This is a genomic window from Thermostichus sp. MS-CIW-37, assembly GCF_054060065.1.
Map to the genome: position 1 here is coordinate 1 of NZ_JBSSCV010000020.1, position 57,135 is coordinate 57,135.

The 57,135-nt window shown below is 58.4% G+C and carries 48 protein-coding genes, 1 tRNA gene, 1 other RNA gene and 1 riboswitch (1 of these 51 only partly in view); of the genes, 34 read left to right on the top strand and 16 right to left on the bottom strand.

Going from position 1 to position 57,135, the window contains the following annotated elements:
* Positions 1-100: 100 nt before the first annotated feature.
* Positions 101-4,708, bottom strand: a complete 4,608-nt coding sequence (locus ACVWYZ_RS09795) for a glutamate synthase-related protein (RefSeq protein ID WP_457466929.1) — start codon at positions 4,706-4,708, stop codon at positions 101-103.
* Positions 4,709-5,005: 297 nt separating this feature from the next.
* Entirely contained in the window at positions 5,006-6,082 is a 1,077-nt protein-coding gene (locus ACVWYZ_RS09800; protein WP_457466930.1) for a hypothetical protein, read from the bottom strand.
* 234 nt (positions 6,083-6,316) lie between these two features.
* Here ACVWYZ_RS09800 and ACVWYZ_RS09805 point away from each other — a divergent pair, with 234 nt between their 5' ends.
* Together ACVWYZ_RS09805 and ACVWYZ_RS09810 are read left to right on the top strand one after the other, a co-directional pair.
* Entirely contained in the window at positions 6,317-7,336 is a 1,020-nt protein-coding gene (locus ACVWYZ_RS09805; RefSeq protein ID WP_457466931.1) for an ATP-binding cassette domain-containing protein, read from the top strand.
* 140 nt (positions 7,337-7,476) lie between these two features.
* Positions 7,477-8,331, top strand: coding sequence for an ABC transporter permease (locus tag ACVWYZ_RS09810; RefSeq protein WP_457466932.1), 855 nt, complete (start codon positions 7,477-7,479; stop codon positions 8,329-8,331).
* A gap of 24 nt (positions 8,332-8,355) precedes the next feature.
* Here the strand turns inward: ACVWYZ_RS09810 and ACVWYZ_RS09815 are convergent, their stop codons facing one another.
* Entirely contained in the window at positions 8,356-8,571 is a 216-nt protein-coding gene (locus tag ACVWYZ_RS09815) for a hypothetical protein (RefSeq protein ID WP_457466954.1), read from the bottom strand.
* A gap of 116 nt (positions 8,572-8,687) precedes the next feature.
* On the opposite strand from ACVWYZ_RS09815, the gene ACVWYZ_RS09820 reads away from it, so the two are divergent.
* From ACVWYZ_RS09820 to ACVWYZ_RS09850, 7 genes are all read left to right on the top strand, one after another.
* The gene (locus ACVWYZ_RS09820) at positions 8,688-9,338 is read left to right on the top strand and encodes a class I SAM-dependent methyltransferase (RefSeq protein ID WP_414408005.1); all 651 of its coding nucleotides are present in this window, start codon (positions 8,688-8,690) and stop codon (positions 9,336-9,338) included.
* A 114-nt stretch (positions 9,339-9,452) separates the two neighbouring features.
* The gene (gene thiL / locus ACVWYZ_RS09825) at positions 9,453-10,475 is read left to right on the top strand and encodes a thiamine-phosphate kinase (RefSeq protein WP_457466933.1); all 1,023 of its coding nucleotides are present in this window, start codon (positions 9,453-9,455) and stop codon (positions 10,473-10,475) included.
* A gap of 201 nt (positions 10,476-10,676) precedes the next feature.
* A complete protein-coding gene (locus ACVWYZ_RS09830; protein ID WP_414408003.1) occupies positions 10,677-11,270 on the top strand; it encodes a hypothetical protein in 594 nt (197 codons plus the stop codon).
* 77 nt (positions 11,271-11,347) lie between these two features.
* The gene (locus ACVWYZ_RS09835) at positions 11,348-12,883 is read left to right on the top strand and encodes a S10 family peptidase (protein ID WP_457466934.1); all 1,536 of its coding nucleotides are present in this window, start codon (positions 11,348-11,350) and stop codon (positions 12,881-12,883) included.
* 146 nt (positions 12,884-13,029) lie between these two features.
* Positions 13,030-13,171, top strand: a riboswitch (cyclic di-AMP (ydaO/yuaA leader).
* Positions 13,172-13,316: 145 nt separating this feature from the next.
* Entirely contained in the window at positions 13,317-14,156 is an 840-nt protein-coding gene (gene ntrB / locus ACVWYZ_RS09840; RefSeq protein WP_414356816.1) for a nitrate ABC transporter permease, read from the top strand.
* A gap of 171 nt (positions 14,157-14,327) precedes the next feature.
* Positions 14,328-15,737, top strand: a complete 1,410-nt coding sequence (locus ACVWYZ_RS09845) for a CmpA/NrtA family ABC transporter substrate-binding protein (protein WP_457466955.1) — start codon at positions 14,328-14,330, stop codon at positions 15,735-15,737.
* Positions 15,738-16,101: 364 nt separating this feature from the next.
* On the top strand, positions 16,102-16,935 hold the full coding sequence (locus ACVWYZ_RS09850) for an ABC transporter ATP-binding protein (RefSeq protein ID WP_414356827.1): 834 nt from the start codon (positions 16,102-16,104) through the stop codon (positions 16,933-16,935).
* Between the two features lie 192 nt (positions 16,936-17,127).
* Here the strand turns inward: ACVWYZ_RS09850 and ACVWYZ_RS09855 are convergent, their stop codons facing one another.
* Positions 17,128-18,741 (bottom strand): cysteine--tRNA ligase, encoded by a 1,614-nt coding sequence (locus ACVWYZ_RS09855; RefSeq protein ID WP_457466935.1) that lies wholly within the window; start codon positions 18,739-18,741, stop codon positions 17,128-17,130.
* A gap of 547 nt (positions 18,742-19,288) precedes the next feature.
* On the opposite strand from ACVWYZ_RS09855, the gene ACVWYZ_RS09860 reads away from it, so the two are divergent.
* From ACVWYZ_RS09860 to ACVWYZ_RS09875, 4 genes are all read left to right on the top strand, one after another.
* Positions 19,289-20,794, top strand: a complete 1,506-nt coding sequence (locus tag ACVWYZ_RS09860; protein ID WP_457466936.1) for a LysM peptidoglycan-binding domain-containing protein — start codon at positions 19,289-19,291, stop codon at positions 20,792-20,794.
* 107 nt (positions 20,795-20,901) lie between these two features.
* Positions 20,902-22,227: an FIST signal transduction protein gene (locus ACVWYZ_RS09865; protein ID WP_457466937.1), complete on the top strand. Its 1,326-nt coding sequence runs from the start codon at positions 20,902-20,904 to the stop codon at positions 22,225-22,227.
* Positions 22,228-22,307: 80 nt separating this feature from the next.
* Positions 22,308-23,840: a leucyl aminopeptidase gene (locus ACVWYZ_RS09870; protein WP_457466938.1), complete on the top strand. Its 1,533-nt coding sequence runs from the start codon at positions 22,308-22,310 to the stop codon at positions 23,838-23,840.
* A gap of 202 nt (positions 23,841-24,042) precedes the next feature.
* Positions 24,043-24,903, top strand: coding sequence for a J domain-containing protein (locus ACVWYZ_RS09875; RefSeq protein ID WP_457466939.1), 861 nt, complete (start codon positions 24,043-24,045; stop codon positions 24,901-24,903).
* 103 nt (positions 24,904-25,006) lie between these two features.
* Here ACVWYZ_RS09875 and ACVWYZ_RS09880 read toward each other — a convergent pair whose 3' ends face one another.
* The 3 genes from ACVWYZ_RS09880 to ACVWYZ_RS09890 form a co-directional block, all read right to left on the bottom strand.
* Complete coding sequence (locus ACVWYZ_RS09880; RefSeq protein WP_414408083.1) at positions 25,007-26,530, bottom strand: AAA family ATPase; 1,524 nt, start codon at positions 26,528-26,530, stop codon at positions 25,007-25,009.
* 219 nt (positions 26,531-26,749) lie between these two features.
* The gene (locus tag ACVWYZ_RS09885) at positions 26,750-27,796 is read right to left on the bottom strand and encodes a thiamine phosphate synthase (protein WP_414350712.1); all 1,047 of its coding nucleotides are present in this window, start codon (positions 27,794-27,796) and stop codon (positions 26,750-26,752) included.
* 101 nt (positions 27,797-27,897) lie between these two features.
* Positions 27,898-28,233 carry a hypothetical protein gene (locus ACVWYZ_RS09890; RefSeq protein ID WP_457466940.1) on the bottom strand — a complete coding sequence of 112 codons (336 nt, stop codon included), beginning with the start codon at positions 28,231-28,233 and terminating at the stop codon, positions 27,898-27,900.
* Between the two features lie 101 nt (positions 28,234-28,334).
* Between ACVWYZ_RS09890 and ACVWYZ_RS09895 the strand changes: the two genes are divergently transcribed.
* From ACVWYZ_RS09895 to ACVWYZ_RS09910, 4 genes are all read left to right on the top strand, one after another.
* Positions 28,335-29,552 (top strand): lipid-A-disaccharide synthase-related protein, encoded by a 1,218-nt coding sequence (locus ACVWYZ_RS09895; RefSeq protein ID WP_457466956.1) that lies wholly within the window; start codon positions 28,335-28,337, stop codon positions 29,550-29,552.
* A gap of 75 nt (positions 29,553-29,627) precedes the next feature.
* Positions 29,628-31,475, top strand: a complete 1,848-nt coding sequence (locus tag ACVWYZ_RS09900; RefSeq protein ID WP_457466957.1) for an NAD(P)H-quinone oxidoreductase subunit F — start codon at positions 29,628-29,630, stop codon at positions 31,473-31,475.
* Positions 31,476-31,487: 12 nt separating this feature from the next.
* Entirely contained in the window at positions 31,488-32,996 is a 1,509-nt protein-coding gene (locus tag ACVWYZ_RS09905) for an NADH-quinone oxidoreductase subunit M (protein WP_457466941.1), read from the top strand.
* A 36-nt stretch (positions 32,997-33,032) separates the two neighbouring features.
* The gene (locus ACVWYZ_RS09910) at positions 33,033-34,211 is read left to right on the top strand and encodes a CO2 hydration protein (protein ID WP_457466942.1); all 1,179 of its coding nucleotides are present in this window, start codon (positions 33,033-33,035) and stop codon (positions 34,209-34,211) included.
* A gap of 286 nt (positions 34,212-34,497) precedes the next feature.
* On the opposite strand, the gene ACVWYZ_RS09915 is transcribed toward ACVWYZ_RS09910, so the two are convergent.
* Positions 34,498-35,463, bottom strand: a complete 966-nt coding sequence (locus tag ACVWYZ_RS09915) for an ABC transporter permease (protein ID WP_414357663.1) — start codon at positions 35,461-35,463, stop codon at positions 34,498-34,500.
* A gap of 157 nt (positions 35,464-35,620) precedes the next feature.
* Between ACVWYZ_RS09915 and ACVWYZ_RS09920 the strand changes: the two genes are divergently transcribed.
* The 3 genes from ACVWYZ_RS09920 to ACVWYZ_RS09930 all read left to right on the top strand — a co-directional run bounded on the left by ACVWYZ_RS09920 (position 35,621) and on the right by ACVWYZ_RS09930 (position 37,667).
* Positions 35,621-35,692: transfer RNA gene (locus tag ACVWYZ_RS09920), tRNA-Cys, on the top strand.
* Between the two features lie 34 nt (positions 35,693-35,726).
* A complete protein-coding gene (locus ACVWYZ_RS09925) occupies positions 35,727-36,887 on the top strand; it encodes a pyridoxal-phosphate-dependent aminotransferase family protein (RefSeq protein ID WP_414328831.1) in 1,161 nt (386 codons plus the stop codon).
* Positions 36,888-36,998: 111 nt separating this feature from the next.
* Positions 36,999-37,667: a PHP domain-containing protein gene (locus ACVWYZ_RS09930; protein ID WP_414399728.1), complete on the top strand. Its 669-nt coding sequence runs from the start codon at positions 36,999-37,001 to the stop codon at positions 37,665-37,667.
* 29 nt (positions 37,668-37,696) lie between these two features.
* On the opposite strand, the gene ACVWYZ_RS09935 is transcribed toward ACVWYZ_RS09930, so the two are convergent.
* Entirely contained in the window at positions 37,697-38,746 is a 1,050-nt protein-coding gene (locus ACVWYZ_RS09935) for a potassium channel family protein (RefSeq protein ID WP_414344088.1), read from the bottom strand.
* Between the two features lie 88 nt (positions 38,747-38,834).
* Between ACVWYZ_RS09935 and ACVWYZ_RS09940 the strand changes: the two genes are divergently transcribed.
* On the top strand, positions 38,835-39,047 hold the full coding sequence (locus ACVWYZ_RS09940; protein ID WP_457466943.1) for a DUF2997 domain-containing protein: 213 nt from the start codon (positions 38,835-38,837) through the stop codon (positions 39,045-39,047).
* A gap of 36 nt (positions 39,048-39,083) precedes the next feature.
* Here the strand turns inward: ACVWYZ_RS09940 and ACVWYZ_RS09945 are convergent, their stop codons facing one another.
* Both ACVWYZ_RS09945 and petE read right to left on the bottom strand, forming a co-directional pair.
* Positions 39,084-39,314: a hypothetical protein gene (locus tag ACVWYZ_RS09945; protein WP_011433402.1), complete on the bottom strand. Its 231-nt coding sequence runs from the start codon at positions 39,312-39,314 to the stop codon at positions 39,084-39,086.
* A gap of 183 nt (positions 39,315-39,497) precedes the next feature.
* Positions 39,498-39,908 carry a plastocyanin gene (gene petE / locus ACVWYZ_RS09950; protein WP_011433401.1) on the bottom strand — a complete coding sequence of 137 codons (411 nt, stop codon included), beginning with the start codon at positions 39,906-39,908 and terminating at the stop codon, positions 39,498-39,500.
* Positions 39,909-41,510: 1,602 nt separating this feature from the next.
* Here petE and ACVWYZ_RS09955 point away from each other — a divergent pair.
* From ACVWYZ_RS09955 to ACVWYZ_RS10010, 12 genes are all read left to right on the top strand, one after another.
* Positions 41,511-41,915: a hypothetical protein gene (locus tag ACVWYZ_RS09955; protein ID WP_457466944.1), complete on the top strand. Its 405-nt coding sequence runs from the start codon at positions 41,511-41,513 to the stop codon at positions 41,913-41,915.
* A gap of 129 nt (positions 41,916-42,044) precedes the next feature.
* Positions 42,045-42,263, top strand: coding sequence for an NAD(P)H-quinone oxidoreductase subunit O (ndhO, locus tag ACVWYZ_RS09960; protein WP_011433398.1), 219 nt, complete (start codon positions 42,045-42,047; stop codon positions 42,261-42,263).
* Positions 42,264-42,320: 57 nt separating this feature from the next.
* Positions 42,321-43,148 (top strand): cell division protein FtsQ/DivIB, encoded by an 828-nt coding sequence (locus ACVWYZ_RS09965; protein WP_414380855.1) that lies wholly within the window; start codon positions 42,321-42,323, stop codon positions 43,146-43,148.
* Between the two features lie 7 nt (positions 43,149-43,155).
* Positions 43,156-43,881: an energy-coupling factor ABC transporter ATP-binding protein gene (locus ACVWYZ_RS09970; protein ID WP_457385251.1), complete on the top strand. Its 726-nt coding sequence runs from the start codon at positions 43,156-43,158 to the stop codon at positions 43,879-43,881.
* A 524-nt stretch (positions 43,882-44,405) separates the two neighbouring features.
* The gene (locus tag ACVWYZ_RS09975; protein ID WP_011430450.1) at positions 44,406-44,714 is read left to right on the top strand and encodes a carbon dioxide-concentrating mechanism protein CcmK; all 309 of its coding nucleotides are present in this window, start codon (positions 44,406-44,408) and stop codon (positions 44,712-44,714) included.
* A gap of 71 nt (positions 44,715-44,785) precedes the next feature.
* Positions 44,786-45,127 (top strand): carbon dioxide-concentrating mechanism protein CcmK, encoded by a 342-nt coding sequence (locus tag ACVWYZ_RS09980; protein ID WP_011433395.1) that lies wholly within the window; start codon positions 44,786-44,788, stop codon positions 45,125-45,127.
* On the top strand, positions 45,127-45,426 hold the full coding sequence (locus ACVWYZ_RS09985) for a EutN/CcmL family microcompartment protein (protein ID WP_011433394.1): 300 nt from the start codon (positions 45,127-45,129) through the stop codon (positions 45,424-45,426). The genes ACVWYZ_RS09980 and ACVWYZ_RS09985 overlap by 1 nt, the downstream gene beginning before the upstream one ends.
* A gap of 71 nt (positions 45,427-45,497) precedes the next feature.
* Positions 45,498-47,459 (top strand): ribulose bisphosphate carboxylase small subunit, encoded by a 1,962-nt coding sequence (locus ACVWYZ_RS09990; protein ID WP_457466945.1) that lies wholly within the window; start codon positions 45,498-45,500, stop codon positions 47,457-47,459.
* Positions 47,460-47,525: 66 nt separating this feature from the next.
* Entirely contained in the window at positions 47,526-48,191 is a 666-nt protein-coding gene (locus tag ACVWYZ_RS09995; protein WP_457466946.1) for a hypothetical protein, read from the top strand.
* A gap of 32 nt (positions 48,192-48,223) precedes the next feature.
* Entirely contained in the window at positions 48,224-48,940 is a 717-nt protein-coding gene (locus ACVWYZ_RS10000; protein WP_457404012.1) for a carbon dioxide-concentrating mechanism protein CcmK, read from the top strand.
* A gap of 72 nt (positions 48,941-49,012) precedes the next feature.
* Positions 49,013-49,110: signal recognition particle sRNA small type (gene ffs / locus ACVWYZ_RS10005), an RNA gene on the top strand.
* A gap of 62 nt (positions 49,111-49,172) precedes the next feature.
* Positions 49,173-49,595 (top strand): hypothetical protein, encoded by a 423-nt coding sequence (locus ACVWYZ_RS10010; RefSeq protein ID WP_457466947.1) that lies wholly within the window; start codon positions 49,173-49,175, stop codon positions 49,593-49,595.
* Positions 49,596-49,797: 202 nt separating this feature from the next.
* Here ACVWYZ_RS10010 and serS read toward each other — a convergent pair whose 3' ends face one another.
* The 4 genes from serS to ACVWYZ_RS10030 form a co-directional block, all read right to left on the bottom strand.
* Positions 49,798-51,105 carry a serine--tRNA ligase gene (gene serS, locus ACVWYZ_RS10015; protein ID WP_457466948.1) on the bottom strand — a complete coding sequence of 436 codons (1,308 nt, stop codon included), beginning with the start codon at positions 51,103-51,105 and terminating at the stop codon, positions 49,798-49,800.
* 34 nt (positions 51,106-51,139) lie between these two features.
* On the bottom strand, positions 51,140-52,132 hold the full coding sequence (ilvC, locus tag ACVWYZ_RS10020) for a ketol-acid reductoisomerase (protein WP_457466949.1): 993 nt from the start codon (positions 52,130-52,132) through the stop codon (positions 51,140-51,142).
* Positions 52,133-52,195: 63 nt separating this feature from the next.
* The gene (locus ACVWYZ_RS10025) at positions 52,196-53,689 is read right to left on the bottom strand and encodes a glycosyltransferase (RefSeq protein ID WP_457466950.1); all 1,494 of its coding nucleotides are present in this window, start codon (positions 53,687-53,689) and stop codon (positions 52,196-52,198) included.
* Positions 53,690-53,876: 187 nt separating this feature from the next.
* Positions 53,877-54,338 (bottom strand): YlqD family protein, encoded by a 462-nt coding sequence (locus tag ACVWYZ_RS10030; protein ID WP_011433386.1) that lies wholly within the window; start codon positions 54,336-54,338, stop codon positions 53,877-53,879.
* Between the two features lie 278 nt (positions 54,339-54,616).
* Here ACVWYZ_RS10030 and hemC point away from each other — a divergent pair, with 278 nt between their 5' ends.
* Complete coding sequence (hemC, locus tag ACVWYZ_RS10035) at positions 54,617-55,603, top strand: hydroxymethylbilane synthase (RefSeq protein ID WP_457466951.1); 987 nt, start codon at positions 54,617-54,619, stop codon at positions 55,601-55,603.
* Between the two features lie 1,045 nt (positions 55,604-56,648).
* Here hemC and ACVWYZ_RS10040 read toward each other — a convergent pair.
* A protein-coding gene (locus tag ACVWYZ_RS10040) for a DUF2157 domain-containing protein (RefSeq protein ID WP_457466952.1) crosses the window boundary here: on the bottom strand, positions 56,649-57,135 show its end. It continues 1,013 nt past the right edge of the window; only the last 487 of its 1,500 coding nucleotides appear in the window; the start codon falls outside the window, past its right edge; it ends in the stop codon at positions 56,649-56,651.

Consider the following 57,135-nt stretch of genomic DNA (forward strand, 5'->3'; position numbering starts at 1 on the left):
CAGGACTTGGGTCATGGTTCTATCATAACTTCCGCATTCCTCCCGACACTGACCCTACGGGTACAGTGCGGGGCTCCTGCGATTTCTAGCTGAGAGATCCTTAAGACTCCACTGCCAGCGGCTGGGATCGCAAGGGATCCGTCAGCTCGCTGCCCTCCTCCGAAGGCGGGATCACCTGCCAAAACAGAGGCAAATAGGATTCCCAATTTTGCAGAATGCGCTCCGCTTTGGGGGAATGGGTGCGGCGATAGTGCTCCTGGATCAGGCTCTTCAGTTGTGCCTCTGCTGCCGCCGTCTGCACCCGCTGAATGCGCACGATCTCCCCGTTGACCTTGGCGGGAAAGTCGCCCTGCTCATCCAGCACATAGGCCAGGCCGCCGGTCATCCCAGCCCCCAAGTTGCGGCCCACCCGCCCCAGCACCACCACCACACCACCGGTCATGTACTCGCAGCAGTGGTCGCCGGATCCCTCGATCACTGCCTGCGCTCCCGAGTTGCGCACCGCAAAGCGTTCCCCTGCCTGGCCGTTGGCGAATAGGTAACCCCCGGTGGCTCCGTACAGGCAAGTATTGCCCAAGATCACATTTTCCGAGGGATCCCGTGGCGCATCGCCGGGAGCCAAGATGACGATCTCACCCCCGCACATGCTTTTGCCCACGTAGTCATTGGCTTCTCCTGTCAGGGTCAGGCGCATCCCCGCCAGCGTAAAAGCGCCAAAGCTCTGGCCGGCGCTGCCGACAAAGCGCAGATCCAACTGCCCCCCCTGTTGGGCAAAGCCGGTATCTCCGTACAAGCGGGCCAAGGTTCCGGCAATGCGCCCGCCTACGCAGCGGTCGGTGTTGGCGATAGGGATCTCCACCGTGGCCGTGCCGCAGGTCTCCACCGCCTTCTGCACCTCCGGCTGAGCCAGGATCTGCTCATCCAGCACCGGGCCGTTGGCGTGAACCGGCTCATGCTCCAACCAGTCGGGCAGGGTGTTGGGATCAAAACCGGGGGGAGTTCGCAGCAGACACTCCAAGTTCAAGGATTGGGTCTTCTGCAGAACCGCATCGGCGCGCGGACAGAGCAGATCCACCCGCCCGATCACCTCCTTCAGAGAGCGGTAGCCCAGTTGGGCTAAGACTTGGCGCACCTCCTCCGCCACAAACGTGAAGAAGGTCACCACGTGATCCGGTGTGCCGGGGAAGCGCTTGCGCAGCTCTTCCTTCTGGCTGGTCACCCCCACCGGGCAATTGTTGGTATGGCATACCCGCGCCATGATGCACCCCTCCGCGATCATGGCCACCGTGCCAAAGCCAAACTCTTCTGCCCCCAGCATGGCCGCCATCACCACTTCCCAACCCGTGCGAATGCCGCCATCCACCCGCAGGATGGAGCGCTGCCGTAGGCCGTTTTCCAGCAGGGTATGATGCACCTCCACCAGGCCCAACTCCCAAGGTGCCCCAGCATGTTTGATGGAGCTCAAGGGGGAAGCCCCTGTGCCCCCTTCATGGCCGGAGATTTGGATGATGTCGGCGTTGGCCTTGGCTACTCCTGCCGCCACCGTGCCGATGCCCACCTCCGCCACCAGCTTCACCGACACCTGGGCCTGGGGGTTCACCTGGTGCAAGTCGAAGATCAACTGCGCCAGATCCTCGATGGAGTAGATGTCGTGGTGGGGCGGCGGCGAGATCAAGGTCACCCCCGGCTTGGAGCGGCGCAGCTTGGCAATGTAGGGACTCACCTTTTTGCCCGGCAGTTGCCCCCCCTCGCCCGGCTTGGCCCCCTGGGCAATTTTGATCTCAATTTGCCGCGCGTTGAGCAAATACTCCGGTGTCACGCCAAAGCGGCCCGAGGCCACCTGCTTCACCGCCGAGCTGGCGTTGTCCCCCATGCGCAGCCCCTTCAGGTGGGGAAAGCGGGCCGAGGTGCCATCTGGGCCTACATCGGTGATGGGGGCATATCGCTCCGGATCTTCCCCGCCTTCACCGGAGTTGGACTTGCCGCCGATGCGGTTCATGGCAATGGCCAGGGTCTCGTGGGCCTCGCGGCTGAGGGCCCCCAAGGACATCCCGCCTGTGGCAAAGCGTTTGAAAATCTCCGATGCCGGTTCCACTTCCTCCAGGGGGATGGGATCCCGGTCGCTGCGGAAATCCAGCAGGTCTCGCAACGCGGTGGGGGTGCGGCTGCGCAGGTGGGCCCTGTAGATCTCATAGTGGGCAGGCTGGCCCGATTCGATGGCCTTGTGCAGCAGCTTGGCCATTTCCGGGCTGTTGATGTGGTATTCGCCTTTGGGCCGCGCCTGGATAAAGCCAAAGTTCTCCAGCTTTTTCGAGGTGAGTTCGGGGAAGGCCCGCTGGTGATTCACCATGCCCTCGCGGGCCAGATCTGCCAGCGTCATGCCCCCCACCCGCGACACCGTGCCGCGGAAGGCCAGGTCGATCACCTCTTGGCTCAGGCCAATGGCCTCGAAAATCTGCGCCCCGTGGTAGCTGGAGAGCAGAGAAATGCCCATTTTGGAGAGAATCTTGAGCAGCCCTGCCTCAATGGCGGCGCGGTACTTCAGTTGCACCTCGGCCAGGGAAAGCTGGGGCAACTTGCCGGTGGCCATCTGGGTTTGTGTCTTGGGCTTGTGCCACCACTGCCGCACAGCTTCATAGGCCAGATAAGGACAAACGGCGCTGGCCCCATAGCCGATCAAGCAGGCAAAGTGATGGGTGCTCCAGCATTGGGCAGTCTCCACCACCAGAGAGGTCTGCAGGCGCAGCCCTTCCTGGATGAGGTGATGATGGATAGCGCCCACTGCCAACAGAGGTGGGATCAGAGCCTGCTCGGCATTGAGGCCGCGATCCGAGAGAATCAAGATCTCAGCTCCCCCCCGCACCGCCTGGGCCGCCTGCTGGCAAAGGGCCCGTACTTGGGCTGCCAGTCCTTCTGGGCCAGCAGCCACCGGGTAGAGAATCGGGAGCGTGTGGCAGGGGAAAGGAGTGTGCTGTAGGGCAGCCAGCTCCGCTTCGTTGAGCACCGGGCTGCGCAACTGCAACAGGCGGGCATGCTCAGGCCGGATCTCCAGCAGGTTGCCCTTGGATCCCAGATACACATCCAAAGACATCACCAAGCTCTCCCGCAGGGGATCGATGGCGGGGTTGGTGACCTGGGCAAAGCGCTGCTTGAAATAGTCGTAGAGGGGATGAGGCTGGGTGGACAGCACAGCCAGCGGCGCATCATCCCCCATGCTGAAGGTGGGCTCCTTGCCCGTAGCCGCCATCTCCTCAATGATCATCTCCACATCTTCCGAGGAGTAGCCGAAGGCAGTTTGGGCTTGGAGCAGTTGTTCTTCCGAGAGGTGAGGGGTATTTTCAAAGCCCTGGGTGCTGAGCTGAACGCGATGGGCTTTGAGCCACTCGCCGTAGGGGTGTTGGGCCGCCACCTGGGTTTTGATCTCCCAGTTTTTGCAGATGTGCCCGCTCTGCAGATCCACCGTCAGCATTTGCCCCGGGCCTAGCCGCCCTTTTTCCAAAATGTCGGTCTCCGGCAGGGCAACCACCCCGGCTTCTGAGCCCACCGCCAGCAGCCCATCGCGGGTGATCGCATAGCGGGCGGGACGCAATCCATTCCGATCCAAGGTGGCGCCGATGGTTTTGCCATCGCAGAAAACCACCATCGCTGGGCCATCCCAGGGCTCCTGCAGGCCGCCGAAGAACTCGTAGAAATCCACCACTTCCGGGTGATCCTGAAGCTCCGGCTGGTTGCGATAGGCTTCCGGGATCAGCACCATCATCGCCTGCTGAGTGGAGTAGCCCGACTGAATCAACAGCTCAAACACGGCGTCCAGGCCCGCCGAGTCGCTGGTGCCGGGGTCAATAATCGGCTTCAGATCCTCGACCGCTGTACCCCAGCGGGGATGGGAAAGGGTCTGTTCGCGGGCGGCCATCCAGTTGACATTGCCCAGGTAGGTGTTGATCTCGCCGTTGTGGCAAAGGTAGCGAAAAGGCTGGGCCAGGGACCAACGCGGCAGGGTGTTGGTGCTGAAGCGGCGATGGTAAGTGGCGTAGGCAGTGGTGTAGAGGGGGTTTTGCAGATCTCGATAAAACCGGCCCAGAACCGCCGATTGCACCATGCCTTTGTAAACGATGACCCGGCAGGACAAAGAGGCAAAGTACAGGGCATAAAAGCCAAACTGAGCCTCCACCCGCCGCCGAATGCGCCGCCGCAACAGATAAAGCTGCTGCTCCAGGGTATCTCTGCTCAGGCTGGGATGGGCAAGGATCAACTGCCAGATAGAGGGCATGGTCTGCCGCGCCATCGGCCCCAGGCAATCGGGATTGACCGGCACCTGCCGCCAAGCCACCCGCTGCCAGTCGGTGGTGGCCAAGTATTCATCGATCACCTGCTGCACCGCCTGGCACTCAGCGGGATCCTGAGGCAAAAAGACCATCCCCACCGCGCTGTAAGCGGGATCCAAAGCTCGAACTTCTTCCATTTCTGCTTGCAACAGCGACCAGGGGATCGCCGTCGCAATGCCCGCCCCATCGCCGCTCTGGCCGTCGCCGCCACAGCCACCCCGATGCTCCATACAGGTGAGAGCCTGAAGGGTTTTCTGCAAGAGGTCGTGGCTGGCTCTTCCCCGCTGATCCACCAAAAAGCCGACCCCGCAAGCATCCCGCTCTTGAAAGTGCCAGTTTTCCTGCAGGATAGGAACCGAGACCTGAGAGCGATGGGGATTCATAGGAGTCAAAACAGTTTGGAATAAATCACGCTTTTAGAGGTGGAAAACCAGCATATCGCACTCCAATCCGACAGGAAAAGGGGGCAGCCCCAAGTTAGGGCCGGATTTTGCCAGTAAGGCAACAGAATGTTCCAGCGGAAGGAAGCAGCGAAGTAGAGTTCAAAAAGGCTCACTATGAACAGATTTTTCGAGCTTCTTCTGCGGGCTTCTCCGGCAGACTTTGAGACGATCTGAGAAAACCGAGGCATAGGCGCCAGCTCACGGCCAACTGGCTCTGTGGAGAACTGCGATCAATCGCTATCTGAAAAAGTCAGAAAACGTATCCCGCAGATCCGAAAGCCGATCGTTGAAGCAAGTCAGCCGATCCCCTGCGGAGTTCACCAGCGTCAGATCTGCCCGACCGGTTGCCCCTTCGGATCCCAGTAGAGGAACGCTCATGCGGCTGGGATCGGCGGGATTCTGGGAAACGCGGATGACGGCTCGATCGCGGTTCAATTGATAAGCCTCGGCCACATAGCGGATGGGCTCGCTCAAGGTGGGATCCACCGGCAGCCCTGGGGCCGGCAGGAGATCCACCAGCTCGGTGAACGTGCCACTCCGCAGGCCCACCACGGCAGCAGCTCCCAACTGGTTACAAATGGCAATGAGAACCGGCTCTTGGGCAGTGGCGGTGAGGTTGGCCAAGGTAACCGTGACCGTGGCGCGGCTGGCTGCCGGCGGGTAGGTGACCTCAAAGGTGCGGGCAAAGGCATTGCCCAGCTCGTCGCGGGCGCGAAAGCGAAGCTGCCCGGTGTAGGGCAGGATGGAAGAAAAGTAGATGCCAAAGCGGTCGCTGGGACTCCGTCCGGGGATATTGGCCTGTCCGGGGACATAGGCAAGGGCAGCCCGACTTTGCCACTGATTGGGCGGGGTGTAGGGCAGCAGCGGGCCACTGGTGAAGTTGGGGGGTTCTTTGGGGGGCAGATCCGGCTGGCCATCTCTGTTCAGATCCAGCCCATTGCCCAAGAAGGCCACCGAGCGCTGTAAGAGAATAGGACGGTTTTGGTTATCCAAAAGGGGATTCCGCCTTTCTGCCAGCCCGGCGTTGTCCACATAGACATTGAGGGGGCGATTTAGGATTTGGTTATCCCGTTGCCGCCGCATGTTGAACTGTAGGTAAGGCCCCACTGCGCCCGCTGCCGGGGATCCCCCTGTAATTTCAAAATCATCTGCCCGCAGAAAGACATTTTCCAGTGGGCCCAGGGGAGTGGTTCCCTCGCCGCAACCGACCAAGCTGAGCGCCAAGAGCGCCAAAGTTATATAAGCTACAGCAGGGCAACCTTTTGCGGTGGGGGAATCCGAGCCCCCACAAGAGGCACGCTTTGGCTTCAGCATTCATCTCCTCTCCACAGATCCACAACAAACACCTTGGCGAGGGTTCGACCCAACCGGACTAGGTTGAAGGATGGGCAGGGATCCCCCACCGGATTCGCCTGAACCACTATACCGTGAGCCTCGGTTCAGCTCCCACCATCCCTAGGGGGTTGGCGGCAAGGGGCAAGAAATGGGGGCGATCGCCACCCCTCATCTTCTGTAGAGGCTTGATAGCCTAGAGGGAGCGAAATGTGAATGCCCATGTCAAGTACTCCCGCAGTCTTGGTACAGCAACTTCAGAAGCGCTACGGATCCACAGTGGCCGTGGCGGATGTCTCCTTTCAGGTGGAACCCGGCCAGATCTACGGCATTCTCGGCCCCAATGGAGCGGGCAAGACCACCACTTTGCATTGCCTCTGCACCTTGCTCCGTCCCGACTCAGGCCGGATAGAGGTGTACGGGATCCCAGCCAGCGAAAACCCCAAAGCGGTACGAGAAAAACTGGGGTTTGTCGCCCAAGAGGTGGCCTTGGATAAGGTGCTGACCGGGCGAGAATTGTTGCAGTTGCAGGCCGACCTCTACCACCTGCCGCGCCCCCTGGCCCAAGAGCGAATCGCTGCCGTCCTGGAGCTGCTGGGGCTGACCGACCGTGCCGACCAGCGCATCGGTACCTACTCCGGCGGGCTGCGCAAACGCTTGGATCTGGCGGCAGGACTGCTCCATCAACCCCAGGTGCTGGTCTTGGACGAGCCCACGGTGGGCCTGGACATTCCCAGTCGGTTGGCCATCTGGGATTTTCTGCGCCAACTCAAGAACACAGGGATCACGGTGGTGCTCAGCAGCCATTACCTGGAGGAGATCGACCTGCTGGCGGATCGGGTGGCCATCATCGACCGGGGCAAGGTGATTGCCGAGGGAACCCCAGAGGAGCTGAAAACCCGCGTCGGCGGCGAGCGCATCACCGTCAAGCTGCAGGAATTTGCCCCGGCAGAACTGGCCCAGCGGGGTGCCCAACTGCTGGGATCCCTGCCCTTTGTCCAGAAGGTGGTGATCAACAGCGCCCAGGGCAACGCCCTGAACCTGGTGGTGCAGCGGAATGGGGAGGATCCCCTCAGCCAGATCCGCGCTCACTTGCAAGCTCATGGGCTGGAGGTGTTCAGCAGCACCCAATCTCGTCCCAGCTTGGATGATGTGTATTTGGCGGCAACCGGGCAAACCCTCATGGATGCGGAGCTGGCCGCTGCCGAGGCCAATCTGGGCAAAAAGAAAAAGTAACTTCATCCCCTCATGATCGAGCCCCATTGATCCCTGTACAAAGGCATATCGAGATATTTATTGGTTGTATTGGTTGATGGATTAGATACTGCATTCATTCATCACACATTCATTGATCACAACTCTACAGGAGCTTGGGTATGACCTCTGCCTCTTCCCCGGTTCAATCTAACCCGATCCCCCTTTTGACGGCTGACTTTTGGCAGGAGACCTTCGCCCTCACGCGCCGCTTGTTTATCCAACTGAAGCGTCGCCCCACAACCTTGCTGGTTGGCATTATCCAGCCGTTGCTCTGGCTAATTTTGTTTGGGGCTTTGTTTCAGAATGCTCCTGCCGGCATTTTCGGGGCCGGACAAAACTACACCCAGTTTTTGGGGGCGGGAGTCATTGTGTTTACGGCTTTTGGTGGAGCCTTGAATGCTGGGGTGCCGGTGATTTTCGACCGAGAATTTGGCTTTTTGAACCGGCTGTTGGTGGCTCCCCTCACCTCTCGTTTTTCCATTGTTCTCGCCTCTAGCCTGTTCATCGTCAGCTTGGCGCTGTTGCAGACGGCGGTGATTGTGGGGGCAGATTACGCCCTTGGGGCCGGGATCCCCGACGGGCCAGGCTTGGCGGTGGTGGCCCTGATCGTGGGCCTGTTGGTCTTGGGCTTTACGGCCCTGAGCTTGGGCTTGGCCTTTGCCATGCCGGGGCACCAGCAATTGCTGGCTTTCATCTTTTTGGTGAACTTGCCCCTGATCTTTTCCAGCACGGCCTTGGCTCCCCTGAGCTTTATGCCCACCTGGCTGCGTTGGGTGGCCAGCCTCAACCCCCTCACCTTTGCCATCGAGCCCATTCGCCATGTCTACCGCAGCGATAGCTGGAGCTGGGCCGATGTGGTGCTGCAGGCTCCCTGGGGCGATCTCACCCTGGCGGGATCCCTGGGCCTCTTGACGGGGTTTGTCGTAGTGTCGGTTCTGCTGGTGCAGGGGGTGTTGCGCAAAAGTTTGGCCTGAGCCTCTCTGCCCAGGCTGTGCCCCTCAAAGCCATCGGCGGGAAGCGGACTTCTCCATAGCCGCCTGTGCCTGCTGCACCAGAGCCAGGGGGCTGTCCTGAGCCGGGGAGACGCTTAGAGAGGGGGTAAGGCTGCGAGCCTGCAGGGCCATGTGGAGCTGCAGTTCGGTTACGTACTCCCGCAGGCCAAGGCCGGACTCAGCAGAAGAACGGCTCGCTGCCGAGGGGTGAGATGCAGACATCATGGCAAGGAGTCCCTCGCGAAATGGCCACCGTTGCTCTGCTAAGCTATCACGCCTGCCCCTTTTCTGAAGGTTCCAAAATGTTAGCTTTGATTAAGCTTTGAAATCATTCGGCCATGGTGGTGCTCAAGGATTGGCAGCGCTCCAAGTTGGATCCCAGCGACGATGCCCTCTTCTACAGCTATCCCCGCTTTGTGACCCATGTGGATTCTGGCTTCATCGGCCAGCTCACCGATCTGTACCGCGAGCATCTGCGGCCCCAGACCCGGATTCTCGATCTGATGAGCAGTTGGGTCTCCCATTTGCCGCCTGAGATGGAGTTTGCCCATGTGGAGGGGCATGGGATGAACCCGGAGGAACTGGCGGCCAACCCCCGGCTCAATCACTTCTTCATCCAGAACTTGAACCAAAACCCAGTTCTGCCCTTCCCCGATCACTCCTTCGATGCGGTGCTGAATACGGTTTCGGTGCAGTATCTGCAGCAGCCGGAGCAGGTGTTTGCAGAGGTGTATCGCATTCTAAAGCCCCAGGGCCTGTTCATCGTCAGCTTCTCCAATCGCATGTTTTTCCAGAAGGCGATCCAGGCTTGGCGGGACAACTCCGAGGCGGGGCGGGTGGAGTTGGTCAGGCGCTATTTTGAGTCAGTGCCGGGGTTTGAGGTGGTGAAAGTGATCCAGCGGCCTGCCCCTATGGGTTGGCTGGGCTTTTGGGCAGGCGGAGGCGGGGATCCCTTCTATGCCCTAATTGGACAGCGGACGGCGGGGTAGAATTCTCCAGCTTGCCTGTGGCGTGCAGGCGGGATCCTTGGAAATATCCAACAAGAACCCATCATCCATCAGCTTTTTCAGCTTTGCTATCCTCGCTACCCTCAGAGGGCTGTTTTGTTCTCCGGTCTTTCTGACAGTGCTTCTCCACAAAACGGCGATCCTTCCCCCCTACCCATCTCAGCAATTGGGGAGGCGGGGCTGCTGCAGATCGTGCAGCGCTACTGTCCGGCCCAGGTGGTGGGGGATGATGCGGCGGTGTTGGCTGCTCCGGAGGGGCAGTTGGTGGTGACAACCGATGTGTTGGTGGAGGGAGTTCACTTCAGCGATTTGACGACCCCGGCCCATGCGGTGGGCTGGCGCGCGGTGGCCGCCAATCTGTCGGATCTGGCCGCGATGGGATCCCGTCCGCAGGCGTTGGTGGTGGGCTTGGGCTTGCCGGGATCCACGCCGGTCGCTTGGGTGGAGGAGCTTTATCAAGGGATGCAAGCCTGTTGCGCCCGCTGGGGATGTCACTTGGTGGGAGGGGATCTGTGTCGGTCGCCGCATCGGTTCGTGGCGATCACGGCTTTGGGAAGGGTGCAGCCGGGGCGGGCTATTCAGCGCAGACGGGCTCAACCCGGCGATTGGCTGGTGGTGACAGGGCCGCACGGAGATGCGCGGGCAGGCTTGGAACTGCTTCTCCATCCTGAACAGGGATCCTCAGCCACGGCAGCCGAGCGCGAGCAGTTGATCAGGGCTCACCAATACCCACGCCCGCGACTGGATCTGTTGCCCCTCTTAGAAGGGATCCCGGATCCCTTGCGCATTGCCGGCATGGATACCAGCGATGGTTTGGCAGATGCCCTGGTGCAGGTGTGTCAGGCCAGCGGGGTGGCGGCGAGGATCGAGGTGGAGCGGATCCCGATTTCAGAAGCTTTGCGGCAGGCTTTTCCGGCCCAAGCCTTGGAATGGGCGCTCTATGGAGGCGAAGATTTTGAGCTGCTCCTCAGTGCCGAGGTGTCGGTGGCCAAGCATCTGTTGGAAGAATTGCCAGGGGCCGTTTGGATTGGAGAAGTGACAGGCTGGGATCCGCAGGGAACCGTCTGGCTGAAGGACGGGCAAGCCCTCAGTCGTCAGCAAGCCTTCCAGCATTTCTAAGAGGCGTTGTGCTGCAGGATGGTCACCCAAACTGCCAACAGTTGAAGACAAATCTACTTGTGGGGGAAAACAAGCTTCAGGAAGGATTCGGTAACCTAGAAGCGGAGAGAAGTTGAGATAAGGAAGCAAATTGACTTGGAATAGCTTCAGGCAACTGCTCAGAACTCGGCAGAACTTGGAGAAGCATTGGAGACTCTACTCATGAAAGCTATCTTAACAGCAGCCATTCTTGGCCTGGCCGGGATCCCTGCGTTGGCCCCCTTGCCCAGTTCGGCTCAGCCGCTTTTTGAATTGGGTGCCTACCGCCTTGAGCAGGGGACGATTATCCCGGTCGGCAGCCTGAGCAGCGAAGAGCCGCAATACTTTTACCCGGACACCGTTTATCCCCTGGAAGTGGCCGTTACTCAGAACATTTTTGACAGCCAGGGGCGCTTGGTGATCCCGGCGGGTAGCCGCGTTTTTGGACAGATGGAACCTGCACCGGGCGGATCCCGCTTTGTCGGTACTTCTATTGTTCTCGGCGGTCGTACCTACAGCCTACGGGCTTCCTCCAACATCCTCCACGACGAAAAGGATCCCCGTCAGTATTCGGCTGAGGCCATTGCTCAAGATGCAGCCATTGGGGCAGCCGCAGGGGCCATTTTGGGGGCCATCACGGGCGGAGTCTCGGTGGGCAATGTCTTAGGAGGCGCCGTGACCGGAGTGGTGGTGGGCAATGTTACCGCTCCCCAGGTGGTGGTGCTGCGCCCCGGCCAATCTTTCAATCTGACCTTGGAAGCTCCGCTGACGCTGTGAGGTTCCATTTGGAGGTGTTGATGGTCGGCGACTTGTGATTCACTGGGGATCAAGTTGCCGATCCCTGTTTTCATTTCATGGCTACTGAATCCAAGCCCACTCCCCCCCTCTCCTCCACTGAGCACAGGTTTACGGCTGGAGAGGAAAGCTTCACCTACCAAGCGCTGGCCGGTTGGCAGACCCTTTTTCAGCGGGAAAAACCGGTGGCCGAGATCTTTCACGTCGCCTATCTGAAGCAAGACTCTGCTGCCCAGCACCGCCCTCTCACTTTTGTGTTCAACGGTGGGCCTGGGGCAGCCTCTGCCTACCTGCACATGGGAGCGCTGGGGCCCAAACGGATTGGCTTCGGGCCCAATGGCAGTTTGCCTCCCTCTCCGGTGCGGCTGGTGGACAATGCCGAAAGCTGGCTGCCCTTTTCCGATCTGGTCTTTGTCGATCCGGTAGGGACAGGGTTCAGCCGCGCCCTGCCCAAGGATTCTCAAGACGCCAAAGATTCCCGGGAGAAATCCGATCCGGCGGCCAAACCCCCTCAGCCGGATGCCAAGGCGGAGGAGCCTCCTAAGGAATCACCTTTCTGGGATGTGGAACGGGATTTGCAATCCTTGGGCGAGTTCATTCAGGGCTTCCTTTCCCGATACAAACGCTGGCTTTCCCCCATTTTCATTGCCGGCGAAAGCTACGGTGGGTTTCGGGTGGCGCGGCTGGCCAAGGAGCTGCAATCCAAGTTTGGCGTAGGCTTGTCGGGGGCCATTCTCATCTCGCCTGCACTTGAGTTTGGGTTGCTGGAGACCAACGATTACAACCTCAGCACTTGGGCAACGCTTTTCCCTTCCTACGTAGCTACAGCAGCTCATCATGGACGGTGTGGCTGGGGGGAGGATTTGCAGATCCTGCTGCCCAAAGCAGAACGCTTTGCCCGGCAACGTCTGCTGCCCCTCTTGGCTATGGGAGAGGCGATGCCAGAGGCAGAACGGCAAGCGGTGTATCAGGAGATGGCGGCAGGGATCGGCTTATCTCCAGAGTATGTGGCCCACAAAGGCGGGCGGATCGATATCGCCAGTTTTGCCCGCGAGCTGTTGCGGTCGCAGCGACTGGTGCTGGGGCTTTACGATGCTTCTGTAACCACGGTGGATCCCTTTCCGGATCGGCCTACCTTTGAGGGATCCGATCCCACCTTGGATGGGCTAGATCGCTTGTTCACGGCGGCCATCAACAGCCACTTGCGGGAGACCTTGCAAGTAGAAACGGAGTTGACCTATCACCTGCTGAACCTAGAGGTGTTCAAGTCCTGGCGGTTCACCCTAAAAGGAGAGTTGAAGCAAGGATTCATCGGCGCAATGGACGAGCTGCGCAGCAGCATGGCCCTCAACCCCCACATGCGGGTGAGCATTCATCATGGTTTTTACGACCTGGTCACTCCCTACTTTGCCTCGAATCACCTGGTGGATTTGATGAAGTTGGATCCGCGGTTGAAGGCCAACCTCACCCTACGTCATTATCGCGGCGGACACATGTTCTACACCTGGGATCTCTCGCGGTTGGAGTGGTTTACAGAAATGCGTGCGTTCTACTCAAAAACGGCTTCGGGCTCAGAGTTGCAAACTCTGCGCTAAGCAACTGGAGGATTGAGGCTCTTGGAAGCCATAGCCGAGAGACTTGCCACAGCAGGTTTGCATATACATTGCATATACATATATTGATAAAATTGGATAAAATTGCATTGCCTTGACATCGAGAATCAGCCCTGATAGCATCTAGCCATGTTGGCCAGCCTAATCCTGTTCAGTTTTTGAACAAGAGCGGGGGAACCATTTCGGGGGCTTACTCTGAGCAAACGCCAGGGAGAGCATCTCTTAGCTCTAGCCCGTCAGCTAACCCCGTCGGCACTAAGAGGTGGCTACAGAGCTGTACGTCTGCCCTAGAGGGATTTTGCGTACATCGACTGGATGCCTTCCAAGGGGTTGAGGGTTGCCATCGGCACTTTCTACCCCCCTCTGGCGGCTGCTTAGCTTACTCTTCCCACTTCTCCTCACCTTACCAAACAACATGCAGAACCGCTCTCAACTTGTGGCTATCGGTCGCAGGGGAAGTTTTTGGATCCAAAGGTACGTTTGGCGAGAACAGGTCATTTTGCCAATGGCCGGATTTGCCCTGCTACTGGCAATTTGGTGGGTTGTCGCTCTTTTTCGCAGTGAGTTGGTGCCCACTCCGCCACAAGCCTTTGTTGACAATCTCGACTACATTCTTCATCCATTTTATCGGCGTGGGCCGGGCGATTTGGGCGTTGGCTGGCTCTTATTGGCGAGTTTGCGGCGAGTTTTGATTGGCTTTTTGCTGGGCGCAGTGGTGGCCATTCCTATGGGGTTTTGGATTGGAATGTCGCCATCGGCAATGGCGATGTTTAACCCAATTGTCCAGATTTTGAGGCCGGTTTCTCCGCTAGCCTGGCTGCCCATTGCCCTGTCTATTTTTAATTCGGCGGATCCCGCAGCCATTTTCGTGATATTCATCACCTCTCTGTGGCCAACTCTCATCAATACGGCCTTGGGGGTGGCCAGTGTGCCTCAGGACTATCTGGATGTGGCGCTGGTGCTGGAGATGCCCCGTTGGCGACGGATCCTCAAGATCATCTGGCCTGCCGCCCTACCCTACATCTTTACGGGCTTGCGCATCAGCTTGGGTATTGCTTGGTTGGTCATTGTGGCTGTCGAAATGCTAACCGGCGGCATTGGCATTGGATTTTTTGTCTGGGATGAATGGAACCGTCTCAATTTGAGCGCGGTGTTCCTGTCGGTGTTGCTGATTGGAGCAACGGGGCTGGTGCTGGATCTGGCTTTGCGACGAATTCAAACCTGGGTGACCCACCGACCGGCAACCCAGACCTAAAGCCGGGTGATTTTCTCTTTTTCGGTTCTTCTTGATGTCAATAATGAGCTTCGCTCTTAGAAATTTTCAGACCTAGATCAGTTTGTTTGTCAGATCTGCACATTGCTCCATCTCTGCTACGCGACGCTTGCCTGACCAGACTTATCCATCGGAGGGTTTTTCATGAAAGTTCTGGCCGAAGGTGGTGCAAAACTGTATTTCCGCCGAAAAGTCTTGCAGGGCTTGGGGGCTGTGGGGGCCGGGATCCTAGCGGCCAAAGGATACAGAGCCGTGGAGGCTGCCGATATCGAGCCGGTGGTGGATCCTGGATCCCTGGAAAAACCCAATTTAACGGTGGGCTATGTGCCGGTCAACGATTGTGCGCCCTTTGCCGTGGCCTATGAGAAAGGTTTCTTTCGCAAATATGGGTTGAATGTGCGCTTGAGCCGCGAGTCCAGTTGGGCCAACTCTCGCGATGGGGTGATCTTCGGACGCTTGGACGCCTCACCGGTGGTGGCGGGAGCAGTGACCAATGCCCGCCTAGGGGCAGAAGGGGCGCGGCGGGTTCCCCTGTGTGCGGCCATGACCATTCATCGCCATGGCAACGCCATGACCATGAACCGCGCCATGTGGGACTACGGCTTACGACCTTGGTATGAATACGACGGCGATCTGGAGTTCTTCGGGCGGGATTTTCGTGGGTATTTCCAGAGCTTGCCCGTCGAGCGGCGACTGTGGGCAACAGTGCTCAGTTCCGCCATCTACGAGTACTTCATTCGCTATCTGGCAGGGGCAGCCGGGATCGATCCCATGGCCGAGTTCCGCATCATTATCATTCCCCCGCCACAGATGGTGACTCATATCCGCATTGGATCCATGCAAGCTTACATGGTGGCAGAGCCGTGGAATACCCGTGCCATTGCGGGCAATGAGGGAGTGGGGTTCACCTTCGCCCACGGCAAAGAGATCTGGCGTGGACATCCCGACCGAGTATTGGCGGTGATGGAGAGCTTTATCGAGGAGAACCCCCGCACCTACCGCTCGTTGGTGATGGCGATGATCGAAGCCTGTCGGTATTGCGATGACCACCGGGAGGAGGTGGCGGAGTTGATTTCGGCCCGCGCCTACACAGGTGCTCCCCTGCGCTACACCAGACCTGCCATTGTGGGGAACTACAACTATGGCGGCTTTGATGGGCAAGACCGGACTCGCCAGATGCCAGACAGTACCTTGTTTTTTCGGATGCCTGAGGATCTACCTCACCCAGAGCATGATCACTCCACGTTTCTGTGGCAATCTCAGGGACTCTGGCTGGTCACTCAAGCGGCCCGTTGGAACCAAATCGCCGAGATCCCTGCTGATGTGGAGGAGCAGATCCGGCGAGCATGGCGCACCGATCTGTATCGGGAGATCGCCGCTGAAATGGGGATCCCTTGCCCTGCTGAGGATTTTAAGGTGGAGCCAGAGGAGGTATTTATCGATGGCAAAGCCTTTGATCCCGGCGATCCCGTGGGTTACCTCAATAGCTTCGAAATCCGCGCCAATCGTCCTTTACAGTTTTTTCCGGGGATACGCACTACAGCTTATGGAGGCCGATCCTGATGTCTAACAAACCCCATTCTCGATAAAGCCACAAAACAGCTTAGGGGATAAGCTCTGCAAGCATCATTTGCCAAGCCTTTTTCACAAAACCCAGCCTTTAACCTATGAATGTTTCCTGTAATTTTCTACCACCGGAGATTTTGCCATGAGAGGCCAGCAGTTATTATCATTTTCTCTTTCTTTTTTACGATCGACTTTGCAACAGCCAAAAGATAAGTCAACTCAATCGAATCCAAATCTTTATCCACCTCAATCTTTTCCGGCTGCCCGTTTCTTGCAATGGGGATCTATTGGAAAAGCTATATCTTGTTCAGACCCGTGTCTTACTTGTCAATGTTGATTGATCGATCAGGAGAGGTTTTTCATGGATTACCCAGTTTCTGCTACTCAGGGCTTAAGTCTCCAAACCAAATCAGATACTTTCTTAGATATCCGAGGGGTGGTGAAAACTTATCGGAATCCGCGTGGGCAGGATTTGGTGGTGCTCGATGGCATTGATCTCACCGTAGGTGAAACTGAATATGTCTCGATTGTTGGACATTCCGGCTGCGGTAAATCCACCTTGCTCAAACTGGTGGCAGGGCTAGAGCAACCAACGGAGGGATCCCTGACCCTAGAGGGCAAGCCGATTCGCAAGCCGGGAGCCGAGCGGATGATGGTATTTCAACAATATTCATTGTTGCCGTGGCTAACGGTGCGGGACAACATTCAGCTTGCGGTGGATGAGGTGCTCAAAACCAAATCCCGTCAAGAGCGGCGGCAGATCACCGAAGAGCACATCCGCTTGGTTCATCTGGAGGCGGCTGCCGACAAATATCCCGATCAAATTTCTGGGGGGATGAAACAGCGGGTAGGAATTGCTCGGGCTTTAGCAATTCGGCCAAAGTTATTGCTCATGGATGAGCCATTTGGAGCTTTGGATGCCCTCACTCGACGCCGACTTCAGGAAGAGGTTTTGGGTATTTGGGAAACACACCGCCAGGCTGTTATCATGATTACCCACGATGTCGATGAGGCCGTCTATATGTCAGACAGAATTGTTTTGATGAGCAATGGCCCCAAGGCCCGGATTGCCGAGATTTTAAATGTCAACCTGCCGCGTCCACGCCCCAGTCGTCATGATTTGCGCGAGATGAAAACCTATCACGAACTGAGGAATCACGCCTTGGATTTCTTGGAAAGATCTTACAAGTCATAGCCTGAAAGTGACAGCCCAACCAACGGGCTCACTTTTATGGTTACAAGTTAGGTTGAGACACTTCCCGACTGCTCTGCGCCGCTTCCGCAACCACCCCCGGCCCAAGGAAGAGAAAAGCTGGGAAGCAAGGCAACGGGACAGTTTCACTCTTGACTTGAAGTGACTATAGGTCTGAGAAGTGCTCCGCAACCCCTATTCTCGCAGCCAACGGGTGGTGCCATCTTTTTGATCGATGAGGGTGATGCCCAGGGCTTTCAACTGATCCCGAATGCGATCTGCCTCTGAAAAGTTTTTTGCCTTACGGGCTGCCGAGCGCTGCGCAATCAGCTCCTCGATCTGCTCTTCTCGGATGAGTTGGTTCTCTCCCTTTTCAAAGTGAAGTTCCCCGTTTGTAGCTGCTTCTGTGGATCCCTCGAATTCGGAGAATGAGGGCCAACAGAATCCCAGAGTAGCCAAAATCTCCAGCAGAGCGGCGCTTTTTTGCCTCAGGGCCTGAGGCTCTAGGTGGGTTTGGCCTTGATGGGTGAGCAGGTTGTGTTCGCGGGTGAGTTCTTTGGCCAATTCAAAGGCGATAGCCAGCGCTCCAGGGGTGCCAAAATCATCGTCCATGGCAGCTTGGAAGGTTTGCATGGCCTCAGCATCAGGGGATCCCTTTTCTTCTTTGCAGAAGTGCTGGGCACAGTGGATCCCTTTCTGGAGGGTTTCCCAGCCACGGCTGGCTGCCTGCATGGCTGCCTCGGTGAGGTCAATCGGGCTGCGGTAGTGGGTCTGCAACAGGAACAGCCGCAAGGCCATGGGGTGATAGACGGCGAGGGCCTGTCGCAGGGTGGTGAAGTTGCCCAAAGATTTGGACATTTTCTCGCCGTTGATGTTGAGAAAGCCGTTGTGCATCCAGTATTTGGCCATCGGCTTGCCGGTGATTGGCTCCGATTGGGCCAGCTCATTTTCGTGGTGGGGGAAAATCAAATCTGCCCCGCCGGCGTGAATGTCGATGTGATCTCCTAGGGTCTCTCGCACCATGGCGGAACATTCGATGTGCCAGCCCGGTCGTCCCCAACCCCAAGGGGAGGCAAACCCCGGCTCAGAAGGGGGGGCCGCTTTCCAAAGGGCAAAGTCGAAGGGATCCTGTTTGTCGGCTCCTTCTTCTCCTACCCGGCCACTGGCTCCCGCCTCCATCTCCTCCAGTTTTCGACCGGATAGCTGGCCGTAATCCGGGAATTTGCGGACAGAGTAGTAAACAGAGTACTGAATAGAGGTGGGGGTCTCCGGCTTGTGCCCGGTTTGCCGGAGGGAAGACGGGTCGGTCTGGTGTCGAATCGGATCCCGTACCCGGTAGGCAAAGCCTTTGAGCTCCAAAGATTGGATCAACTGGAACATGGCTTGCAGCGATTGCGTTGCCCTGGGGTAGAGATCGGCCCGCTTGATGTTCAGGCGATCCATGTCCTGGAAATATTCGGCGATGAAGCGTTCCGCCACCGCCTGCATCGATTCGCCACGTTCCAACGCCCGCTTGAGGATCTTGTCGTCCACATCGGTAAAGTTCTGCACATACTTCACTCGGTAGCCGCGCCACTCCAAGTAGCGACGCACCATGTCCCAAACCACGTAGGTACGCGCATGGCCGAGGTGGCAGAGGTCGTAAACCGTTACACCACAGACATACATCCGCACCAGGGGCTTCTCCTCCGCAACTGGAGCTGCAGATCCCTGGGAATTGCCGACGGAAACGGATTGAGATCCACCTGCTGCCAGCGGCTGAAACACTTCCTTGCGGCGAGTCAATGTGTTGTAGACAACCAAATCCATTGATATCCCTAGTTTGTAGTTTCAGCTACAGCAAAACAGGCTTTGTCTTCCAAAAAAGTACGATGGCACATTTTATCCTGAATCGGATAAGGCTCGACAAAATCTCAACGGGCCAAGGGCTGGAACCATTGTGGGGCAAGCATTTTGGCTGAAATTACCTGCCAAGACTTGTCTAGATTTGTTAACTACGGTACTCTAACCTGAGTGCGAGCCAGCCTGTTCATTAGCGAGCTCCACCCCGGCTTGAGTCACCCCTGGGGTGCTCGGTGCCAAGGGGCTTGTGCCCCTCATTTTGACATCTTCTTCTCTTGCACTCTAGTGTCAGCCTGTTGGTGTGAGGATGCCTTTAAAACCCACTTTCCCAAGTCCCCAAAAGGGGGAGCCGGATTTCCGCGGTGCTGCCGTGAGCACCCTTTTCCCCCCACCCCCAAAGGGGATCCCTTCAGAACAGTCCTGGACTTCTGCGGATTCATCTGCCGAGGAAGCCTATCTTCTGGAGTGGGCTCCAGCCCCTCTCTCTGGGCGGTCGAAGCCAAGATGGGTTGGTTTGGCCCTCTCTCTCAGCTTAACGGGCCTGGTATGGCTTCTGAAGCTGGAGGCGGATCCCTGCGCAGAAGCTGGGGAAGAGCAGCTGCCGGCCACCCCCAGGTGCCCAACCGAGCCTGAGACAGCCCATCCAGAGCCGGGGGATTCTGCTCCTGCGCGTCGGGGATATCCGGCTTGGGCCACCGGTCTTTTGCTGATGCTGGGCTTAGCCGGGGTCGCCACCCTACAGCAGCGACAGTTGAGCCGCCACCCTTGGGGATCGCTATCTCCGGCTGTAGAGCCGATCCCTCCCTCTGTGCATACGCTATCCGGCGCTCTGCAGCAAAACTACGAGCAGAAAAGGGAGCAACTGCGCCAAGCTTTCGCAGAAAGACGGATCCCGACAGGAGAAGGGCCTAGAGGCATCCTGGAGCATGAAATTCAGCCGGGGGAAACCCTCTGGCAACTGACCCAGATGTATCAGCTCGACGCGGCTGCCATCACCGTCTCCAACGGTATTCAGGCCAGTACTGAGCTGAAGCCGGGGCAGAAGCTGCTGATCCCCAGCCAACCGGGATTGATCTACACCGTCAAGCAGGGAGACACGCTGGAGGACATTGCCAACCGCTACCAAGTTCCCCAGCAGCGGATCATCGAAGCGACTCCCCTGGAGCGCCCGGAATATCTGCGCATTGGCCAACGCCTGCTCATCCCCGGCGATGTGGGCGAGTTGATCCAGCGTCAGAAGGAGATGATCGCTGCCCAGAAAGCTCGCGAAGAGGAAGAGCGCCGCCGGCAGGAAGAGGAAGCCCAACGCCAAGCCGAAGCCCAAGCCCGATTACAGGCCGAGCAGCAACGCCGGGCCCAGCAGATGGAACAAGAACGGCAAGCCCTCTTGGCCGGTGGATCCCTGACCCACACGGTTGGAGCCGGTGACACCATCGAACGGATCGCCGCCCGCTACGGGGTAACTCAGCGGTCTATTATTCAAGCCAACAACTTGCGCAATCCCCATTGGCTGCGCATTGGCCAACGCCTTACGATTCCGGCGCCGGGTACGCAGCCCACCCCTGCTCCTGCCCGACGAGCTCAGAGCCAGCCACAAGCTCGGCCAGCGCCGCCAGCGCCCCCTCCAGCTCCTCCTCAGGCCCGCAGCAGTGGGTTTATCTGGCCGGTCTCCGGGCAAATCACCTCTGGCTTTGGCTACCGTCGCGGTCGCCTTCATGCAGGGGTAGATATTCCTGGCCCCGTGGGATCCCCCATTGTAGCCGTTCAGGAGGGAGTGGTGATCTTCGCGGGGAATGCTGGGGATGGCTACGGCAATCGAGTGGACATTCGCCATCCCAACGGAATTGTTACTCGCTATGCCCACGGCCATCAGATTTACGTTTCCACAGGCCAGTACGTGCAGCAGGGGCAGACAATCATGAGCCGCGGCAGCACTGGCTGGAGCACAGGGCCGCATCTGCACTTTGAAGTCCGCCCCGGCGGGGGCGCGCCTGTGGATCCCCGGCCCTATCTGCCCTGATCCTGTCCCAAAGCGAGACTACACAGAACAGCCAGCCTGGCCATAAATTGCTAGCCTAAAGACAGCTACCCTAAAGACAGCAAACTCCAGACCGTAGGAACACGCCGATGCAGTGGGTGAACGCGCTCTCCCGGCTCCCTTCCCTAGAAGCGGCTCTGCGGCAGGTGGTGGAGGAAGCCAAGGCCAAGCTTCAGGCGGCCCAGCTGAAAAGTGCCTTGAGTCGGCAGGTGCAGACGGTGGGATCCGGCAGCTTGCCGGGGCTGCTGACGGGGTATGTCCCCTCTCAGCCGCTGCGGCCCAACCTGGGGGTTTTGTTTGTGTCGGCGGCCTTTGCCAGCGAATACATCCGGGTGTTGCCATTGCTGTCGGGGCTGCTGGAGGTGGACGTTTTGATCGGCTGCTCCGGGGGTGGCATTGTGGGTGGCGGGCATGAAATTGAGGATGGCCCGGCTCTCTCCTTGTCTTTGGCGGTCATGCCGGAGGTGGTGCTGCATCCTTTTCATCTGCGGGGGAACCAATTGCCAGACTTGGATGCGGCTCCTTCTGCCTGGGTCGATTGTGTTGGGGTTTCGCCGCAGAGCAAGCCTCATTTTCTGCTCTTGGCCGATGGATTTTCCTCTGGCATCTCAGAGTTGCTGCAGGGGTTGGATTTCGCCTATCCGGGATCAGTCAAAGTGGGGGGATTGGCCAGTGGGGGCCGCGGCCCTCGGGGCAATGCTCTGTTTTTGCTGGATGCGCGTACCCTCACACCTCGGCGGGAGCTGTATCGAGAGGGCACAGTGGGGCTAGCGCTCTACGGCAATGTGGTGCTGGATGCAGTGGTGGCCCAGGGGTGTCGCCCCATTGGGGATCCCTTGCGGGTGACGGAAGCAGAGGGGAATGTGATTCTTGGCTTGGAGGGTCGCCCTCCTCTAGCGGTTTTGCAGGACTTGGCAGAGCGGCTCAGTCCCGTGGATCAGCGATTGGCCCGCCACTCTCTCTTCATCGGCCTGCTGATGGATGAGTTCAAGTCGGAGCCGACGCCGGGAGATTTCCTCATTCGCGTAATCTTGGGCGTTGATCCGCGCGTGGGGGCGCTGGCCATCGGGGATCAGGTGCGCCCTGGCCAGACGGTGCAATTTCATCTGCGGGATGCCCAGACTTCGGCAGAAGATCTGCGTTGGGCCCTCAGCCGCTATTGTGCCGAGCGCAACTTGAGGCAAAGCCCCTCTCAACCGAGGCCGGAGCCTTGTGGGGCGTTGATGTTCTCCTGTTTGGGGCGAGGCAAGGGCCTGTACGGCACTCCCGATTTTGACTCGCAACGGTTTCGGGAATTGCTTGGAGAGCTGCCCTTGGGGGGGTTCTTTTGCAATGGTGAGATCGGCCCCGTTGGGGGATCCACCTTTTTACACGGCTACACTTCCTGCTTCGGGATCTTCCGGCCCGCCCACTAGGGGTGGATCCCTCGCCCTAAGAGCCGGCGAAATTGGATAGACTGGGGATCCCATGTCAACAGCTTGGTCAAGGATTTCTCATGCAGCTTCATCTTAGCGAGCCGCCACTCACTCAAGGGGAATGTGCCCTGGTCTATTGCTTTGCCGCTTCCGGCGGGAATGGCCGCTTTCCTCTGCCCCCTGAGATCGCCTCTTGGGATGAAAAGGCGTGGTCAGGGCTGGTGGCGGAAACCGTTCAGGAGCAGGGGTTTCAGGGGAAGCCGAATAGCAGTGTTGCCCTGCGCCTGACAGGAGAGATCCGCAAACTGGTGTTGGTGGGGCTAGGGGATCCCGCCGCCCTAACGCTAGAAGCCCTACGACGGGCCACAGCCAACGGCCTGCGCCAGGCTCACAGCCTAAAAGCCAAGCAGGTGATGCTGTCTTTGCCGGAGACGGGGTTGGATCGGGTGCGCGTGGTTCAGGCGGTGGCCGAAGCCTGCCTACTGGTGGCGCACCGGGACAATCGGTTTAAATCTTCAGCCAAAGGGGAAGAGGAAAACAGCTTTTCTGTGCAGGAAGTAACCCTTTTGGTGCCGGGGCTGGCCCAGGCCCGTTCTGACTACGAGGCCGCGCTGCGGCGGGCCATTGAGATGGCGGCAGGAACCATCTTGGCTCGGGAATTGGTGGCTGCCCCCGCCAACATTGTTACTCCTCTCGCCCTGGCCGATACCGCCCGCCAACTGGCCCAGGAATATGGCCTAGAGGTGGAGATTCTGGGACAGGAAGAATGCGAAGCTCTGGGGATGGGGGCTTTTTTGGGTGTGGCCAAAGCCTCTGATCTGCCGCCCCAGTTTATTCACCTCACCTACAAGCCGGCACAAGGGGATCCCGTCACCAAATTGGCCCTGGTGGGCAAGGGGCTGACCTTTGATTCCGGTGGGCTGAACATCAAAACTGACTCCCGCAGCATCGCCATGATGAAAACCGATATGGGGGGAGCAGCGGCAGTTTTGGGAGCTGCACGGGCCTTAGCCGCCCTCAAGCCGCAAGTGGAGCTGCACTTCATCGTCGCCGCCACGGAAAACATGATCAGCGGCCATGCCATCCACCCAGGGGATATCCTCACCGCCTCTAACCAAAAGACCATCGAGGTCAACAACACCGACGCAGAAGGTCGCCTCACCTTGGCGGATGCACTGGTGTTTGCGGAAAAGCTGGGCGTCGATGCCATCCTCGATCTGGCTACCCTGACCGGTGCCTGTGTGATTGCCCTGGGGGAAGAAATTGCCGGCTTGTTCACCCCGGATGAGACGTTGGCCCAGGAGCTACAGCAAGCTGCCAACCTTTCCGGCGAAAAAATCTGGCGCCTGCCGCTGGAAGAAGGCTACTTCGAGGGTCTCAGCTCCATTGTGGCCGACATGAAAAACACCGGCCCCCGCTCAGGGGGATCCATCACCGCTGCCCTGTTCCTGAAGCAGTTTGTGGAGAAAACCCCTTGGGCCCACCTGGATATAGCAGGCCCCGTTTGGACAGAGAAGGATGCAGGCTACAACAACAAAGGGGCCACCGGCTATGGAGTGCGCACCCTGGTGGAGTGGGTCTTGGCGCGGCAAGCCGCAGCAGCTTGCTCATAACCCCGCCTTTCTGGACGTTGGGCCTTGAAAAAGCATCTACTGAGGGAGGAGCCAAGGGCTGCTTGGCTGGAGCTGTCCGATCCCTAAAATAGGCTTAAAAAAGAGTCTAGGTATTGAGTAGCACTTTGCAAGGCTTCCCCTCAGGGAATAGGATCCCCGCATCAAAGTAGCTGGCACAAGGCCCCCTGCGCCGGATCCTCCCATGAAAGACCTTTACCGCGAGCTGGAATTACAGCCCAATGCAACTCTAGAAGAAATTAAAGAGAGCTACAGGCGGCTTGCCAAAGAATACCATCCCGATAAACTTCACCCAGATACACCTGTTAAGGGGCGGCAGTACATTGAGGAAAAGTTTAAGTCTATTCAGGAAGCATACTCGGTCCTGAGTGATCCTGTGAAGCGAAAATCCTATGACTCCCAAAGGCTTTCCCAGACTTCGCCCACAAAAGGGAGCGGGTATGACCAAGACTTAAAAGCAGAACGCGGTTACAGCACACAAGATGGCAAACCTTGGCCCTTTGACTTCGACAAGATAAAGGAAGCTGCAGAAGAGATAGAACGTCGTAAGAAAAACATCGAGGCCAACTATAACCAAAGAGTAGAGCAAGTTAAGTCTGAACTCAAGAAGAACTTAATCGCTATTGGAGTAAGGGAGGAAGATGCCAGAATTGACTACAGATTTATTACGAAGGACGACAACATACAATCTTGTTTAACCTTTCTCTTGCTCGGTGTTTTGGCTCTCTCGATTGGCTGGGAGCTTGTTGGTGTCATACTTATTCTCCTTTCATTTCTTGCTGGCTGGTCAGCAGTCCTTGACTCCAAATACAGTAAGGATCAAGTAGAAAGGGCTAAAAAGCTCCAAGGAGAGGCAACATCAGCAATAGCCCAGATGGAGAAAGACAGAGACTCGGAGCTTTCCCAGCTTGAGCTTCACTGTAGAAGTAGGATCGATCATTTTAAAGCTGTCCCTATCGAATCTATATCCCCATTTTATAAGTGGGCTGAGTGGGGAGGATCAGCTATTTTTGCTAACTGCAATGAAGGAAAAGGCAGATGCTAAAAGCCTAGAAGAAAACTTGAAGATAGCGGCTGGAGTTGCTGTGGGTATTGGCATACTAGCCGCCTTATTTGGGCTGGGAGGTGGATTTCACCCATTCTGAATCTCAAGAAGAGGCAAAACACTGCTTCATCTCCTGCAGCACCTGGGCATCTTGAGAGGCCGTTCTCGCGCCCGCTTGAGCAGCCCAGCACTTAAGACTCTCGATTTGGTCGCGGGCAATCGAGGCCAAAGGCACGGTTTCGCGGATGGCCTGCAGGATATCCTCTTGGGTAAAGTCCCGCCGAGTGCTGCTGCCACTGCCCCCAAAGGCGTTGTACATGGCATCTACGATGGCTTGCTCGATCTCGGCCCCGCTGAAGTCCTGAGCTGTGGCTGCCAAGGCTTCCAGGTCGAACTCCCGCAGGCGGCTGGGGCGCAACCGCTGCAAATGCACCCGGAAGATCTCTTTGCGCTCAGCGTGGGTGGGCAGGTTCAAGAAGAAAATCTCGTCAAAGCGGCCCTTGCGCAACAGCTCTGGCGGCAGCAGCGGCACGTTGTTGGCAGTGGCCACAATGAAAACGGGGCTGGTCTTCTCCTGCATCCAGGTAATCAGGCTGCCAAACACCCGGCGGCTGGTACCAGAATCTCCATCGGCACTGCTGGTGATGTTGCCAAAGGCTTTGTCGATCTCGTCGATCCAAAGCACGCAGGGGGCCATCGCCTCTGCCAGTTGGATCATCTGCCGCACCCGGCTTTCCGACTCGCCGACGATGCCGGCAAACAGCCGCCCGGCATCCAATCTCAGCAGGGGCAGCCGCCACTCATTGGCGATGGTCTTGGCGGAGAGGGATTTGCCGGTGCCCTGGATCCCGACCAGCAGCACGCCCTTGGGGTTGGGCAGGCCATAGCGACGCGCCTCTTCGGTAAAGGCTTCTTGCCGCACTCGCACCCAGGCCTTGAGGTTATCCAGGCCCCCCACACTTTTGAGGGTCTCGCGGGCGGTGAAAAACTCCAGGATGCCGGTTTGGCGGATGGCCTGCTTTTTCTCCTCCAGCACCAGGTCGATATCGGCTTCGTTGACCTCCTGCTTGGCGGCCAAAGCGCGGGCCAAAACGCGGCGGATACGTTCTCGGCTCAGTCCCTGACAAGCTTTGACCAGTTGCTCGCGGGCCAGAGGGGTGAGCTTGAGTTTATCTGGGGCCACGTAGAGCTGGATGAGGCGGCTGATCTCTTCGCTATTGGGCAAGGGAATATCGACGACGGTGACCTCCTCTGCCAGGTCGCTGGGCACTTCCAGGGTGTGGCTGAGCAGGATCAGCATCTTGCGGGTGCGTTTTAGCTCGCGGCTGAGGTTTTTCAGCTCCCGGATGATGGGAGCGTTTTTGTCGCTGGTGGCGTTGCGCAACACAAAGTGCAGATCCCGCAGCACAAAGAGAGTGTCCTCGTTGGGGGCAGAGCGCCACACCCGCCCCAGAGCTGCCATGATGGAGCCCCGATCCTCGCCTGTATCTTGCCAGCCCCGCACCAAGTCCCAGAACAACAATTGCCGCGGTGGGTCTGTCCGTCTGGCTACTTGGGTTAGCACGGCATCGGCAGGCTCTTCTTCTGGAGAGACCAAGTAAACCAAGGGGTAGCGGGCCCGGATCATCAAATCCAGCTCTGTCACCAGCCCTGCTTGCAGCTCCGCCGGGATCTCGACCAGGGCAGGATCCCTGCTGTCTGAATTTGTTTTTCTTGCGGCTTCTGTCATCGCCTCTGGAGTTTAGAACATCCTTACTTCATCTTCCTCTCACTTGTTCAGAAACCATTTGGATTGGAACAGCCAATAAGCAGCAAAATGCTCACGGTTGAGCTTCACGGTTGATCTTTAGGATAGGGCAGGGATCCCTTGCAGTTCGGCCAGCATGGTGCGGGCTGTCTGGGTGGGATCGGCAGCTTCCATCAAAGCACGCACCACGGCTACACGGGTGGCCCCAGCTCGACGCACCTCGGGCAGGTTGTGGGGATCGATGCCGCCGATGGCAAACCAGGGCAGGTGGGCTTTCTCGGCAGCCAGGCGCACGTACTCCAGGCCGGCGGGGGGTTTCTCCGCTTTGGTGGGGGTGGGGTAAACGGGGCCGACGCCAATGTAGTCCACGTCGCTGTTCAGGGCTTGGGCCAGCTCTTCGGCGTTGGTGGTGGACAGGCCAATGAGCCGCTGGGATCCCAGGAGGTGCCGAGCTTGGGCGACCGGCAGATCCGTCTGGCCCAGGTGAACCCCATCAGCCTGGCTGACCAGAGCCAAGTCCACCCGGTCGTTGACGATCATCAGCGCCTGGTAGCGGTCGCACAGCTGCCGCAGCTGTTTGAGATCCCGCAGCATCTCGCCGTCGGGGAGGTTTTTGCGGCGATATTGCACCAGGGTCACCCCGCCCCGCAGGGATTTTTCCACCACCTCTAGCCAGTGGGGCACAGGGCTGGTCACCAAATAAAGATGGGCTGCCAGGAGACGCTGCCGCAGGGATCCGCCCAGCAGTTCACTTTCCAGGACGTAGAGCCGATAGCGCATGTCTTTGGCCAGCTTGGCCAGGCCAGGGGCCACCCAGTGGTGGGATTCGGCCAACTTGCCGTATTCTTCCAACACCCGCAGGGCTTCTTGCACACGGCTGCAATTGGCTTGCAAGAGGTGGCGGAGATCCCGCCGTTGCTCCTCTTGGGGGTGGGAGATCTGGGTGCCTGGATCGGCGGGGGTATCGCGGGCCAAACGCAGGGGATCGCTGTGCCAGCGGGCTAGGGCTTGGCGCATGGCCTTGCATTCGGCAGAGAGCTCTCCCTCTTCCAGGCCGAAACGAAACCATTCTTCCAATACCCGTAGTCCTTCACGAGCTCGATCGAGGTTGGCATCCAGAATACGGGCGACGGCCTGGGGTTTCATGTTCCCTATACGTGGGAAGAGAGTTGCTTAATTTTTACCAAAAAAATGCGCCTAAAGCCCCGTCCTACCACTAAGCGGAAGCAAGCCAAGAGGGCGTCCATTCACTGTAAATCGGAATGGTTTCCCTGAGGCTGTTCTTGGCTCTGAGGAGAAAGGGAGTGATGCCATAAGGCGTTGAGAAAGGCTTGCTGTGGTGTGTGTCCCCAGGCAAAAGCCCGTGGGCCAGCCCCTTCCGGAAGGTAGGCCCAAGCATAGCGCTCGCAGGCGGGAAAGTAGCGGATCTCCCACCAAGTTCCCCCTACAGGCACATCTTTCACTGCCCGCAAGAAAGGGCCGCGATGGCGGGCGAGGCGCTCTTCCACAAAATAGGGGCCTTCCAGCTGAAGGGCTTCTACCGCTGCAATCAGTTCGGCTCGTTGTCGCTCATTTCGGATCATCTCCCGGGTTCCCCTCTTGGATTGGCTCTATTCTATGAGGAGATTTCTGGTGAGCTGGGGGATCCCTCTTGATTCAGCCCAGATTGCGCCTACGGCAAGCTGTGGAAACCCAATGGAATCCAACGAATCCACCGCAGGTGCTGTGTCTGAGCAATGGACACGGGGAAGATGAGGTGGGCAGTCGCCTTGCTGTTGCCCTAGTCCAACTGGGGATCCCGGTGCAAGCCTTGCCGATTGTGGGAGAAGGGACAGCCTACCAACGCCAAGGGATCCCCCTGCTGCCCATTGCCCAGGTGATGCCGTCGGGGGGGTTTATTTATCAGGATTGGCGGCAGTTGTGGCGGGATTTGCGGGCCGGTTTGCTGGGGCTGACGGGGCGGCAATTGGCGTTGGTTCGGCGGGCAGCAGCCCAGAGGAACCTGGTGCTGGCCGTGGGGGATATTGTGCCCTTGCTGATGGCATGGTGGAGCGGGATCCCCTACGCCTTTGTGGGCACGGCCAAGTCGGACTATTACTGGCGGGATGAAGGGGGTCCCTACCGACACCCCTGGATCCCTTTTGGGCAGCCGATTTCCGATTACCTGCCCTGGGAGCGCTGGCTGATGGCCCACCGACGCTGCCTGGGTTCTTTTTTGCGGGATGAGCTGACAGCTACAGCTTTGCAAAAACGGGGCCTAAGGGCCTTTTACCTGGGCAACCCGATGATGGATGGCCTAGAGCCACGCGGGACATTGCCTTTGGATCCCCACCGACCGGCCTTGCTGCTCTTGCCCGGATCCCGTCCGCCGGAAGCCTATCGCAACTGGGCTCTGATGATGCAGGTGGTGGAGCGGCTCCCAAAGGAGCTGCAAGTCTATGCTGCCCTCAGCCCCAACCTGGAGCGAGACCCGCTTCAGGCTCGGATCCCATCTCAGCGCAGCGATGTGCTTCTGGTTTGGGGGGACTTCGGGGCCTGTGCCCAACGAGCAACAGTGGTGCTGGCCATGGCGGGAACGGCTACCGAGCAATGTGTAGGCTTGGGAAAACCGGTGGTGACCCTGCCGGGAGAAGGGCCCCAGTTTACCCCGCGCTTTGCTGAAGCGCAGACCCGTCTTTTGGGATCCGCCGTCCACCTGACCTCAGTGGAGCAGGCTCCCGCCGTGGTTGGCCGGATTCTGGAACGCCTGGCCGCCGATCCCAACTACGCGGCTGAGTTGCGGGCCCATGGACGCCGCCGCATGGGATCCCCAGGGGCCGCCCGGCGCATTGCCGCTCAACTTCGAGATTGGCTCAAGCCATCCGGCCCGGTTTTGGAACCGTTCGAGCCAGGTATATCGTGAAATAGAGAACGAGCGATTCAAAAGCCTGACTGATTTCCGTTGGATCCAGTTTTCCGTTTTATTTAGCATTTAATGATGTCAAACCTTTTGGGGTTGGAGAGCAGTTGGTGGATCCCTTGCTATGGGTGGGCGGGAACAGCTTTGGCCATTCCCTGGGCAACGGGGTGGGTCAAGCGCAGTGGCCCGCGTCCGGCAGCTTACCTCAACATCCTTCTGACTTTTGCCGCCTTTGCCCATGGCCTTTGGCTGTTGCGGCAGGTTTGGGGTCGGGATCCCCAGATCCTGAACTACCCCTGGTTTCGGGTGGCCGATCTGGATTTGACCCTGTCTTTGGAGATCTCGCCCCTGACAATGGGGGCCGTCGTCTGGATCAGCGGTTTGAGCTTGCTGGCCCAGATCTATGCGCTGGGGTATTTGGATAGGGACTGGGGCCTGGGTCGCTTTGCCGCCCTGATGGGCTTTTTCGAGGGGGGAATGACAGGGATCGCCCTCAGTGACTCGCTGTTTTTCAGCTATGCCCTGCTGGAGATGCTCACCCTTTCCACCTATTTGCTGGTGGGCTTTTGGTACGCCCAGCCTCTGGTGGTGACGGCGGCGCGGGATGCGTTTTTAACCAAGCGGGTAGGAGATCTGCTGCTGCTGATGGGGGTGGTGGCGGTTTCCAACTTTTCTGGGGCCTTGACGTTTTCCGACCTGCGGGACTGGGCGGCTACGGCCAGCTTGGATCCGGCTTGGGCGGCTTTGATGGGGTTGGCTTTGATTGCAGGGCCTTTGGGGAAATGCGCCCAGTTTCCGCTGCACCTGTGGCTGGATGAGGCGATGGAAGCGCCCAACCCGGCTTCGATTTTGCGCAATTCGGCAGTGGTGGCCTGCGGGGCTTTTGTGCTGATTAAGCTGCAGCCGCTCTTGGCCCTGTCGCCGATTACGAATGGGGTCTTGGTGGCCATCGGCACGATCACAGCCCTGGGCGGATCCCTGGTGGCCTTGGCGCAAATCGATATCAAACGCACCTTCTCCTACTCCACGAGTGCCTACTTGGGGTTGGTGTTTGTGGCAGTGGGAATGCAGCAGCCGGAGCTGGCCCTGGAGTTGCTGCTGATGCACGGCCTGGCTAAGGCGTTGCTGTTTATGGGGGTGGGATCCCTCATCTACACCACCTCTACCCAAGATTTGACAGAGCTGGGGGGCCTGCGCAGCCGCATGCCGGCCACGGTGGCCGCTTTTGCCGTGGGATCCCTGGGGATGGTGGCCCTGCTGCCGCTGGGGTGCTTTTGGACGCTGGCCCGCCTGGCGCTGGTCTACAGCGGGGTGCAGCCGGCCCTGGTGGGGGTGCTGCTGCTGGTGAATGGGCTGACGGCTCTCAACCTGGCGCGGGTGTTTGGCCTGGTCTTTTTGGGATCCCCTCAACCCAAAACCCGCCGGGCCCCTGAGGTGGGCTGGCTGATGGCTCTGCCCATGGGCATCCTGACGGTGCAAACCTTGCTCATGCCCTGGCTGTTTGGGCGGTGGAGACTCTATCCCGACTGGAGCCCGGAGCTGAGGTGGATGGCAGCCCTGCTGACGGCTGCTGGGCTGGTGGGGGCAGCCATTGGCGGCTGGCTGTACTGGGGAGGCCAACGGAGGGTGCACCTGCCCTGGCCGGAGTTGCAGGATCTGCTGGCCCACGACTTTTACACGGGGCACCTCTACCAAGCCCTGGTGGTGCAACCGGTCGGCGCCCTTTCCCGCGGATTGGAGTGGCTGGATCGCAACGGAGTGGACGGCTTGGTGAACGGGGTGAGCCTGGCCTTTTTCTTCAGCGGCGAAGCCCTCAAGTACACCCTGTCGGGGCGGATGCAACTCTATGTGCTGGTGATTGTCATGGGGGTGGTGTTGGTTACAGCTTGGCTGCTGCATTCGCTCCATCTGGGGTTGGCCTATTGATGGGAGAGAGCCATGTTGAGCCTTTTGATCGGGATCCCGTTGTTGGGGAGCATCTTGATTGGGTTGATTCCCGAGCAGGCGGGGAAGGGCTTGCACCGGGCTTTGGCCTTGGGGTTTGGGTGGGTTTTGTTTGGCCTGAGCGCGGGGCTGTTGCTGATCTTTGACCCCCACCTTGGATCCCTGCAATTGGCGGAAAAGATGGCCTGGATCCCCCAGTTGGGCTTGGTTTATGAGGTGGGAGTGGATGGGATCTCTCTGCCTTTGGTGGTGATGACCGGGCTGCTGGTGCTGATGGCCATTTGGGCCAGCGGCCAGGTGGAGCGGCCCCGCCTCTACTACAGCTTGGTGCTTATGCTGGCGGCAGCGGTGGCCGGAGCTTTTTTGGCTCAGAATTTGCTGCTGTTTTTCCTGTTCTATGAAGTGGAGCTGATCCCCCTGTATTTGCTCATCGCCATCTGGGGAGGGCCACAGCGCACCTATGCAGCCACCAAGTTCTTGATTTACACAGCTCTGTCAGGGATCCTGCTGTTGGTAGGCTTTTTCGGCCTCAGTTGGCTGAGCGATGCCCACAGCTTTACCTATACCGTCCTGCAGGCTCACCCCTTGCCCCTGGTGCAACAAACCCTGTTGCTTATTCCCATTCTGCTGGGGCTGGCCATCAAGATCCCCTTGGTTCCCTTCCACACTTGGCTGCCGGATGCCCATGTGGAGGCTTCCACCCCCATTTCCGTGTTGCTGGCGGGTTTGCTTTTGAAGTTGGGCACCTACGGCCTGGTGCGCTTTGGCCTGCAGCTCTTGCCGGATGCCTGGGATCAAGCCGGGCCTTGGCTGGCCGGTTGGGCGGTGGTTAACGTGCTCTATGGATCCCTGAACGCCTTGGTGCAGCAGGATATGAAAAAGCTGGTGGCCTACAGCTCCATTGCCCACATGGGCTACATCCTCTTGGCTGTAGCAGCAGCCACTCCCCTCTCCCTGGTGGGATCCATCTTTCAGATGGTCAGCCATGGCCTCATCTCCTCGCTGCTGTTTCTTCTGGTGGGAGCCGTCTATGCCAACACCGGCACACGGGATCTCAAGCTGCTGCGGGGATTGCTCAACCCGGAGCGGGGCTTACCGCTTATTGGCAGCTTGATGGTGCTAGGGGTGATGGCCAGTGGCGGCACACCGGGCATGGTGGGCTTTATAGCTGAGTTCACCCTCTTTCGGGGCAGCTTTGCCGTCTTTCCCCTGCAAACGCTCCTGTGCATGGTGGGGACGGGATTGACGGCGGCCTATTTTCTGCTGATGGTGAACCGTGTCTTTTTTGGGCGCCTCTCGCAAGTGGCCATAGCCATGCAACGCCACGCCACTGAAGAGCGCCTGCCTGCTGTTGTTTTGGCAACGCTGGTGGTGTTACTGGGCCTGCAGCCTAGCTGGGCAACCCGCTGGGTGGAGTCCACCACCTTGGCCTTGGCCAAGGCTAACCTAGCTGGTGTTGCAGGACTGGTCACTGCCTTTCAGTTTGGGTTGTCTTCCTTTTGATGATTTGATGAGATCGACGGAGTTTCTTTTGCTCCCATGACTGCCACTCTTGCTCCTGCTCCTTCCTGCTTCTTTCTGGCCGGCTTATCTCCTCTGGAGCAACTGCAACTGGCTCCTATTGTCCAGCGCCTAGAGGCAGGGGGAGCCCTTGTGCCGGATGCCCCTGCCAATCGCCTAGAGGTCATTGGCATCCTGCATAGCTACGGCGAGGTGCTGGATGCCTATTCGCGCAATTTGATCTTTATTGCCGACCACCAATTTTTGGAGCTTTTTCCGGCGTTCAAGTATTTCAACGGCGAGATTACCCTGGGCAAATGGCTGCGCTACCTGTGGCATGACCGCATCAACTACGAGTTTGCCGAATACTGCATGAAGGCTATGCTCTGGCATGGGGGAGGGGGGCTAGACCGCTACCTGGATACCCCTGAATTTGTCGAGCGGGCCAAGAGAGCCATCCGGGCCAAAATCCGCTTCAATCCCTTCTTGCAGGGCTTGGCGATCTTGTTTCCCGACTTTGCTCTGGAACAGGTGCGCATGCTGGCCATGTACAGCGGCTTGGGCCAGTTTTGGCGGGTGATGAGCGATATTTTCCTGGCGCTGGCCAAGCGCTCTGAGATAGAACCCCACCTCACCATTCCCGACGTGGTGGCTCACATCCAGCAGGGGTTGGTGGCAGCTGCCGACAAGCCTATCACCTACGCTCCCTGCATCTGGGGCCGCCGCTACGAGATCATCCCTCTCTCGGCGGGTCTGACTTTCCTATCAGATACGGCTATCCCCTATGTGGAAGCGGTGTTTTTCCGCTCCTTTCCCTTTATGGGCACGGTTTCCTACAACGCCCAGGCCCACCAGATCCCGGCTGAGCAGGCTGACTTTGCCTACGGCGCCCTCTACGCCGATCCGCTGCCGGTAGGCAGCGCTGGGATCCCGCCTACCCTGTTGATGCAGGATATGATGCGCCACCTGCCCCCCTACTTGCGAGAGCACTACCGCCGCCAGCCTCGCGGGGATGATGACCTGCGGGTGAAAATCTGCCTTAGCTTCCAAAAGGCCATGTTCTGTGTTACCACTGCCGCCCTGCGTGCCCTCGCCCCTTTTCCTCTGGAAACTCAGGATCCCCAGCAGCAAATGGCCAACCGAGAGTTTCTCACCCCTTGGTTGCAGCGATTGGCGGGATCCCGGCTGTTAAGCATGCAGGAAGTTTTTGGTATGTGATGCTGAAACTGCGCGGCAATACGGTGATGTCAAAGACAAGTTAAGGCTCGAGGGGCGTCCGTTATCTGAGAATGGTGTCTGGATTGCAGCCCTTGCACTGTAACATGCTCTGTTTTTGGTAACACGCGACGCTCGTTTTCAAGAAGTAGAGCGCTTGCAAATAGCAATGTGGTGAGTAAAGCCACCGCATAACAACCCGGTCGGAGCCAACTGCCGAAAGTCTTCAGGGTGGTCTTTCCATATTTTGATTCTGTTCCTTTTGCTAAATATGTAGGAAATCTAAGGGCTAACGGCCCCCAGAGCGAAAGGAACTGTGCCAAAAAGTCAGCCGCTTTTCGACCATTACAATCAACTGATAAGCTAGGGCGCTGATAACGGTGGCATAAATGATGGCCGCCCAGACGATGTCGAAATTGAAGCGAGCCGCCTCGATCCGGATGCGGAAGCCCAGACCAAGCCCCGGAGCGGCAAAGAATTCCCCCACAATGGATCCAATCATCGCCAAGGTGAGCGCCAGCTTGAGGGCATTAAAAATGTAGGGCAAAGATTGAGGGATCCGCACCTGCCAAAACACTTGCCCGGCACCGGCCCCGTAAGAGCGCATCAAATCCAATTGGCTGGGATCCACCGAACGCAACCCTCGCACCGTGTTGAGCACCACCGGAAACAGCACCACCACCGCCACCACTGCTGCTTTCGAGGGCCAGTCGATGCCAAATGCCCCCACCATGACCGGGGCCAAAGCCGGAATGGGAATACTGGAGAGGGCTGCCAAATAGGGCAAAACCCCCTGTTCGATCTTGGGAAAACGGGCCAAGAGCGCCCCCAGCAACAGGCCGGATCCCACCCCCAAGCCAAACCCCACCAGCGCCTGTCGCACAAAAGTTTGCACTGCATCTCGCATCAGGGCAGCTCGCGCCATCCAGGCGGCCTGCAACACCCGCGTTGGGGTAGGCATTAATCCCGGCGGCACCCGATAGCCCACCAGCAATGTCTCCGTAAGCAGTAGTCCCAACAGCAAAATCAGCAAGGGGGGCCCCCATCCCCGCCCGCGTCGGCCCAAGCCCCAGCAGCCTGTTCCCCCAATCCAGGCGGCCAGCAAAACTGCCGGCAAAAACCAGCTTGGCGTTGCTTCTGGTACCGTTCCTCGCAGGATCCCCAAAGCCAGCAGACCCCAGAGGTAGAAGATCTCGTCTCTCCAAACAAGCAGGCCCTTCCAGAGGTTGAACGAAGCAGGTACAGCCGGTTGCATGGCCAATTGGGAATTGCGTTAACCCAGTCACCTTCTATCCAAAACCATTCTCACGGCCCAAGCAGAATCACAGAACACCACGTTAAGGCTTGGAAGTGGGATCCGGTTTTCGGCTAGAATATTCTCTCTAGGCGAGTGTTTTCTGGTTGAGTTGTGGGGTGGCGTAGCCAAGTGGTAAGGCAGAGGTCTGCAAAACCTCTATGCGCCAGTTCGAATCTGGCCGCCACCTTTCAAACCTCACTTGCATCCCAAGCAGGGCAAGCATGAAAGACAAGCTGATATTGATGATCCCCGGCCCCACTCCCGTTCCCGAGAGTGCTCTGCTGGCGATGGCACGGGGGCCCATCGAGCACCGCAGCAAAGAGTTCACCGCCATTTTGGAAGAGGTCACCGATGGGTTGCGCTGGCTGCACCAAACCACCTCCGATGTGTTTGTCTTTTCCGCCAGTGGCACCGGCGCTATGGAAGCCGGGATCCTCAACACCCTCAGCCCTGGGGATCGGGTTTTGGTGGGGGTGAACGGCAAGTTTGGGGAGCGCTGGGCGGAAATGTCCGAGCAGTTTGGCCTTCAGTGTGAGCGGGTGGAAACCCCCTGGGGGATCCCTTACCCCGTCGAGATCTTCCAAGAAAAGCTGGCTGCCGACCGGGAAAAAACCATCAAAGCCGTCATCCTCACCCACTCGGAGACTTCTAGCGGCGTAGCCAACGATGTCCAAGCCATTGCTGCTGCTGCCCGCGAGCACGGGGAAGCCCTCGTCCTGGTGGATGGGGTCACCAGCGTGGGGGCAATGCCGGTGTTAATGGACGAATGGGGCTTGGATGTGGTGGCCTCGGGATCCCAGAAGGGCTATATGATCCCACCAGGGCTGGGATTTGTGGCCGTCAGCCCGCGGGCCATGGCCGCTACGGAGCGCTCTAGGTTTCCCAAGTACTACTGGAGCTTTAAGCTGGCGCAAAAGGCCCTGCGCCAAGGCACCACTCCCTTTACACCGGCGGTGAACCTGTTTTACGCCCTGCAGGTTACCCTGCGCATGATGCGCGCAGAAGGGTTGGAAGCCATCTACCGGCGTCATGCCAAGCTGGCCCAGGCCACCCGTGCTGGCGTCAAGGCTCTGGGGCTAAAGCTCTTGGTTGATCCAGAGTCAGCGGCCAGTCCTTCGGTAACAGCTGTACTCGCTCCCGAAGGGATCAACGCTGACACCATCCGCAGCACCTTGAAGAAACACTTCGACATCGCCCTTGCCGCTGGACAAGACCACCTCAAGGGCAAAATCTTCCGCATTGGCCATTTGGGCTTTGTGAGTGACCGCGATGTGCTGATGACCTTGGCTGCTCTGGAGTCGGCTTTACACACGGCGGGCTACAGCGACTTCACTCCAGGGGCAGGAACTCGTGCTGCTGAGGAAGTACTGGCCCACGGCTAGGGATCCCTTCTGAACCCTCAGCTCAGCGGCCTTTGACACATGGCACTGACCCCTACCCCTGGCTACAATGGGGGGACATGCTTAATAAAACTTCAGAACCCAAGGGTGGCTATGGCTGTCAGCTTGGAACGCGATCCCTGCGTGGTGGCTTCCGCTGTGGAGTTGCGGCAGGTGCTGCAGAGGGTTGGCCCCCATTCTTGTCCCTTGCAGTACAACTTTCACCTGCATACCCGCTGTTCGGATGGGCAGATGGATCCGGTGGATCTGGCGGAGCAAGCACGCCGGCACGGTCTGAAGGGACTGGCCATCACCGATCACCACACCCTGAAGGGCTACGAACGAGCACGCACCCACTTGGATCGTCCCGACGACCCCATCCTGTGGCCGGGGATCGAGATCACCGCAAACCTGCTGGGCTGTGAAGTGCATATTCTCGGCTACGGCTTCGATCCCACCGATGGTGTCCTGGATCCCTTTGCCCAAGGGGAGCAGGTTCCCGGCTTGCCCGCCGCCGACGCGATCCAGGCCATTCAAGCGGCAGGAGGCTTGGCGGTGTTGGCCCATCCCTTTCGCTATTGCCTGCCTGCAGAGGAAATTGTCCCAGCAGCAGCGGAGTTGGGAATAGATGGCCTTGAGGTCTACTACGCCTACAAAAACCCGGAGATTTGGATCCCTAGCCCGGAAGTGACGGAGAAAGCCGAAGAGCTGGCCGAGACCTACGGACTTTTGAAAACCTGTGGCACCGACTCTCATGGCCCCAGTATTCTGAGGCGGATTTGAGCCAGGCTACCCAGGTGGAGAACGGGCTGCTACGGGCGTGGATAGAGCAACTGTCCAAGCCGACGCAACTGCTCTGCGGTGCCCATGCACAACAGCAGATCCCCCGGCTGCAACAGGGTTTCTCCGCTGGGGCCACCGATCAACTGGCCATCGGCCCGCCGGATTGCCACCACTAAAGCTCCGGATCGGTTTCGCAAATCGGCTTTCCGTAGGGTTTGCCCGACATAAGGACATTCTTGGGCTGCCAGCTCGTACTCCTCCAGGTAGAAAGTGCGATCCCGACCGGCAAGGATGCCATCCACAAAGTCCACAACCCGAGGACGCAGGGCAGCCGCCGCCATGCGTTTTCCGCCCGTGATGTAAGGAGAAATGGCATGGGCAACGCCCGCTCGCTGCAGTTTTTGCAAAGCCTCTTCCGTATTGGCGCGGGCAATAGTGCGAATGCGGGGGTTCAGGGTGCGGGCCGACAAGACCACGTACAGGTTCTCGGCATCGGAAGATAGGGCGGCAATCAGTCCCTCCGCCTGTTGCACCCGCGCTTCCAGCAAAGTGGCATCCAGAGTACTATCCCCCTGGAGGGCCACGTATCCCAGCTCTTGAGCCACCTGAATGGCCTCGGCAGACTGATCAATCACCAAAAATGGCACCCCTTCTGCTCGAAACTCTTGAGCCACCTGCCGCCCAATGCGCCCAAAACCGCAAATGATGTAGTGGTTGTTCAGCGCTTCCATCTGTTTCTTCCATTTCCGCTGCCGGATCCCTTCCTGAAAATGTCCCTGGATGAGGGCCTCTGTAAAGCGATTCACCATGAACCCAATGCTCAAGACCCCCATCAGGATCAAGGCCACCGTAAACAAACGCCCCCGATCCCCCAGCGGCTCCACCTCCATAAAGCCAACAGTGGTCAGGGTGATGATGGTCATGTAAAAAGCCTCCACCCACGGCCACTGCTCCACCCCGTGGTACCAAAGGGTACCGATCAGCACCACACACACCAATGCCCCCACGCCCAAGCCGAGGTCTCGCCGGATTCCGGGATCCCTTTTGGCAGCCTGGAAGGGGGGACGAGCAGAAGCCATAGAGCCCAGCCAGATCTAGCCCAGGAAAAGGAAGCAAGAACTAGAATGGGGAAGAACCTGTTGTTGATCGGTAACCAGTGGAGTGCGGATGCCTGAGTACATCAAGGTGGAATATCGGATCGGCAAAGATGGACGGGTCGCCGAGACCGTACTGAATGGTTCTGGCTCCAGTTGTACCCTAGCTACCGCCGGCTTGGAATCAGCTCTTGGAACTGTGCAGAAACGGGAGCTCTTGCCGGAGTTTCACCAACTGACTGAAATCGAGAGGGAGTCTGAGGTCTCCTTGAAGCAAACCCGCTGACTCCATATCCATTTGCCTAGGGTTCTCACCGTCTCCTCATTTTTTCTTTTTGCTCCCCTTTCCGGCCGTATTGCCGGCCCGTGCCGCTCCAACCGCAGCCTGAAACAGCCAAACAGCCAATGGAGCAGCGACAACCAAGATGATGCTGGTGGGGCCGACGCCAAAATCCGGCTCGCCAGAAGCCAACTCGAAAATTGAGCCAACAGCAGCAATGGCGCTGAGGCAGGAAACGGCCAAGAGCAGGTAACCTTTAACGCTGGTGGTCATAGAGAACCCGTTTGAGAACTACACTTGCGCAGTACAGGGCAAGCCGGTCGAATGCGTATTCGTTCGCTAAAAAGCCCTCCCACTCCTGAGAGGGCTAACTTTTATGCTAAAGCCAGGGATCCCTGTCCAGCAAGGCAAAACCAAAAGTGGGATCCCTAGAAGTTCAGCACTTGGGGTGTGGATTTAGCCGTTCACGATGATCTTGCCGACCATTCCGGCCCCACGGTGGGGCGTGCAGTAGTAGGTGTACTCACCTGGAGGAACATCAACAAAAGCCGACTCCACCACCTGCTTAGGAGCAGTGAGCAGTGCCTTGTGGGAGAGCTTGGCGGCCAGAGCCGCATCTCCACCGGGCACCTTGTCAAAGACGACGTTGTGGGGGTAGACCTTGTTGTTCACCCATTGGACGGTATCCCCTTGATTGATGGTGAGAGAAGGCGGATCGTAGACCAACTGGGCTTTGTCGGATCCCATTTTGACAATGTAGGTCTCGGCAGCAGCAGGGTTGGACAAGAACGCCACAGCCAACCCCCCAACCACAAGGCTGAGCAGGATGAGCTGCAAACGCTTCACCAGGTTAAAAACTAGAGACATGGATTCCTCTCAAAACGCAACAGCAGTTATCCCAGACTTTGCGGCTCCGTTGTTCCCTTCCAGGTAGTGAAGAGAACCCAGCCAGGCGGATGGGCAGCAGGGACAGTTGAATTCCCAATGCTCATTATAAGAGGGCTCATCCCAGAATAGAGCAATGCCCAACTGCGGGGCGGCAACATCCATCCTTTACAGGGAGCCGCGGCAGACCGAACCCGCCAAACAGCACAGCTCTTCCAGAAACCTACGGCAACCCTGTTGCCAGGCAACCCGATGCGGCTGGATCCCCAACCACTTGGGGTAGAGCATCTTGGCAGTTGGCGAGCGTGCGCAGGGAACCGAGAGCCAGTTTTCCGGGTCGTCCTCATCTCTACCCAAAAGTGCTTCGCAAAGTTTCGCAAAGTAGAGATTCTTTTTCCGTGGGATCCCTTAAAGTCCAAGAGTGTCTTGCCTAACAAATCCGTAGGGTTGTCGATGCACAAGAAGGGCAAATCATCCTAATCTCAAAGAGCAGGTTCTTGGATGCTGCTGGTCGGTATTCCTTTGAGATTCCTCAATAACATCACCTGAAAGTCAGTTGGTTGTTCAGCCCTCACCAAAATAGGGAGTCTGTTAAGATGAGCGTACAGCGTTCACCCGTAGCTGGTCCAAGCAAGAGTCGGCTTGCAACAAGTTTAGAATCGACGGATCAGCGGCTTAACATTCAAATCTTGGCCCGGTGTATTGGCACTGCCTTGAACCTGGGCGCTCCCCTCAGGGTTGAAGTGCACTACACCTCACAAGCTCGGTAGCAAGGTTTTCTTGGCAGGACGCTCTAGGGGCACAGCTGCTACTATGGTTTGTGCTTGCCTGGGGCTAGAGTGATTTTTGGGCTTCTTATTTCGTTGTATGTCCGTATAGTCACTGCTGGCTGGAACAGCACACCTGAGGTCTCTCTAGAAGAGAGGAGCTGGGCATAAGCCGACGATTTTAGTCTGGCTGGATTGAGACAACTCTATTCACTACATCATCACATAGTCATTTCAAGTTAGATTAAGACACTTTACTAATTGCTACGCAGTGCCGTCCAAACGCTCTGCGCCGCTTCCGCAACCACCCCCAACCCCTCTCCCATAGGGAGAGAGGAGCTAGGAAGCAACACAACGGAAAAGTCTCCTTCCTGCTTAAAGTGTGCTTAAAGTGATTGTATTTAGCAATGCGCAATGCAGCTTCTGTGGGGCAGGGATCCCGTTCGTCCAAAGCCTTAGGGCTGAAAAACCTGCAGGTCATATTAAACTGCGTGCGGAGTCTACAGAGCTAGTTCTGAACGATCCCCTGGATGATGGCTTCCGTAAGGCGGTCTAATCCTCCCAGGTCAGCTCTCTCGTTTTGGGAAAAGGGGTGAGGACAGTCGCCCAGCAGGCCGGAGAGCAGGGGAACTCAAACTGGTCAGAGCAGCCACAAGCACTTGGCCCAGAAAACCTTCTGCCAAGGGGGCACGGCGCTCTCAGTTGGCTTAACATTATTTCATGACCGGGCCTGGCCCTCACCTTGCCAAGGGCGGGTGGCCAATATCAGTGCCTAGGGATCCGGCTCAACTTCCTTCCCATTGCAGGCAAAACGACCATGGTAGGCATCTTCAAGCGCTTGTTCGGCTGGCGTGGTCAAGCTGCGGCCACGTCCTCACCGGAAACTGTTGCTAAGCCAACCCCAAAGAAAGCGAAAAACGACAATACTTTTTTTCTCGACCCAGATGAAGCCAAAACCCTTGGCAACATCGAGTATATGCGCACCCCCAGGATCGTGAAGCACACCTTCCAGGATTTCGGCAGCAAGGAGAAGGTGGAGGTGGTGGAGCAGGTCTCTTCCCTCAGCAAAGTTAAGTTGTCCGCAGAGGCAGCCAAAACTCCTGAAACCGCTTCTGAGCAGGGATCCTCCGCTTCAAGCAGCAGCGGAGTAAGCCCACGCCGTCAAGGGGGATCGGACATGGATACCTTCCGCAATATGGCCCGCAGCCTAAAACGCAAATAAGCCAAACTCAGGTTGATCCCTGTCAGAGCCAACCAGAGGCTGGATCCCAGCTTTCCTCTTCGCAGCAGCGACAGGCGTGATACAACTGCTATCGAACCGGCTAATCTGCGACTGAACTGAGGAGGAGCAATGGCGATTAAGCGAGGCACCTTGGTGCGGGCTATCCGCGAGAAACTGGAGGGTAGCTTAGAAGCGCAGGCAAGCGATCCTTTTATTCCCAACTACGTTTTCGAGACCCCCGGAGAAGTCGTGGATATCAAAGGTGACTACCTGCAGATTAAGTTTGGGGCTGTTCCCACCCCTACGGTTTGGCTGCGGGCGGATCAGGTTCAGGAGATGGCGGGTTGAGTAGAAGCACGGAATGTTCCCCATCTGCATACCCCGTGATGGGGTGAAGGGGGATCCATGGCACTCCTGGCTGCTCCCAACCGTGAACAAATCCTGCAGCGTAGGCAGCTTTTGCGTCGGCAACGGCGCAGCCGATTCTGGCAGGGATCCTGGCGCCTGACCGGTTCGATGACCCTCTTGGCGCTGCTGGTGCTGGGCCTACGGCAGCCCCACTGGCAAATTCGTCAGCCAGAGCAGATTCAGGTAAAAGGGGCCCACTGGGTCGATCCCGCCTGGATACGGGCACAATTGCCCCTGCAGTATCCCCTCAACATTTGGCAGGTGCAACCGGCTGTTTTGGAAAGGGCTTTGCTGGGATCCCCGACCCGCCCCTCTCCCATCGAAAGCGTCCAGGTGCAGCGGCGGCTGCTGCCGGTGGGTGTCATCGTCCAGGTGCGGGAACGGCAACCTGTGGCGCGCGCGCGATGGGGCGACCAGATGGGCTGGGTGGATGTCCAGGGCAACTGGCTGTCTCCCGATCCCTACCGTTCCCCCAAGTCTTGGCCTGAGCTGGAGCTGCTGGGCTGGGAGAACCACACCCCAGACCAATGGGCGCTGTTGCTCAAGGCTTTGCAGCAATCTGAGATTCAGATCAGGGCAGTGGATTGGCAATCTGGAGCGGGAATTACCCTGCATACTGAGCTGGGCAACGTCTACCTGGGGCCAATTTCCGACCGCTTGCCCTTGCAAATTCAGACCCTCAACCAAATGCGGGATCTGCGCCGCTACTGCGAGTGTACGCCCGACGACATCGTCCAGATTGACCTCACCAGCCCCAGTGTGCCCACCTTGCAACTTACCCCCACGGCCACCCAGGAGCGCTGGAAAGACGTGCGGATGCCCTAGCTTTGCTATGAACCCGGTGCCGGCGGTGGAGGTGAACCAATTGTGGACAGCTTATCCCGGTCATCCGCCGGTGCTGCAAGGGCTGGATCTACGGGTCGAGGTTGGGCAACATCTGGGGGTGATCGGCCCCAATGGCGCGGGTAAAACTACCCTGTTCCTCACCCTCTGCGGCCTGTTGCCCCCCTGCTCTGGCCAGGTGAGTTTGTTTGGCCAGCCGCTGCGGCCCGGCCAGTTTCGCCCTGAGGTGGGGTTGGTGTTTCAGGATCCCAACGACCAACTGTTTGCCCCATCGGTGGCCGAAGATGTGGCCTTTGGACTGCGCAATTTGGCCCGTCCTGAGGCGGAGATTGCGGCTGCCGTTCAGGCCGCCCTGCAGATGACCGGCACCCTCCATTTGGCCGATCGTCCCCCCCATCACCTCTCCGGTGGGGAAAAGCGCATGGTCGCCATTGCCGGGATCCTGGCGATGAAACCCCAGTTGGTGCTCTACGATGAGCCGACGGCCAACCTCGATTTGCGAGCCCGGCGGCGGTTGATAGTTTTTTTGCAACAGGCCGCCCACACTTTTCTGCTGGCTTCCCACGATCTGGAGCTGATCCTGGAGGTGTGCGATCAGGTCATCCTGTTGGATCAAGGGCGGATCTGGGCCCAGGGATCCCCGGCCCACCTGATGGGCCAAGCCGACCTCATGGAAGCCCACGGCCTGGAAGTGCCCCCCTCACTGCGCCGATGATCCAGGAGTCGATGAGCGGTGAAAGTTGAAAAATGTCAAGAATTATTTTTGAATTGATAACAATTTTGCCTCTCTTAATAAAAAGCTATCGTGCTAATTAAAAATATTGATTTTCGTCCAGGATTAAATAGGGATATCATTTTGTTAAGTCGGGGATCCCTTCTCTGAGTCGTCCTAATCGATTTTGTATGATCGATTGTGTACAAGGAAAGATGTGGACTTAGCTCAGAGTTGGCAGCTTTGCCCGCCTGAGTGACAGTTGCGGTTAACCCTGATGGCTCCTACAACCTGTTCTGACTTCAGTCGGAGGTCTGTGGCTCAGAGCCTTCTCCCCTCAGAGGGGGGTCTCTGGTGGCTGGGGTAGGTGTCGCCGGGAAAAGCTGTCAATCGAGATTTGGGCAGAGGATCTCTCTGATGAAATCGAAAGGAGATTGCATGAGCGAACCCAATAAGCGAGATCAATTTGCCTTGTTGCTGGGTTCGACAACGTTCAGGAACTGAGTGTTCAGAAGTGGAGAGTTGATATGCCTATTGCAGTTGGAATGATCGAGACCCGCGGGTTCCCGGCAGTGGTGGAAGCTGCCGACGCCATGGTCAAGGCGGCCCGCGTTACCCTGGTGGGTTACGAGAAAATCGGCAGCGGTCGGGTCACCGTGATCGTGCGGGGGGATGTCTCGGAGGTGCAAGCCTCGGTGGCTGCCGGTTTGGAGTCTGCCAAGCGGGTGAGCGGGGGTGAGATTCTCTCCCACCACATCATTGCCCGTCCCCACGAGAACCTGGAGTTTGTGTTGCCCATCCGCTATACCGAGGCGGTAGAGCAGTTCCGCACCTAGTCCCCACTTCAGTAAAGTTCGCACCCCAGAAAGTTCGCACCCCACTTTCACTTTCAGCGTAAGGAGTACCTATGGCTATTGCAGTTGGAATGATCGAAACCCTGGGCTTCCCGGCAGTGGTAGAAGCTGCCGACGCCATGGTCAAGGCAGCCCGCGTTACCCTGGTGGGTTACGAGAAAATCAGCAGCGGTCGGGTCACCGTGATCGTGCGGGGGGATGTCTCGGAAGTGCAAGCCTCGGTGGCTGCCGGCATTGACTCGGTGAAGCGGGTGAACGGCGGCCAGTTGTTGTCTTGGCACATTATCGCCCGTCCCCACGAGAACCTGGAGTACGTGTTGCCCATTCGCTACACCGAGGATGTGGCTCAGTTCCGCGAAGGGGTAAATGCCATCCGTCCCTTCACCCGTCCCTGATGCGTATTGCCATTGTGCGGGGCACCGTCACCAGCACTCAAAAGGATCCCAGCTTGACGGGCGTGAAGTTTTTGTTGGTGCAGTACGTCGATCTCGAGGGCCAGCCGCAACCCGATTACGCTGTGGCTGCCGATCCGGTGGGGGCCGGCATTGACGAGTGGGTGCTGGTTAGCCAAGGCAGTGCCGCTCGCCAGCCGCAAGGAAACCAGACTCGCCCGCTGGATGCAGTGGTGATGGCGATTATCGATACGGTCAGCGTTGGCGGTCGCTCTCTCTACAACAAGCGCGATCAACGCTAGCTGGGATCCCTTCCCTTCTCATCTCTCTTGCTGCCCTTGTCCGCCCTACTGCGTTCTAGAGGCTCACGGTTATGCCTGCTCACACCTATGCTGCACCGCCAACGCCCTGGTCTCGCCGACTGGCGGAGCCCAAGATCGATCCCACAGCCTACGTGCATTCTTTCTCCAACCTCATTGGGGATGTGCGGGTGGAAGCGGAGGTGCTGATCGCCCCGGGAACTTCCATTCGCGCTGACGAGGGATCCCCCTTCCACATTGGCGCCAGATCCAACATTCAGGATGGGGTGGTCATCCACGGCCTGGAACAGGGGCGGGTGATAGGAGAAGACGGCCAACCCTACTCCGTTTGGATTGGCAGAAACACTTCCATTGCCCACATGGCTCTGATCCACGGGCCGGCCTACGTGGGCAACGACTGCTTTATTGGCTTCCGCTCGACGGTGTTCAACGCTCGGGTTGGGGATGGCTGCATCATCATGTTGCATTGCCTGATCCAGGATGTGGAGATCCCCCCAGGCAAGTACGTGCCTTCTGGATCCATCATCACCACCCAGGCCGAGGCCGACCGGCTGCCCGACGTCCAGGATAGCGATGCCAAGTTTGCCCAACACGTGATCGGCATCAACCAAGCCCTGCGAGAGGGCTACCAGTGCAGCGAAAACCTCGTCTGTATCGCTCCCATCCGCAACGAACTGCAGCGCACCTCTAACTCAACGGCTACGGAGACGGCACCCATGACTCATTCTTCCCATCGCGGCAATGGCCGGAACGGCGGCGGATCCCCTCTCAAGCCGGAGGTGGTGGAGCAAATTCGCGCCCTGCTGGCCCAAGGCTATCGCGTGGGGCTGGAATATGCCGATGCTCGCCGCTTCAAAACCTCTTCCTGGCAAAGCGAAAGCCCAATCACCAGCACCCACGAGGCGGAGGTGGTGCAGTCATTGGGGGCCATCCTGGCAGAACACCAAGGGGAATATGTGCGCCTGCTGGGGATCGATCCCAAGGCCAAACGGCGGGTGCTGGAGCAGATCATCCAAACCCCCGATGGGCCGGCGCTGGTTTCTGGGATGCCCAGCCGCGTCTCGGCAGCCGCTGCCCCGAGTTCTGGCACATCCGGCCCTCAGTCTGGCTCAGGGCTAGAGGAAGAAATCCGAACGCTGTTGGCGCAGGGGTATCGCATTGGCCTGGAGGTGGCCGATGCCCGCCGCTACCGCACCTCTTCTTGGCAGACCTTGAGCAATTTGAGCGGTCAGCCGCAGGAGATCCTGGCCGCTGTTCAGGCTGCCCTAGCAGAGCACCAGGGAGAATATGTGCGCCTGTTGGGGATCGATCCCAAAGGCAAACGGCGGGTGCTGGAGAAGGTCATTCAAACCCCGCAAGGCCAGGTGAGCAGCAGTCCTGCAGGAACCGGCGTGGTGGCAGATACGGCTCCTGCGGCAGGGGGCAGTGCCGGCCTGGATCTGGAGGTGCAGGAGGAGGTGCATCGGCTGCTGGCCCAAGGCTACCGCATTGGCTACGAGTATGCCGACGAGCGCCGCTTCAAAACCTCTTCCTGGCAGAGTGGGCCGGCCATTCGCGCCACCCGTGGGCCAGAGGTGTTGGCCAAGCTGACGGCTGCCCTGGCGGAGCACCAGGGAGAGTATGTACGCCTGCTGGGGATCGATCCCAAAGGCAAACGGCGGGTCTATGAGCGCATAATCCAAACCCCTAGCGGAAAATCTGCTGCTGCTGCCGCGGCTCCTGCTTCTGCCCCCAAGGGATCCCTTTCTGGCACCCGCCTCAGCGCCGAGGTGGTGGCTCAGGTACAGCAGTTGCTCAGCCAAGGCTACCGCATCGGCACCGAACATGCGGACAAGCGCCGTTTTCGCACCTCTTCTTGGCAAAGCTGTAGCCCCATCGAGGCCACCCAAGTGCCGCAAGTGGTGGCAGCTCTGGAAGCCTGTCTGGAGGAACATCGCGGCGAATACGTCCGCCTGCTGGGTATTGACCCAAAAGCCAAACGGCGAGTGCTGGAGCAGATCATCCAAACCCCTTGAGGGATCCCAGCTTTTTTTGACCTCTGTTGGTTCAAGTCCAACCCCCCAGCGATGAGGAGCACCCTGTTGGCCTCTACTTTGCCCAACTCCATGACGCTCCGCACCTTGCTCGGCCAAAACGGCGAAACTCGCTATTTTGTCAGTGGTGAGGTGCAGGTGGAAGCTGGGGTGGGGATTGGGGCAGGGGTGCTGCTGCGGGCTAACCCCGGCTGTCGGATCTACATCGAGCGCGGCGCGTGTATCGGCATGGGATCCGTTCTGCACGCCTGTGGGGGATCCCTCATCGTGGAGGCGGGAGCAACCTTGGGAATGGGGGTGCTGGTGATCGGGCAGGGCACCATCGGCAAAAACGCCTGCATCGGCTCAGAAACCACAGTGCTGAATTGTTCGGTGCTCAGCCAAGCAGTCATTCCCCCCGGCTCGCTGCTCGGGGATCCCACCTATGGTTTCGATCTCCAGGAGGCGGGCGGCAGCAAGCCCATCCCGGCAGAGCCCTCGCCGGCGGCAGTGGAAATGGCTCCAGAGATGTCGCCTGAGCCGTCTCCCCCACCCAGTTCTCCGGTGGCCAATGTTGAAAAGCAAACCCGCCGTTGGCACCAAGAAAAATCCGACTCCCCAGAGACCAAAACCCATAAGCTCAATGGGATCCCTGGCCATTGGGAATTGGATCGCCTCTTGAGCAAGATTTATCCCCATCGACAGGTGCTCTCCTCTGGGGATAGCCGGCTCTAATGGCTAAACTGGCGTGAGTAGTTAGGATGCCGATGTCAACCTCCCTGGGCCTGATTCAGACGCGCAGCTTTCCAGTCATCGTGCGCATTGCCGACGCTATGACCAAGTCGGCAGGCGTGACGCTGATCGGCTTTGAGAAAACCTCGGGGGGCTACTGCACAGCCATTGTGCGGGGGGGAATTGCCGATGTGCGCATTGCCATTGAGGAGGGCATTGAGCTGGCCCGCCAGTTCGAGCAAGAGGAGATCTCCAGTTTGGTGATCCCGCGCCCCCTGCCCAACTTGGAAGTGGTACTGCCGATCAGCAGCAAGCTGTCTCAACTGGCGCAAAACCGCGGCTATAGCCGCCTCAGCAACTTGGCCGTGGGCCTGCTGGAAACTCGCGGCTTCCCGGCGATGGTGGGGGCTGCCGATGTCATGCTCAAAACGGCGGATGTCCAACTGGCGGCCTATGAAACCATCGGGGATGGCCTATGTACGGCCATTATCCGCGGTACGGTAGCCAACGTGGCCATTGCCATCGATGCCGGCATGTACGAAGCAGAGCGCATTGGGGAACTGCACGCGGTGGCGGTGATCCCCCGCCCTCTGGACGAACTGGAGCAAGCCCTGCCGGTGGCCAGTTGTTTTGTTGCCCAGCCAGTGACCTTGCCGGTAACCCTTCCTCAAGTTCAGGAACAGGAAGTGCAGCGCAACGATACGGCTGTGGAACGGATCCCTGTTTATCTGGAGCCGCCTGAAACTCCCTAGCCCCCTGAGCAATCCATCTGTTGCCCAAGAAAGCCGAGCAGGGCAGAACGGAAAAATGCTAGGCTACTGAAAGACCTGGGTCCGTGCAGCTCCGACGCCCAAACCGTGTCAGGATCGGAAGATAGCAGCACCACGGGATGCTCTGAGCAGGCGCGTCAACCCGGGTCGCCCTTTGCAGCCCTACTTCTCTCTGCTGGGTTCTCTCCTCCTTGCCCTAGCAGCGCATTACACTATGTCCGAGTCCGAAACAGACAATCCCCTCGCCAACTGGGCTCAAAAAGCCTTTTACTTCGGCATGGGTTTGGCGGCTGTGGCGGCGGATAATGCTGCCAAGGTGGCCAGCAAAGCGGGTATCCGTCTGATGGAGTTGCGCAAGCAGGCGCAAGCTTTGGTGGACGAGCTGGTGGAGCGGGGGGCGATGACCGCTGAAGAGGCGCGGGCTTACATGGATGCCATCGCCGCCAACGCCAACCGCAAGGGAGAAGACAGACAAACTGCCGGTCCCCGCAAGATCACCATCGACGACATTAGCAATGCCGAGGGCGAGGCAGGCACGGCCATCGAACTTTCAGAAGCGGCCCGTTTGCGCCAGAAGATCGCCGAATTGCAAGCTGAGTTGGATCGCATCAAGGGCAAATCCCAAGCGAAAGGATAGCCCAATAGGAAAATGGATTTGAAGACTACCTGTATGTGAGACTATGTGAGACGTCTCCCTGAGGCGTCAGGGATCCTCATCCTTGTAGAGCGAGGAGCAGGTCAAGCTGATTCATTTCCAAACTGCAGAAAAGATAAGGGCGTCTGCCGGGTGGGCAGGAGCGTCTCAATCGAGTCTCAATCAAACTGGGTTGAGTTTGAGCTCAGACAGCAGGAATGAGGATCCCGTCTTCCGAGAGAAAGCGGGAGCTGAGAAAGGGACGCAGCGCCTTGGGAATGCGAATTGAGCCATCCGGCTGTTGGTGATTTTCCAGCAGGGCAGCCAGAGAGCGCCCCACCGCCAAGCCAGAGCCGTTCAGGGTGTGGACAAACTGGGTGCCTTTCTGGCCGGCTTCTTTGTAGCGCAGGTTGGCACGGCGGGCCTGAAAGTCCCAGCAGTTGGAGCAACTGGAGATCTCGCGGTATTGATTTTGGGAGGGGAACCACACCTCCAAGTCAAAGCAGCGGGCTGCCGCAAAGCCCAAATCGCCGCTACACAGCTCCACCACCCGGTAGGGCAGCTCCAGCATCTGTAAAATGGCCTCGGCATCCTGCACCAGCTTCTCGTGTTCGGCTTCCGATTGATCTGGGCGAGTGACCTTAACCAGCTCCACTTTTTGAAACTGGTGCAACCGGATCAGCCCCTTGGTGTCGCGGCCATAGCTGCCCGCCTCGCGGCGAAAACAAGGGGTGTAAGCACAGAAGTAAAGAGGGAGGGACTCCGCAGGGATCACCTCATCCCGGTACAGATTGGTAAGGGGAACTTCCGCCGTCGGGATCAGCCACAGGTCGTCATCAGCACAGCGAAAGCTGTCTTCGGCGAACTTGGGCAATTGCCCCGTCCCCTGCAAAGCGGCGCTGTTGACCAAAAAGGGTGGGATCACCTCGGTGTAGCCGGCTGCAACGTGGCGCTCCAGCATCATGGCAATCAAAGCCCGTTCCAGGGCCGCGCCCGCCCCTACCATAGCCACAAAGCGGCTTTGGGCCACTTTGACCGCACGGCCAATCTCCAGCAACCCCAGTTTTTCGGCAATCTCGTCATGGGGAAGGACAGGATGGGCAGGTTTCAGCTCCTCACCCCAGCGGCGCACCTCTACATTGTCGGCCTCATCTCGGCCAACCGGCACGCTGGGCAGGGGCAAATTGGGCAGGGTAAGCAGCCGAGCACGAATCTCCTCTTCCAGCTCCCGTTCCTGCTGCTCCAGTTGGGCAATCTCGGCCTTGAGATCCACCCCCCGCTGCCGCAGGGCCGCCACTTCGGGGCCTTGGGGATCCGCCCCCTGGCGGAGGATCTCGCCGACTTTTTTGCCGAGACTGTTGCTTTCGGCCTGCAGGGATCCCTTGCGGGCCTCCAACCGCCGCCGCTCCCGATCCAACTGCAGGATCCCATCCAGATCGACTGTGGCCCGGCGGTTTTGCAGGGCTTGGCGTACCTGTTCAGGGCGATCCCGCAGCAGCTTCAGATCCAGCACAGAGATGGTCTACCCTCAGCTCCAGATATCCGACCTATTTCTTTAGCCAGCTAAACATGGCCCGCAGCTCCCTGCCCACCTGTTCGATGGGGTGTTCGGCCTCGCGCCGCCGCATCGCTGTGAACCCCGGCTTGCCGGCCTGATTTTCCAAGACAAACTCACGGGCAAATTGGCCGCTTTGAATCTCGGCGAGGATGCGTTTCATCTCGGCGCGGGTTTGCTCCGTGATGATGCGGGGGCCACGGGTGTAGTCGCCGTATTCTGCCGTGTTGGAGATGCTCTGGCGCATTTTTTCCAGGCCGCCCTCGACGATGAGATCCACGATCAGCTTCACCTCGTGCAGGCACTCGAAGTAGGCCAGTTCCGGCTGGTAGCCCGCTTCCACCAAGGTTTCAAACCCCGCTTTGATCAGAGCCGTCAGCCCACCGCAGAGCACCACCTGCTCGCCAAAGAGGTCGGTTTCGGTCTCTTCCCGGAAGGTGGTTTCCAAAATGCCGGCCCGCGTGCCACCGATGGCTTTGGCATAGGCCATGGCCCGCTCCCGTGCCATTCCCGAGGCATCTTGATAGACGGCAAACAGGCAGGGCACCCCTTCCCCCGCTTGGTAGGTGCGCCGCACCAAGTGCCCAGGGCCTTTGGGGGCAACCATGATGACATCCACGTCTGCCGGCGGCTGGATCTGCCCGAAGTGAATGTTGAAGCCGTGGGCAAAGAGGAGCACGTTCCCCGGCTGCAGGTGGGGACGGATTTCGCCCTGGAAAACGGCCTTTTGCACTTCATCGGGCAGTAAAATCATCACCCAGTCGGCGGCAGCGGCAGCATCCGCCACCGTTTTGACCATCAAGCCGTCTTGCTCGGCTTTAGGCCAGGAAGGGCTGCCAGGGTAAAGGCCAACGATGACCTGGACACCGCTATCGCGCAAATTGAGGGCGTGGGCGTGGCCTTGGCTGCCATAGCCGATGATGGCAACGGTTTTATCGGCCAAAGGCTCCAGGTTGGCGTCGGTGTCGTAGTAGAGGCGGGCCATGGTCGAGCAGGGCGTGAGCAGGTGCTTGACTAGGATAGCAGGATTGGATCCAACTTGCTGACCTCAAGCGCCGTGATGAACAGTTTTCACCCACCTTAGGCGCTTGGGCTGTACACACATGCGAGCGGTTGTGGCGATCATAACCGGCAGCCAGTGGAGCATGTAGACCAAGCCCAGGGCGGTGTGCCACCAAAGTCGCCGTCCGCGCAAGCCCTCCACCTGGCGTAGCCCCCGGTAAAAGGCCACCGTCAGGCAGCCCATCACCAGCGCGTTCAAGGGGAGCAGCACCGAGGAGTGGCCCGTCAACAGCACCCAGAGGGTGTCGGGAACCAAGGCCATCGGCAGCAAGTACTGAGAAATAAAGAAGGCCCAGAGATCCACCGTTTTGGCCATCCCCATCCGGCGACCGAGGATCCCTGGCCAGTAGTCGAGATAGCGCTGGTAGCCCCCTTCTGCCCAGCGGCAGCGCTGGTGCCAGAGGCTTTTCCAAGAGGTGACCCCTTCTTCGACAATGGCCGGCTCTGGCAGAAAGGCGATATCTACGCCCGCCAGGTGCAGCTTAAAGGTGAGATCCAAGTCGTCGGTGAGGGTGGCCTCGTTCCAGCCGCCGCACTTTTCCAAAACATCTCGCCGCACCAGTTGGCCGTTGCCACGTAGCTCGCCAATACCCCTCACAGCCACGCGCTGCTGCTGGAAGTAAGCATCAGAGGCCATTTCCGCCACCTGCCCCAAAGTCCAGAAGTTGACCTTGGGGTTGCTCAGGGCCTTGCGCACCTGGACAGCGCCTACCGTCCGTCTGCTGAAACGGCTGCGCAGGCTGCTCACTTGAACAAACAAGGGTAGAGTGCGGGCAAGAAAATCCGAGGGCACCACAGCATCGGCATCGCAGACCAGGATGATCTCCCCTTGAGTCAGGGGCAGTACCTCGTTGAGGGCGCCGGACTTACCCCCGCCCCGCCCCGGCTGCCGTCGGTAAACCCGCAGATGGGGGATCCGCTTTTGGGCTTCCCGCAGAACGTCAGGGGTGGCATCGCTGCTGTTGTCGTCGATGGCCCACAGCTCCAGATGGCTGGTGGGGTAACGGAGCTGGGTCAAGCTGTGCAACAGCCGTGGGAGCACTGCGCTCTCGTTCTTGGCTGGGATCAACACAGCCACACGGGGCAAGGCCAGCCCGCCCAACTCGTCACCGAACTTAGCAAGACCGCTCTGCCCATCCCGTTGCATTGGCAGGACAGAGTCATTGTTGTTAGGGTCATCGCTGTTATCTGTTGACCTGGGATCCCGGCGGGTCGCAGCGGCAGGAGGAAGTCTCAGAGGGGGCAGGGAGGTCGCCGGTTGCAGGCGAAATAAGCGGCTAATGTGGATCACCATGAACGTGGCCAGACCGACGGTGATCCAACGGGCCGTCGGCACCACATGCATCAGGCTGACCACCCCCCACACCATGGCCAGAACCAGCAGAGCCTTGAGACGGCGGCGCTGGGCCGAGGTGAGCAACCAATCGGGAAGATGAAGATCCTCGAGAGGCTCTGGCTCTGACCAGACGAACTCAGACATGGGAATCCTCCCCCGGGCGGCAATGTTACCCAACCTCGCCAGCCTGTGCGAGCGTTAACCCAAAGGCTGTTAAGAGGTTGTTACCTATTGTCACCCATTGTGTTGGCGAAACGGAGTTCTCGAGAACCTACAGGCGAGAAAAATTGGGGATCCCGACTGCCTCTTCTCCGGCAAGGGGGTGAGCGGCCTAGGGGTTGCCGCGAATCTCTTTGATTACCCCATCTTCCAGGAGGATCTCGACCTGCATTTTCTGGATCAGGTTGTCTCCTTTTTGGACTCGGAAGAAGCTCTCCACATTGCCCTGCAGCACTTCTTGGTTAAGCTCCAGGGTGCTCAGTTGGTTGATCTGCTGCAACAATTGGTTTTTCTGATCCAAGAGGCGGATTTTCTGCTCGTTCACGCGGCTTTTCACCGCTTCCACCTGTTGGAGCACTTGGGGGCTGTTGGGGTTGGGGCTCTGTTTCTCCAGTTCGGCAATAGCCCGCTTGCCCTGAAACTCCAGCTGTTGCATCTGAGCATCGGTGGCTTCGATCTGCCGCTCTAATTGCTCCTGCATTTCCTTTTTCCAAAGGGGTGTGACCACCACCTTAACGGGAATGTTGCGTTTGAGCAGTAATTGAGTGCCGTTGCTGACGTTGTTTTCTTCCATAAGACTCATCCAGGCAGACGACCAACCAAACCAGGGGCTTGTGCCCATTGTAGAAAGCTCCCCTCAAAAGCTCTGGGGTTGGGGAAGAGGAGCTTGACAGACCGGATCCTCCCCCGCCGAGCCGGAGAATCCATCTACTTATCCTACCGGCTGGGATCCCTGCGGTAAAGTCTTGATTTCGGGAAACTGCAATTTTGGTTAAGGATCTTAAAGGCCGCCGCCTTGCCCTGGCACAGATTCGGCTAGCGTGAGAGACAGTGTTCTTTTTTGCGGCAGCCATGAGTGAACTGGCTTCGACCCCCTCCAAACCCTCTGCTGGGATCACCGAGCCGGTGCGGATTGCCTCTCGAAAAAGCGAGTTGGCTTTGGTGCAGACCCAGTGGGTGATGGGTCAGTTGCAAGAACACCATCCGGGATTACCTCTGGAGCTCAACACCCTCTCCACCCAGGGAGACATCATCCTGGATGTAGCCCTGGCCAAAATTGGAGACAAAGGTCTCTTTACCAAGGAATTGGAGGTTAGCCTGCTCAACGGCAGCAGCGACTTGGCGGTACACAGCCTTAAAGACTTGCCCACTCGCCTGCCGGAGGGCTTGGTGTTGGGGGCGATCACGCGGCGGGAGGATCCCCTGGATGCTTTGGTGGTGGGGGAAAAGTTCCGGGATTACCGACTGGCCACCCTGCCAGAGGGGACGGTGATCGGCACTTCATCGCTGCGGCGGCTGGCCCAACTGCGCCATGCCTTTCCCCACTTGCACTTTAAGGATGTGCGGGGCAACCTCAACACCCGCTTGGCCAAGCTGGAGAGGGGAGAGTACGACGGCCTTATTTTGGCAGTGGCCGGGTTGAAGCGCCTGGGCAAAGCCGACCGGATCCACGAGGTGCTGGATCCCGGCGTGTCTCTGTACGCGGTTGGCCAGGGATCCCTGGGAATCGAGTGCCGGCAGGGGGATGAGCGCATCCTCGATTTGGTGCGACCCTTGGCGGATGTGGAAGCGACGGCGCGCTGTTTGGCCGAGCGGGCCTTCTTGCGGGCTTTGGAAGGAGGGTGTCAAGTGCCCATTGGCGTTCACAGCCAAGTCCGAGGGGAGGAGCTGCACCTAACCGGTATGGTGGCCGACCTGGATGGCCGGCGGCTCATCCGCGATACTCAGACGGGATCCACCGCCGATCCCGAGGCAGTGGGGATGGCTCTTGCAGAAAAGCTAAAACGGCAGGGGGCCGACGAGATTTTGCAGGCCATTTTTGCCCAGGCCCGCCGTTAGGCTTTCCTACTTTTTCTGAGTAGGCTTTGAGAACTTCAGCTAGGGTCAGCTGAAGAAAAGGGGGAACAATGAAGTCCCCCCTACGTGAATTGCACTCAAATGGGAAATTCGCATTCGCAGCAGCAGTATCTAAGCTCTAGCTTAGCTTGCAAAACCGCCGTATCATCTTGAACTACTAAGGTCACTCGGTTGTTGGCAATCTCTGCCGGCGAGAGGGTTAGGGTTTTGGTGAAAGTTTGGCCAGGCTGACTTGGGGAAGCATATAAAAACCCTGATTGGGTTAGAGTCCCGCCGTTGTATAGGTAGTACTTGTCGTTGCCCGCGTCAGGAGAACTGGTGCTGCTAGCTGCCAAGTTGTTGCGGTAGGCAAATGTAAGGGTGCCTCCCATCCGGCAGCCTATTCTACAAGGGGGGCTCCATTGGAAGGTATGGGCAAAGACTTTATTCGCTTGGGGATCTCCCCAGTTGGTTGTTCCGGAGGAACCCTGGAGAGTTGTCCAAATTTGGGGTGGAACCTCCGATGGCAGGGGGGAAGCAGGGTTTGGCGGAGGAGCGCTGAGGGTTACTGAGCGCAACACCATGGGTCTCGAGCACGGAAGGCCAGGCAGAGGTCTTGGCGAAGGGGGGAAAGGAACCTGGCGGAATAGCTCATCTACAGTTTCTGAGGATTCTTCCGAAGCTATGGGAGCTGGGGAGGGTGTTGACCTAGGCACAGAAGGCATAGGCTGCCTAGCTGGCTCCGGGGCCTGAGCCACCAAAAGATGATCTTCAGCTAGGGCAACACCCGAAAGAAAACCACTCTCCCAAAAGGGCGTAAGTAGCAAGGCTAAAATGCCTAGACGCAGTCCTATGTATTCTCCAAATCTTGATAGAGATGCCCACTTCCTTCTCAGCTCAAGCCAAAGCTGAGAATTTACTAGCAAAGGCATTGGGGAATACAAGCAGGTTCCTTAAACTTTGTAAATTCTTGTGAATTCCAGCTCAATTCCAGCTTTTTCCTTTGCTTGATCATGTAGCGGGGCTTGGCTTCCTAGAAGGGCAAGAATTAGAGACGGGAGAAAATCCGCCGCTCAAATTTCAGCCCCAGCCAGATTACCCCGATCCCACAGGCCACCAACGCCACCGACTTGACCAACAGGCCGGTTGGGTACTCGAAAAAGCGGGTCAGCACCACCAGGGTCAGCCCCAACAGTCCCTGCCAGAAACGTCCTCGCCGCCCCTGCTGCAGCCCTTCCCAGCAGAGCACTGCCGACAACCCCAGCAACAGCAGAGTTACTATCCAGTGGGCAAAGAAGCCAAAGGCCAACCCATCCGTTGAGTTGGGAGAGAGGAGGCTGCTCACCCCCACCAGAAGCCCCAAGCCAAGCAGAGAGACCAAAACGGTGGCATCCTCGAGCCAAACCCCAATGGGCTGGGATCCCTTCTCCTGCCAACCCTGCCACCAGCCCCAGCCCGCCAGCAGCAGTAACCCCGCCGCCGACAGCCCAGCCCAGGGATCCCCAGCGTCCAAGAGGGGATCGGCAGGAAGATCA

Excerpts from the sequence above, each read along its gene's own strand:
- ACVWYZ_RS09880 (WP_414408083.1), bottom strand. The coding sequence starts at position 26,530 with ATGATCCGGGCCCGCTACCCCTTGGTTTACTTGGTCTCTCCAGAAGAA.
- ACVWYZ_RS09835 (WP_457466934.1), top strand. The coding sequence starts at position 11,348 with ATGGCTACTGAATCCAAGCCCACTCCCCCCCTCTCCTCCACTGAGCAC.
- ACVWYZ_RS09940 (WP_457466943.1), top strand. The coding sequence starts at position 38,835 with ATGCCTGAGTACATCAAGGTGGAATATCGGATCGGCAAAGATGGACGG.
- ilvC (WP_457466949.1), bottom strand. The coding sequence starts at position 52,132 with ATGGCCCGCCTCTACTACGACACCGACGCCAACCTGGAGCCTTTGGCC.
- ACVWYZ_RS10000 (WP_457404012.1), top strand. The coding sequence starts at position 48,224 with ATGTCAACCTCCCTGGGCCTGATTCAGACGCGCAGCTTTCCAGTCATC.
- ACVWYZ_RS09930 (WP_414399728.1), top strand. The coding sequence starts at position 36,999 with ATGGCTGTCAGCTTGGAACGCGATCCCTGCGTGGTGGCTTCCGCTGTG.
- ACVWYZ_RS09870 (WP_457466938.1), top strand. The coding sequence starts at position 22,308 with ATGCAGCTTCATCTTAGCGAGCCGCCACTCACTCAAGGGGAATGTGCC.
- ACVWYZ_RS09865 (WP_457466937.1), top strand. The coding sequence starts at position 20,902 with ATGCAGTGGGTGAACGCGCTCTCCCGGCTCCCTTCCCTAGAAGCGGCT.
- ACVWYZ_RS09925 (WP_414328831.1), top strand. The coding sequence starts at position 35,727 with ATGAAAGACAAGCTGATATTGATGATCCCCGGCCCCACTCCCGTTCCC.
- ACVWYZ_RS09890 (WP_457466940.1), bottom strand. The coding sequence starts at position 28,233 with ATGATCCGAAATGAGCGACAACGAGCCGAACTGATTGCAGCGGTAGAA.
- ACVWYZ_RS09945 (WP_011433402.1), bottom strand. The coding sequence starts at position 39,314 with ATGACCACCAGCGTTAAAGGTTACCTGCTCTTGGCCGTTTCCTGCCTC.
- ACVWYZ_RS09980 (WP_011433395.1), top strand. The coding sequence starts at position 44,786 with ATGGCTATTGCAGTTGGAATGATCGAAACCCTGGGCTTCCCGGCAGTG.
- ACVWYZ_RS09975 (WP_011430450.1), top strand. The coding sequence starts at position 44,406 with ATGCCTATTGCAGTTGGAATGATCGAGACCCGCGGGTTCCCGGCAGTG.
- ACVWYZ_RS09805 (WP_457466931.1), top strand. The coding sequence starts at position 6,317 with ATGCCCATGTCAAGTACTCCCGCAGTCTTGGTACAGCAACTTCAGAAG.
- ACVWYZ_RS09800 (WP_457466930.1), bottom strand. The coding sequence starts at position 6,082 with ATGCTGAAGCCAAAGCGTGCCTCTTGTGGGGGCTCGGATTCCCCCACC.
- ACVWYZ_RS09885 (WP_414350712.1), bottom strand. The coding sequence starts at position 27,796 with ATGAAACCCCAGGCCGTCGCCCGTATTCTGGATGCCAACCTCGATCGA.
- ACVWYZ_RS09910 (WP_457466942.1), top strand. The coding sequence starts at position 33,033 with ATGACTGCCACTCTTGCTCCTGCTCCTTCCTGCTTCTTTCTGGCCGGC.
- ntrB (WP_414356816.1), top strand. The coding sequence starts at position 13,317 with ATGCAGAACCGCTCTCAACTTGTGGCTATCGGTCGCAGGGGAAGTTTT.
- ACVWYZ_RS10010 (WP_457466947.1), top strand. The coding sequence starts at position 49,173 with ATGTCCGAGTCCGAAACAGACAATCCCCTCGCCAACTGGGCTCAAAAA.
- ACVWYZ_RS09900 (WP_457466957.1), top strand. The coding sequence starts at position 29,628 with ATGTCAAACCTTTTGGGGTTGGAGAGCAGTTGGTGGATCCCTTGCTAT.
- ACVWYZ_RS09830 (WP_414408003.1), top strand. The coding sequence starts at position 10,677 with ATGAAAGCTATCTTAACAGCAGCCATTCTTGGCCTGGCCGGGATCCCT.
- ACVWYZ_RS09875 (WP_457466939.1), top strand. The coding sequence starts at position 24,043 with ATGAAAGACCTTTACCGCGAGCTGGAATTACAGCCCAATGCAACTCTA.
- ACVWYZ_RS09990 (WP_457466945.1), top strand. The coding sequence starts at position 45,498 with ATGCCTGCTCACACCTATGCTGCACCGCCAACGCCCTGGTCTCGCCGA.
- ACVWYZ_RS09810 (WP_457466932.1), top strand. The coding sequence starts at position 7,477 with ATGACCTCTGCCTCTTCCCCGGTTCAATCTAACCCGATCCCCCTTTTG.
- ACVWYZ_RS09955 (WP_457466944.1), top strand. The coding sequence starts at position 41,511 with ATGGTAGGCATCTTCAAGCGCTTGTTCGGCTGGCGTGGTCAAGCTGCG.
- ndhO (WP_011433398.1), top strand. The coding sequence starts at position 42,045 with ATGGCGATTAAGCGAGGCACCTTGGTGCGGGCTATCCGCGAGAAACTG.
- ACVWYZ_RS09905 (WP_457466941.1), top strand. The coding sequence starts at position 31,488 with ATGTTGAGCCTTTTGATCGGGATCCCGTTGTTGGGGAGCATCTTGATT.
- hemC (WP_457466951.1), top strand. The coding sequence starts at position 54,617 with ATGAGTGAACTGGCTTCGACCCCCTCCAAACCCTCTGCTGGGATCACC.
- ACVWYZ_RS09985 (WP_011433394.1), top strand. The coding sequence starts at position 45,127 with ATGCGTATTGCCATTGTGCGGGGCACCGTCACCAGCACTCAAAAGGAT.
- ACVWYZ_RS09850 (WP_414356827.1), top strand. The coding sequence starts at position 16,102 with ATGGATTACCCAGTTTCTGCTACTCAGGGCTTAAGTCTCCAAACCAAA.
- ACVWYZ_RS09965 (WP_414380855.1), top strand. The coding sequence starts at position 42,321 with ATGGCACTCCTGGCTGCTCCCAACCGTGAACAAATCCTGCAGCGTAGG.
- ACVWYZ_RS09820 (WP_414408005.1), top strand. The coding sequence starts at position 8,688 with ATGGTGGTGCTCAAGGATTGGCAGCGCTCCAAGTTGGATCCCAGCGAC.
- ACVWYZ_RS09915 (WP_414357663.1), bottom strand. The coding sequence starts at position 35,463 with ATGCAACCGGCTGTACCTGCTTCGTTCAACCTCTGGAAGGGCCTGCTT.
- ACVWYZ_RS09815 (WP_457466954.1), bottom strand. The coding sequence starts at position 8,571 with ATGTCTGCATCTCACCCCTCGGCAGCGAGCCGTTCTTCTGCTGAGTCC.
- petE (WP_011433401.1), bottom strand. The coding sequence starts at position 39,908 with ATGTCTCTAGTTTTTAACCTGGTGAAGCGTTTGCAGCTCATCCTGCTC.
- ACVWYZ_RS09795 (WP_457466929.1), bottom strand. The coding sequence starts at position 4,708 with ATGAATCCCCATCGCTCTCAGGTCTCGGTTCCTATCCTGCAGGAAAAC.
- ACVWYZ_RS09855 (WP_457466935.1), bottom strand. The coding sequence starts at position 18,741 with ATGGATTTGGTTGTCTACAACACATTGACTCGCCGCAAGGAAGTGTTT.
- ACVWYZ_RS09970 (WP_457385251.1), top strand. The coding sequence starts at position 43,156 with ATGAACCCGGTGCCGGCGGTGGAGGTGAACCAATTGTGGACAGCTTAT.
- ACVWYZ_RS09935 (WP_414344088.1), bottom strand. The coding sequence starts at position 38,746 with ATGGCTTCTGCTCGTCCCCCCTTCCAGGCTGCCAAAAGGGATCCCGGA.
- ACVWYZ_RS10025 (WP_457466950.1), bottom strand. The coding sequence starts at position 53,689 with ATGTCTGAGTTCGTCTGGTCAGAGCCAGAGCCTCTCGAGGATCTTCAT.
- ACVWYZ_RS10030 (WP_011433386.1), bottom strand. The coding sequence starts at position 54,338 with ATGGAAGAAAACAACGTCAGCAACGGCACTCAATTACTGCTCAAACGC.